The organism is Betaproteobacteria bacterium (assembly GCA_009693245.1).
Taxonomy (GTDB): Bacteria; Pseudomonadota; Gammaproteobacteria; order Burkholderiales; family SHXO01; genus SHXO01.
The window spans coordinates 1-57671 of record SHXO01000003.1; the positions used below are offsets into that span (position 1 = coordinate 1).

The 57671-nt window shown below is 60.3% G+C and carries 55 protein-coding genes (1 of these 55 running past the window's edge); 37 read left to right on the top strand and 18 right to left on the bottom strand.

Annotated elements, in window-relative coordinates:
• Positions 1-290: 290 nt before the first annotated feature.
• From EXR36_00675 to dusA, 3 genes are all read right to left on the bottom strand, one after another.
• Positions 291-935 (bottom strand): hypothetical protein, encoded by a 645-nt coding sequence (locus EXR36_00675; GenBank protein ID MSQ58193.1) that lies wholly within the window; start codon positions 933-935, stop codon positions 291-293.
• 99 nt (positions 936-1034) lie between these two features.
• Positions 1035-2531, bottom strand: coding sequence for a M81 family peptidase (locus EXR36_00680; GenBank protein MSQ58194.1), 1497 nt, complete (start codon positions 2529-2531; stop codon positions 1035-1037).
• Positions 2532-2548: 17 nt separating this feature from the next.
• On the bottom strand, positions 2549-3511 hold the full coding sequence (gene dusA, locus EXR36_00685) for a tRNA dihydrouridine(20/20a) synthase DusA (protein MSQ58195.1): 963 nt from the start codon (positions 3509-3511) through the stop codon (positions 2549-2551).
• Between the two features lie 487 nt (positions 3512-3998).
• Here dusA and EXR36_00690 point away from each other — a divergent pair, with 487 nt between their 5' ends.
• Both EXR36_00690 and EXR36_00695 read left to right on the top strand, forming a co-directional pair.
• Positions 3999-4778 carry a 3-hydroxybutyrate dehydrogenase gene (locus EXR36_00690; GenBank protein ID MSQ58196.1) on the top strand — a complete coding sequence of 260 codons (780 nt, stop codon included), beginning with the start codon at positions 3999-4001 and terminating at the stop codon, positions 4776-4778.
• A gap of 24 nt (positions 4779-4802) precedes the next feature.
• The gene (locus EXR36_00695) at positions 4803-5207 is read left to right on the top strand and encodes a CDGSH iron-sulfur domain-containing protein (GenBank protein MSQ58197.1); all 405 of its coding nucleotides are present in this window, start codon (positions 4803-4805) and stop codon (positions 5205-5207) included.
• Position 5208: 1 nt separating this feature from the next.
• Here EXR36_00695 and EXR36_00700 read toward each other — a convergent pair whose 3' ends face one another.
• Together EXR36_00700 and EXR36_00705 are read right to left on the bottom strand one after the other, a co-directional pair.
• Positions 5209-6480 (bottom strand): class A beta-lactamase-related serine hydrolase, encoded by a 1272-nt coding sequence (locus EXR36_00700; GenBank protein ID MSQ58198.1) that lies wholly within the window; start codon positions 6478-6480, stop codon positions 5209-5211.
• A 179-nt stretch (positions 6481-6659) separates the two neighbouring features.
• On the bottom strand, positions 6660-7763 hold the full coding sequence (locus EXR36_00705) for a 3-deoxy-7-phosphoheptulonate synthase (protein MSQ58199.1): 1104 nt from the start codon (positions 7761-7763) through the stop codon (positions 6660-6662).
• 100 nt (positions 7764-7863) lie between these two features.
• Between EXR36_00705 and EXR36_00710 the strand changes: the two genes are divergently transcribed.
• A complete protein-coding gene (locus EXR36_00710) occupies positions 7864-8910 on the top strand; it encodes a hypothetical protein (protein MSQ58200.1) in 1047 nt (348 codons plus the stop codon).
• Positions 8911-8970: 60 nt separating this feature from the next.
• Positions 8971-9726: a carbonic anhydrase family protein gene (locus EXR36_00715; protein MSQ58201.1), complete on the top strand. Its 756-nt coding sequence runs from the start codon at positions 8971-8973 to the stop codon at positions 9724-9726.
• 37 nt (positions 9727-9763) lie between these two features.
• Here EXR36_00715 and EXR36_00720 read toward each other — a convergent pair whose 3' ends face one another.
• Complete coding sequence (locus EXR36_00720) at positions 9764-10090, bottom strand: NIPSNAP family protein (GenBank protein MSQ58202.1); 327 nt, start codon at positions 10088-10090, stop codon at positions 9764-9766.
• Between the two features lie 227 nt (positions 10091-10317).
• Between EXR36_00720 and EXR36_00725 the strand changes: the two genes are divergently transcribed.
• The 4 genes from EXR36_00725 to EXR36_00740 all read left to right on the top strand — a co-directional run bounded on the left by EXR36_00725 (position 10318) and on the right by EXR36_00740 (position 15038).
• Complete coding sequence (locus EXR36_00725; GenBank protein MSQ58203.1) at positions 10318-10671, top strand: zinc ribbon domain-containing protein; 354 nt, start codon at positions 10318-10320, stop codon at positions 10669-10671.
• Between the two features lie 9 nt (positions 10672-10680).
• On the top strand, positions 10681-11307 hold the full coding sequence (locus EXR36_00730; GenBank protein ID MSQ58204.1) for a DUF502 domain-containing protein: 627 nt from the start codon (positions 10681-10683) through the stop codon (positions 11305-11307).
• Positions 11308-11375: 68 nt separating this feature from the next.
• Entirely contained in the window at positions 11376-13154 is a 1779-nt protein-coding gene (gene aspS, locus EXR36_00735; GenBank protein MSQ58205.1) for an aspartate--tRNA ligase, read from the top strand.
• A 6-nt stretch (positions 13155-13160) separates the two neighbouring features.
• Entirely contained in the window at positions 13161-15038 is a 1878-nt protein-coding gene (locus EXR36_00740) for a hypothetical protein (protein ID MSQ58206.1), read from the top strand.
• A 36-nt stretch (positions 15039-15074) separates the two neighbouring features.
• On the opposite strand, the gene EXR36_00745 is transcribed toward EXR36_00740, so the two are convergent.
• Positions 15075-15281 carry a hypothetical protein gene (locus EXR36_00745; GenBank protein MSQ58207.1) on the bottom strand — a complete coding sequence of 69 codons (207 nt, stop codon included), beginning with the start codon at positions 15279-15281 and terminating at the stop codon, positions 15075-15077.
• Positions 15282-15559: 278 nt separating this feature from the next.
• On the opposite strand from EXR36_00745, the gene EXR36_00750 reads away from it, so the two are divergent.
• Complete coding sequence (locus EXR36_00750) at positions 15560-17818, top strand: lysine decarboxylase (protein MSQ58208.1); 2259 nt, start codon at positions 15560-15562, stop codon at positions 17816-17818.
• 54 nt (positions 17819-17872) lie between these two features.
• Here the strand turns inward: EXR36_00750 and EXR36_00755 are convergent, their stop codons facing one another.
• Complete coding sequence (locus EXR36_00755; protein ID MSQ58209.1) at positions 17873-18403, bottom strand: dihydrofolate reductase; 531 nt, start codon at positions 18401-18403, stop codon at positions 17873-17875.
• On the bottom strand, positions 18400-19194 hold the full coding sequence (locus EXR36_00760; GenBank protein MSQ58210.1) for a thymidylate synthase: 795 nt from the start codon (positions 19192-19194) through the stop codon (positions 18400-18402). The genes EXR36_00755 and EXR36_00760 overlap by 4 nt, the downstream gene beginning before the upstream one ends.
• Before the next feature lie 68 nt (positions 19195-19262).
• On the opposite strand from EXR36_00760, the gene EXR36_00765 reads away from it, so the two are divergent.
• The 23 genes from EXR36_00765 (at position 19263) to EXR36_00875 (ending at position 45729) form a co-directional block, all read left to right on the top strand.
• Positions 19263-20360 carry a chorismate synthase gene (locus tag EXR36_00765; protein MSQ58211.1) on the top strand — a complete coding sequence of 366 codons (1098 nt, stop codon included), beginning with the start codon at positions 19263-19265 and terminating at the stop codon, positions 20358-20360.
• Between the two features lie 26 nt (positions 20361-20386).
• The gene (locus EXR36_00770) at positions 20387-22258 is read left to right on the top strand and encodes a tetratricopeptide repeat protein (protein ID MSQ58212.1); all 1872 of its coding nucleotides are present in this window, start codon (positions 20387-20389) and stop codon (positions 22256-22258) included.
• Between the two features lie 193 nt (positions 22259-22451).
• On the top strand, positions 22452-23600 hold the full coding sequence (locus EXR36_00775) for an MFS transporter (protein MSQ58213.1): 1149 nt from the start codon (positions 22452-22454) through the stop codon (positions 23598-23600).
• A 58-nt stretch (positions 23601-23658) separates the two neighbouring features.
• On the top strand, positions 23659-25065 hold the full coding sequence (gene leuC / locus EXR36_00780; GenBank protein MSQ58214.1) for a 3-isopropylmalate dehydratase large subunit: 1407 nt from the start codon (positions 23659-23661) through the stop codon (positions 25063-25065).
• A 1-nt stretch (position 25066) separates the two neighbouring features.
• Positions 25067-25705: a 3-isopropylmalate dehydratase small subunit gene (gene leuD, locus EXR36_00785; protein MSQ58215.1), complete on the top strand. Its 639-nt coding sequence runs from the start codon at positions 25067-25069 to the stop codon at positions 25703-25705.
• A 70-nt stretch (positions 25706-25775) separates the two neighbouring features.
• Positions 25776-26846 carry a 3-isopropylmalate dehydrogenase gene (gene leuB / locus EXR36_00790; GenBank protein MSQ58216.1) on the top strand — a complete coding sequence of 357 codons (1071 nt, stop codon included), beginning with the start codon at positions 25776-25778 and terminating at the stop codon, positions 26844-26846.
• 25 nt (positions 26847-26871) lie between these two features.
• On the top strand, positions 26872-27990 hold the full coding sequence (gene asd / locus EXR36_00795) for an aspartate-semialdehyde dehydrogenase (GenBank protein ID MSQ58217.1): 1119 nt from the start codon (positions 26872-26874) through the stop codon (positions 27988-27990).
• Positions 27991-28276: 286 nt separating this feature from the next.
• A complete protein-coding gene (locus EXR36_00800; GenBank protein MSQ58218.1) occupies positions 28277-31012 on the top strand; it encodes a hypothetical protein in 2736 nt (911 codons plus the stop codon).
• A 107-nt stretch (positions 31013-31119) separates the two neighbouring features.
• Positions 31120-31935, top strand: coding sequence for a tRNA pseudouridine(38-40) synthase TruA (gene truA, locus EXR36_00805; GenBank protein MSQ58219.1), 816 nt, complete (start codon positions 31120-31122; stop codon positions 31933-31935).
• A gap of 11 nt (positions 31936-31946) precedes the next feature.
• A complete protein-coding gene (locus EXR36_00810; GenBank protein MSQ58220.1) occupies positions 31947-32579 on the top strand; it encodes a phosphoribosylanthranilate isomerase in 633 nt (210 codons plus the stop codon).
• Positions 32563-33774, top strand: coding sequence for a tryptophan synthase subunit beta (gene trpB / locus EXR36_00815; GenBank protein ID MSQ58221.1), 1212 nt, complete (start codon positions 32563-32565; stop codon positions 33772-33774). The genes EXR36_00810 and trpB overlap by 17 nt, the downstream gene beginning before the upstream one ends.
• A gap of 91 nt (positions 33775-33865) precedes the next feature.
• Positions 33866-34663, top strand: a complete 798-nt coding sequence (locus EXR36_00820) for a tryptophan synthase subunit alpha (GenBank protein ID MSQ58222.1) — start codon at positions 33866-33868, stop codon at positions 34661-34663.
• 156 nt (positions 34664-34819) lie between these two features.
• Positions 34820-35689, top strand: a complete 870-nt coding sequence (locus EXR36_00825; protein ID MSQ58223.1) for an acetyl-CoA carboxylase carboxyltransferase subunit beta — start codon at positions 34820-34822, stop codon at positions 35687-35689.
• A gap of 8 nt (positions 35690-35697) precedes the next feature.
• Positions 35698-36978 (top strand): bifunctional tetrahydrofolate synthase/dihydrofolate synthase, encoded by a 1281-nt coding sequence (gene folC, locus EXR36_00830; GenBank protein MSQ58224.1) that lies wholly within the window; start codon positions 35698-35700, stop codon positions 36976-36978.
• Positions 36979-36983: 5 nt separating this feature from the next.
• Positions 36984-37565: an SPOR domain-containing protein gene (locus tag EXR36_00835; protein ID MSQ58225.1), complete on the top strand. Its 582-nt coding sequence runs from the start codon at positions 36984-36986 to the stop codon at positions 37563-37565.
• Entirely contained in the window at positions 37555-38058 is a 504-nt protein-coding gene (locus tag EXR36_00840; protein MSQ58226.1) for a CvpA family protein, read from the top strand. Before EXR36_00835 ends, EXR36_00840 begins: the two co-directional genes overlap by 11 nt.
• Before the next feature lie 54 nt (positions 38059-38112).
• Positions 38113-39630 carry an amidophosphoribosyltransferase gene (locus tag EXR36_00845; protein ID MSQ58227.1) on the top strand — a complete coding sequence of 506 codons (1518 nt, stop codon included), beginning with the start codon at positions 38113-38115 and terminating at the stop codon, positions 39628-39630.
• A 237-nt stretch (positions 39631-39867) separates the two neighbouring features.
• Positions 39868-40743, top strand: coding sequence for an N-acyl homoserine lactonase family protein (locus tag EXR36_00850; protein ID MSQ58228.1), 876 nt, complete (start codon positions 39868-39870; stop codon positions 40741-40743).
• Between the two features lie 72 nt (positions 40744-40815).
• Entirely contained in the window at positions 40816-41778 is a 963-nt protein-coding gene (locus EXR36_00855; GenBank protein MSQ58229.1) for an ABC transporter ATP-binding protein, read from the top strand.
• A complete protein-coding gene (locus tag EXR36_00860; protein ID MSQ58230.1) occupies positions 41775-42482 on the top strand; it encodes a hypothetical protein in 708 nt (235 codons plus the stop codon). The genes EXR36_00855 and EXR36_00860 overlap by 4 nt, the downstream gene beginning before the upstream one ends.
• A complete protein-coding gene (locus EXR36_00865; GenBank protein MSQ58231.1) occupies positions 42431-44125 on the top strand; it encodes a hypothetical protein in 1695 nt (564 codons plus the stop codon). The genes EXR36_00860 and EXR36_00865 overlap by 52 nt, the downstream gene beginning before the upstream one ends.
• Positions 44122-44727 carry a hypothetical protein gene (locus tag EXR36_00870; protein MSQ58232.1) on the top strand — a complete coding sequence of 202 codons (606 nt, stop codon included), beginning with the start codon at positions 44122-44124 and terminating at the stop codon, positions 44725-44727. The genes EXR36_00865 and EXR36_00870 overlap by 4 nt, the downstream gene beginning before the upstream one ends.
• Positions 44728-44760: 33 nt before the next feature.
• A complete protein-coding gene (locus EXR36_00875) occupies positions 44761-45729 on the top strand; it encodes a tripartite tricarboxylate transporter substrate binding protein (GenBank protein ID MSQ58233.1) in 969 nt (322 codons plus the stop codon).
• Between the two features lie 103 nt (positions 45730-45832).
• On the opposite strand, the gene EXR36_00880 is transcribed toward EXR36_00875, so the two are convergent.
• The 4 genes from EXR36_00880 to EXR36_00895 form a co-directional block, all read right to left on the bottom strand.
• Positions 45833-47839 (bottom strand): cyclic nucleotide-binding domain-containing protein, encoded by a 2007-nt coding sequence (locus EXR36_00880; protein ID MSQ58234.1) that lies wholly within the window; start codon positions 47837-47839, stop codon positions 45833-45835.
• A complete protein-coding gene (locus EXR36_00885; GenBank protein MSQ58235.1) occupies positions 47709-48176 on the bottom strand; it encodes a hypothetical protein in 468 nt (155 codons plus the stop codon). The genes EXR36_00880 and EXR36_00885 overlap by 131 nt, the downstream gene beginning before the upstream one ends.
• A 3-nt stretch (positions 48177-48179) precedes the next feature.
• Entirely contained in the window at positions 48180-48527 is a 348-nt protein-coding gene (locus EXR36_00890) for a hypothetical protein (protein MSQ58236.1), read from the bottom strand.
• A 144-nt stretch (positions 48528-48671) separates the two neighbouring features.
• Positions 48672-49076, bottom strand: coding sequence for a DUF5117 domain-containing protein (locus tag EXR36_00895; protein ID MSQ58237.1), 405 nt, complete (start codon positions 49074-49076; stop codon positions 48672-48674).
• Between the two features lie 52 nt (positions 49077-49128).
• Between EXR36_00895 and EXR36_00900 the strand changes: the two genes are divergently transcribed.
• The 3 genes from EXR36_00900 (at position 49129) to EXR36_00910 (ending at position 51165) form a co-directional block, all read left to right on the top strand.
• Positions 49129-49374, top strand: coding sequence for an AbrB/MazE/SpoVT family DNA-binding domain-containing protein (locus tag EXR36_00900; GenBank protein MSQ58238.1), 246 nt, complete (start codon positions 49129-49131; stop codon positions 49372-49374).
• Positions 49371-49775: a PIN domain-containing protein gene (locus EXR36_00905; GenBank protein ID MSQ58239.1), complete on the top strand. Its 405-nt coding sequence runs from the start codon at positions 49371-49373 to the stop codon at positions 49773-49775. The genes EXR36_00900 and EXR36_00905 overlap by 4 nt, the downstream gene beginning before the upstream one ends.
• 214 nt (positions 49776-49989) lie before the next feature.
• A complete protein-coding gene (locus EXR36_00910; protein MSQ58240.1) occupies positions 49990-51165 on the top strand; it encodes an O-succinylhomoserine sulfhydrylase in 1176 nt (391 codons plus the stop codon).
• Here the strand turns inward: EXR36_00910 and EXR36_00915 are convergent.
• From EXR36_00915 to EXR36_00935, 5 genes are all read right to left on the bottom strand, one after another.
• Positions 51162-51881, bottom strand: a complete 720-nt coding sequence (locus EXR36_00915) for a UDP-2,3-diacylglucosamine diphosphatase (protein ID MSQ58241.1) — start codon at positions 51879-51881, stop codon at positions 51162-51164. The two genes, EXR36_00910 and EXR36_00915, sit on opposite strands and share 4 nt — an antisense overlap.
• An 87-nt stretch (positions 51882-51968) precedes the next feature.
• On the bottom strand, positions 51969-52460 hold the full coding sequence (locus EXR36_00920) for a peptidyl-prolyl cis-trans isomerase (protein MSQ58242.1): 492 nt from the start codon (positions 52458-52460) through the stop codon (positions 51969-51971).
• A gap of 5 nt (positions 52461-52465) precedes the next feature.
• The gene (locus EXR36_00925) at positions 52466-52813 is read right to left on the bottom strand and encodes a hypothetical protein (protein ID MSQ58243.1); all 348 of its coding nucleotides are present in this window, start codon (positions 52811-52813) and stop codon (positions 52466-52468) included.
• Positions 52814-52842: 29 nt separating this feature from the next.
• On the bottom strand, positions 52843-54066 hold the full coding sequence (locus EXR36_00930) for a hypothetical protein (GenBank protein MSQ58244.1): 1224 nt from the start codon (positions 54064-54066) through the stop codon (positions 52843-52845).
• Positions 54067-54070: 4 nt separating this feature from the next.
• Entirely contained in the window at positions 54071-55036 is a 966-nt protein-coding gene (locus EXR36_00935; protein ID MSQ58245.1) for a tetratricopeptide repeat protein, read from the bottom strand.
• 291 nt (positions 55037-55327) lie between these two features.
• On the opposite strand from EXR36_00935, the gene EXR36_00940 reads away from it, so the two are divergent.
• Complete coding sequence (locus EXR36_00940; protein MSQ58246.1) at positions 55328-56707, top strand: cysteine--tRNA ligase; 1380 nt, start codon at positions 55328-55330, stop codon at positions 56705-56707.
• Between the two features lie 26 nt (positions 56708-56733).
• Positions 56734-57671 carry the beginning of an EAL domain-containing protein gene (locus EXR36_00945; GenBank protein MSQ58247.1) on the top strand. The gene runs 1429 nt beyond the window's last position, so only the first 938 of its 2367 coding nucleotides appear in the window; the start codon lies at positions 56734-56736; its stop codon lies beyond the right edge, outside the window.

Sequence of the window (57671 nt, forward strand, 5' to 3'; positions counted from 1 at the left end):
CTATGCATGGTTGTTGACTACTTGCCGGCCCAACGCTAAAGTTCCCTCGGATAGGGGGAGATTACCTTGCCACTTTGTAGCCGCTGCTTTTTTAGCCGAGTATGAAACTAGCGATCGTTGCGTTGTTTTTATTTGTCTTGCCTGCCACCTCCACGGCACAACAAATCGACCCGGTGGAAGCAGTTCACCGCGAGCGCCGCCATTGACAACGTGTTCGGCGAGAAATACGAAGAGTTCGTGGGTTTCACCAACCCCGGGCGGCGCTTCCGCGTCTCGGTATCTGCCGCCTTTTAGAAAGCCGGTTCCACTGCCGCCAGCCGCCAAGCGTCCGCATCGGCTTCGCGCGTGAGGCGCCAGCGTAATGGCGTTTTGCGCGGCGGTAGGCTGGCAGGCGTACCGTCGTATCGCAGGCTGGCGAGGTCGCTCGCATCAAGGTTGAATACCGGTTCGATGAACTCCGCCGGCTGCTCATGAGCCTTCGCATGACGCCGGCGGCGCCATAGAAATTCCGCACCGGCGAGGATGACCGCCGCGGCCAATGCGGACCACAGTAGGGACGGCGCTTTCTTAACCGGCGCTGCAATGTTCGCCGGGATGGCGGTAGGCCCCGCGATTTGAACTGGAGCGGAGGCTGGGGCACGCACAGGCAGCAGGCGCGCGGGCCGAACCGGTTTCTTGGCTTCCTTGGTGGCGAGTGTCTTGGCCGAAGACAATTTTGGCGCTGGCCCGGCCTTGCCTTTGGCTGCTTTCGTGACGGCTTTGGCGCTGGGAAGAGGCTTGTGTGGCTTGCGCTTCATTACCTCGGCTCGGGAGGGCTTGGCGCTGTTAGCGGTTTCGGCGCCTGATACGACTGTGCTTCCCAGCCATGCAAGGTTGATGGAGAAAAACACCGCGAGGCTCGCAATGATGCGCCAGCGGCGAGGCCTATTACTCAAGATTGAGTTCTAAGTGCGCAATCAGGTAGCGGTATGTCCCGGCCGCGTCAAACTAACGCGGGGCTATTGTAAGCCTTCATTCCGCTGGCATGTGCGGCCTCAGCGCGCGAAGGCCTTTCCTTGCGGCTTGAGCCTGATACCTTCGCGCAGATTGCGCCAAGGATACTCGCTGGGGTCGGCCAGCATGGGGCCAGGGGCTTTGCACACCAGGATTTCATGGGCGATGGGGGCGAAGTCGGCGCGGAAATGCACCGAACTCTTATTCACGAGGATAGCCTGCCGCGCGGGTTCGATGCCGATGAAGCGGTACATCTGCTGGTCCGCCAGTTGAACCTTGCTCGACGCCACGACGATCTGCACGCCGCCAAGGCGCAGCCGCGCGCAAGGCCCTAGGTTCATGCGCGCGCCTCGGTAGAAGGGGCCGGTGCAGGTGAGTTTGCCATCGGACAATTGCTCTACCTCAAAACGCGCCGGCAAAGGCGCATCACCGGGAATACCGGATTTGCCCCCGAGCGCGATCTCGATGGAGTTTCCTGGGCCCGCGGCGTGGGCGGCTTGCGCGGCAGCGTGATCCACGATCAATCCGATCGCGGCGTTTTGTGCGTTGGCGCCCACCAGCGCCCGCAGCATCCCCATGGTGTCGGAGTCGCCCCCAGCGCCAGGATTGTCTTGCGTATCGGCGATGACGACGGGCCTTGTGGCATTGGAGGCGATGGCGATTGCCCGCCGGACTCCGTCCTCCGGCGAATAGACGATGCTATCGAAAGCGGCCTCTCTTTCTTCCACCAAGCGCAGCAAAGTGTCCGCGGATTCTTGCGCGCGCGAATGGTTCTCCCCGTAGACAAATACGCGCGGGCCGCATTCGGGAAAGTCGGCGGCGGGAAATCCGGGCGTGAAAGAGAGCGATACGATTCCCTTGCCCTCCATCTTGGCGAGTTCGGCGTAGATGGACTTCGTGGGTTCGAGCATGGTGGACTGCGCTTGCAGCGGGATCAGAAACGGCACGCGGCGGCTGGCGAGGGCGGGACGTGCCATGCCATCCAGGAGGCGCATGAGATAGTGCGCGGCGCGCGCGCCCGTTTCCGCCATGTCGGTGTGCGGATAGGTGCGATAGGCGATGAGCACATCGGCCAGGCGAAGCATCTTGCGCGTGACGTTCGCGTGCAGATCCAAGCTTGCGACGACGGGTGTTTTGTCGCCCACGACCGCGCGCACGCGCGCCAGGAGTTCGCCTTCGCCATCTTGCATATGCTCCGCCACCATCGCGCCGTGAAGGTCCAGGTAGACGGCGTCCACGGCGCCGGCGCCCTGGAGTCTTTCGATGATGATGGCAGCGATGCGCTCGAAGGCATCCTCGGTGACATGGGCGGACGGGCTGGCGGCGGCCCACGCGGTGGGAATGAGTTGGTGGGACGTGGCTTTCACCGCCTCGATGAATCCGGCGATGGGCAAATTGATACCAGCCACGCCGTCGAATAGGTCCGGGCCTTGGAGCAACGGCGGCCAGCCTCCTCCGCGCATGAACTCCTCGAAGGTGGCTTTACTGGGAGCGAAGGTGTTGGTTTCGTGCTGAAAACCCCCGATGGCGATTCGCATGGATTATTTCCTCAAGGCTAGGGCGCTGCCGCCGCGGTATCGTGCAACTCGGAAAATTCGCTTATCGCATGCCGCAGCGCGGTTACACTATTTTTCGCCAACAGCGAGCTATCCGACATGAGCCGGCGAATGTTCCGCGCGCCGGGCTGGCCGTGATAGAGCCCCAACAGATGGCGCGTAATGGCGCGCAAGGGCGTGCCCAGGGCGCGTTCTTCGTCCGCGTAACTCAGCATGTTCTCCAGCACCTCGTCGCGCGTGGGTAACTTGGCAGATGAGGGAAATAGCAAACTGTCCAGTCGCGCCAGCAAAAAAGAATGATGATAGGCCGCCCGCCCCAGCATGACACCATCCACGCCGGCTAGGTGCTGCTGTGCGCTGGCCAGTGTATCGAGCCCGCCGTTGATGACGATCTCCAACTCCGGAAACTCGCGCTTGAGGCGGTAGACGTAATCGTACTTGAGCGGCGGCACGCTGCGGTTGTCCTTGGGGCTCAAGCCCTTCAACACGGCGTTGCGGGCGTGAACAATGAACGTTCGGCAACCGGCGGCGGCCACTGTGCCCACGAAATCCCGCACGAATTCGTAAGCTTCGATGTGGTCGATGCCAAGCCGGTGTTTGACGCTCACCGGAACGCTCACAGAATCGCACATGGCCTTGACGCAATCAGCCACCAGCGTGGGTTCGGCCATGAGGCATGCGCCGAAGGCGCCGCGTTGCACGCGTTCGGACGGGCACCCGCAGTTCAAGTTGACTTCGTCGTACCCCCATTGCTCGCCCAGTTTCGCGCAGTGGGCGAGATCAACCGGTTCGCTGCCGCCCAACTGCAACGCGACAGGATGTTCTTCGCCGCGAAAATCCAAGTGGCGCGCGATATCGCCGTGTAGCAAGGCGCCCGTGGGCACCATCTCGGTGAAGACCACTGCGTGAGGAGCCAACTGGCGGAAATAGTAGCGGCAATGCCGGTCGGACCAATCCATCATGGGTGCCGTGCAGAGCCGGTGATTCAGTGCAGTCAAAAGGCGCGTCCTAAGTTGGAAAATAAGTTGCAAAAATCAAACTGGTGAAGTTCATTTTTCATTAGGGCTATGCAAACCGCATTAAAAGGGATCACAATTCGAGAAATCTCCCGCATGCACAGGGGCAACGTGAAGGCGGAGAATGGGCGGTAGAAAAAATATGGATGTGCGCACTTTTTTTCGATTTGCGGAGGAAGTTACGTGGCATATTTCTGTATGAAATGCGGCCAACTTTTTGTATCCAAGGACGCCGCTGCGTGCTTGCAGTGCAATTCCCAGTGGGGAGGAGAAGATTCCTTGCTGGGATATCTGAGCGATATTACAGGCTCGCCTAATACGAATGGCCCGGCCAAGCCCGCAAGCCAGCTCGAATTCGAGTACGAGCCCTCGAGGCGAACGGGAACCTGAACTTGTTAGACTCTGCCTTTGACCGAGTAAGGGCGGAGTGGGCATGTTGAAGGGAAAGACAGCGCTGGTTACGGGTTCGACCAGCGGCATTGGTTGGGGAATCGCGCAGGCGCTCGCCGCGCGCGGGTGTAATGTCGTGCTGAATGGTTTTGGACAATCGGCGCAGATTGAATCCATGCGAGCTTCGCTTGAGCGCGGGCACGGAGTGCGCGCGCATTATCACGGTGCCGACATGACTCAGGCGCCCCAAGTTCGAGCCATGGTGGCCGATGCCACCGCCCGCTTCGGCGCGATCGGTGTCTTGGTGAACAACGCAGGTATTCAGCATGTGGCGCCCGTGGACGAGTTTCCCGAAGACAAATGGGATGCCATCCTCGCCATCAATCTAAGCTCCGCCTTTCACGCCATCAAGGCGGCGTTGCCGTCCATGAAAAAAACAGGGTGGGGACGGATCATCAACATCGCCTCGGCCCATGGTCTGGTGGCCTCGCCGAACAAATCGGCGTATATCGCCGCCAAACACGGATTGGTGGGGCTGACCAAGACCGTGGCCCTGGAGACGGCGGGCATGGGCATTACCTGTAACGCCATCTGCCCTGGCTTCGTGTTGACGCCCCTGGTGGAGAAACAAATCGCCGATCAAGCGGCTGCCCATGGTCTGGAGCGAGACGCCGCCGCCAAGATGATGCTCGAACGCCAGCCTAACAAGTCTTTTGTAAAGATCGAAGAGGTCGCCGCCCTTGCGGCATTCTTAGCCTCCGAGGATGCCGCGTCCATCACCGGATCCACGATGTCAGTGGACGGTGGATGGGTAGCTCAATAGCGCCATCCACCCACGAGGAGCACCATGAACAAAGTAACCTTGACCATGAACGGTTCGCTACATTGCACTGGCGCCATCGAGGTGTCCGATGCCCAGGGCAAATTATTGAAGAGCGCGGCGGAGCTGTGGCTGTGCCGCTGCGGGGCTTCCGGCAATAAGCCCTACTGCGATGGCAGCCACAAAGGGACGGGTTTTCTGGATGAAGGTCTGCCAGTCGCGGGGGAGCTTGGGCCCGCGGCCGCCGGCGCAGCCCTCAAAGTGACCCTAAGAGAGGATGGTCCGTTGAAATGTTCGGGCCCCTTCGAGATTGCCGGTGCTGACGGGCGCATCGCATGGCGTGGCACGGACACAGCATTGTGCCGCTGTGGTGCGTCGGAGAAAAAACCGTTCTGCGATGGCACTCACCGGCGCACCGGTTTCAAGTCCTGACCTACTTCATCAGGCTCTGGTACACGAGGCTTCTGAATAAAATCCTGTACTGCACGCGCTGCTCGGGCGATTGCATCATCATCACAGGCACGAGTTGTTCCTTGGGATCGACCCAGAATGCCGTGCCCGCGTAACCGCCCCAATTGAATTCGCCCACGCTGCTCGGCCATTGAGATAGGCCCGTGTCCTTGCGCACGCCAAAGCCCAGGCCAAAGCCGTAGCCCGGACCGGGAATGAAGAAGCTACCTTGGCTGATTTTGTCGCCCACGTGGTCCGAGGCCATGTAGGCCACGGTCTTCGGTCCCAGGATGCGGGCGCCTTCCAATTCACCGCCGTTGGCGAGCATTTGCGCGAAGCGTAGATAGTCTCCCGCGGTGGAGACGAGGCCATGGCCGCCGGCGAACATGGCCGGGGGCTTGGTGACGTCGAGCAACTCGGCGGCTTTTCCGGTGGCGGGATCTATTTGCGGCTGCGCGATACGTGATTGCTTTTCCGGCGGCACGTGAAAGGCCGTATCGGTCATCTTCAGCGGCGCGAAAATTCGCTCCTGCAAGAACACATCCAAGGATTGCCCCGAGGCTACTTCCACGACGCGCCCCAGAATATCGCTGGAATGACCATACTCCCATGACGTTCCCGGCTCGAAGCACAGGGGTAATTGCGCGACGGCTTTGGAAAAGGCGTCGAGCGTGAGCGTGGGGGAGAACAAGTTCGCTTCCTTGTACATATTCTGCACGTGGTAGCGCACGGGCGTGAACACGCCGTAAGGCATGCCCGAAGTGTGGCGCAGCAAATCCTGCACGGTGATGGGCCGCTTGGCCGGCACGGTGCTGAAGGTCATCTTGCCGGTGGCGGGGTCGGTGGTTTCCACGCCCACCTTCATCTCCTTGAACTCAGGCAGGTACTTTGAAATGGGCTCCTGCAAGGTGAGTTTGCCTTCTTCCACGAGGATCATCGCCGCCACGCTGACGACGGGCTTGGTCATGGAATAGGCGCGGAAGATGGAATCGGTGCGCATGGGGACGGCTCTGGCCTTGTCCTGCATACCGAAGCCCTTGCTGTAGACCAGCTTGCCATTTCGCGCCAGCATGACCACGACACCGGGTAAGTCGTCCTTATCGATGGCCTTTTGCATCACCTGGGTGAGGCGCTGCAAGCGCTCCGAGGACATGCCCGTGGATTCCGGCGTGGCTTCGGGCAGCGGTGCGGCGAAGGCGGGCAGGTATAACAGCCAAGCCGCGAGAATGAGTGTGAGCAGCCGGTTCGGGAACATCGGGGCCTCCAGTTTTTATTGATTGCAAAGCAGTTGAACCTCAGAGGCACAGAGACACAGAGAGATACGAAAATTTGGCGAGTTTCCGTCGTTCTCGTGCTGCAAATTTGCATGAGATCCCGGTTTTCTCTGTGCCTCTGTGCCTCCGTGGTGAGGTTTCTTGTGCCTAGGGCAACGAGCTATCCGTTGATGCGGCGGACTTCGGCCAAGCGCGGTACCCGCTTGGGCAATGCATCCTTTAGCTTGTTGCGCGTGTCGAGCAACAGCTTCTCCGTGGTGGGCCAATCGATGCAGGCATCCGTGACGGAAACGCCGTACTTCAGCTTCGACAAGTCGGATGGAATGGATTGATTGCCGAAATTGATGTGGCTTTCCAGCATGGTGCCGACGATGGATTGGTTACCGTCGATGATCTGGTGGGCCACGTCGTTCATCACCAGGGGTTGCAGGGCGGCATCCTTGTTGGAATTGGCATGGCTGCAATCCACCATGATGTTGGGCGCCAGCTTGTTCTTGGCCAGATCTTTTTCTACGACGGCAATGGTGACTGAATCGTAGTTGGGGCCCTTGCTACCGCCGCGCAAGACGATGTGCCCGTAGGCATTGCCCTTGGTGCGCATGACGGAGACCTGGCCGGATTTGTTGATGCCCAGGAAACTGTGCGGGCTCGATACGGATAAAAGCGCGTTGATGGCCACTTGCAGGCCGCCGTCGGTGCCGTTCTTGAAGCCCACGGGCGTGGAAAGGCCGCTTGCCATTTCGCGGTGAGTCTGGGATTCCGTGGTGCGCGCGCCGATGGCGCTCCAGGAAATGAGATCCCCCAGATATTGCGGGGAGATGGGGTCCAGCGCCTCGGTGCCCGTGGGCAAGCCCAGCTCGGCGATGTCGAGGAGCAGTTTGCGGGCGCGCAGCAAGCCTTCGGCGATATCGAAGGAATCGTTCATGTGAGGATCGTTGATCAAGCCCTTCCAGCCCACGGTGGTACGCGGCTTCTCGAAATAGACTCGCATAATGACGAGAAGCGTGCCGGATACTTGATCCGACACCTTCTTCAATTTCTGGGCGTAGTCCATGGCTGCCACGGTATCGTGGATGGAGCACGGGCCCACGACTACCATCAAGCGGTGATCCTCGCGGTCTAGAATGCGTTCCACCGCCGCGCGCCCCTCCAGTACCACGCGCTCGGCGCGCTCGGTCAAAGGCAGCTTGAGCTTGATCTCGTCGGGTGTGGGCAGTACTTCCTGCGCCGCGACGTTGACGTTGTAAACCAGCTTCTCGTCCATCATCGATTCCTGAAGTTTATTTCCGGTCCCCGATTCTACGCAATCGCGCGCGCGGGCGGCAACGCTAAACCGAAGCAAGTGCCTGCCGATAACTCGGGCTGTGCCCACGAATATTGCGAAATCCATGCGAGCCATGCCCCTGTCCTTTGTCCTTCTGGCCAGTTTCTGGGCCGGGTTTGCCATTGCTGCGTCTTGGTCCACAGTTGCCCGTAACGGCGAATCCGTGGTGGAAATCGACTCCGGCAGCCTCACCCGAAAGGGGCAGACGGTGCGCGCCTGGAGCCGCCAAGTCTACGGCGAGGACCAACCTTTGCCCTTGGGAGATCCGCCCTTTCGCGCTGTACGCTACCTCTACAGCTATGAATGCGGCAAGCGTTCCGCCCTATTGATCCGGCGCACCTACGTCAACGAGCAAGGCGAACCCATCAAGGACCAATTGCTCGAAGGCCTCGAAATGGCCAAGGACATCGTCCCCGGCACGTTGCAAGAGCGTGTTTACGATCAGGCATGCAAGGCAGCCAAGGAGACGGTGGCGCAGAAGGGGCCGGCGGCGAAGGCCACGGCTGCGGATGGGCAGAAGCCCACGGGCAAACCCAGCGCCGCACTGGCGAAGGAGGGGAAAGACGATCCCTTGGCCGAGCCCGCGAATGCCGAACCGGCCAGCGATGGGACGGGCCACGATGAGCCACAACCTGAACACGCGAAGTCCAAGCTCCCCGCCAAGTCGCCCTCCAAGCCGGCGAGCAAACGCGCCAAGCCCATGCTGGTTGCCAAGGCCAAGGCCGCGAAGGAAGAAGAAGCGCCCTCGGCCGGTCGTGCAGAGGCCGCCGAGAGCGAGCATGAGGCCGGTAGCCCTGCCAATGAGCAGAGCAAGTCCGAGAAGGTGGCGGTGGCCGAGAAGAAATCCAAACACGACGAAGAGTGCGACAACTGCGAAGACGGCGAAGCGGCCGCCGAGGACAAGCCAAGCACACCTTTGCCCCCCCGCCCGCTGGTAAAACCATTGTGGCGGGTTGTTTCAGATCCCGATCGCGGCTTGATTTACGAATTCGCCACCCACAGCGGGGCAGCGGCGAAAGCGAAGGAATTTGCCGAGGATCGCGTGGCGCGAGGGTATAATTATTGTACATTTATTAATTATTATTGATGCGAATAGTGATAATAATTTATGTGAAAAATCCATTGTTCGTTACGACTGGGGCTGGAGATGAATATGCGCTTCTTTAGGCTTGCGCTTTGCCTTGCTCTTCCAGAGCTATTGGCTGGCTGCGGGACCTTTTTCGGCAAGACTGATTGGGACTACCAGGGCAACAATGGCCCGCAGAACTGGGGGAAGCTCAGCTCGGAGTTCGCCGCCTGCGCAAGCGGAAAGTACCAATCGCCCATCGACATCAAGGATGGCATCCGGCTCAGTCTGGAGCCCGTCGAGTTCGATTACAAGCCCAGCCAGCTACGGATTTTGGATAATGGCCACACGGTGCAGGTCAATTACGCCGAGGGCAGCTCGATCACCGTGAGTGGAGAAAAATACACCCTTACGGAGTTTCACTTCCACAAGCCCTCGGAGGAGCGCATCGCGGGCTTGGCCTTCGACATGGTGGCGCACCTAACGCACAAGAACGGGACCGGGCAACTGGCCGTGGTGGCGGTGATGCTGCGAAACGGCGCCCCCAATCCGCTGATACAGACACTTTGGACGCATCTGCCGCTACAACAGGGTAAGGAAGGCGGGCCGCCGAACGTGAAGATAGATGCTGCCCAATTGCTGCCCGCCGACCGTTCTTACTACACTTTCATGGGGTCGCTGACGACGCCCCCTTGCACAGAGGGCGTGTTGTGGCTGGTGATGAAGAACCCCATGCAGGTCTCGCGCTCCCAGATCGCCGCCTTCGACCATTTGTACGAAGCCAACGCCCGTCCGTTGCAACCAGCCAACCGGCGGCTCATCAAGGAATCGCTGTAAAGCCGGATGCCGTGGCGCAATCGCCGCGGCATCCGGCTTACTTCATCTTCGAATAGGCGGTCGGCGCGAGGAACATATTCTCTATGTGCTCCACCAAGGGGCCATTCTTCTCGGTCTCCGCGCGCGCGCTGAGCCAAGCGGGGTCGGTGGCGAACACATTCCACTTACGCTCGCGGTCCGCCATGCTCTCCCATTCCAGGATGTAGTAGAGCGCGTTGTTGCTGGGCCCCACGGCAACGGTCCAAAAGCCCACCTGCTTGATGCCGTGCTTTTCCCACATCTTGAGCGTGATGTTGGCGAAGCGGTTATTCAGATCGGGCAACCGGCCGGGGACCGCATGATAGATACGCATTTCGTAGAGCATGAACTCCTCCTATGAAGTAGGTGACGGATTCGCGAGTATGACAGAGGGCGGGCACCGAATTCGGTTGGAATTTCCAGGGCCGTACCTAAATTAGCCTGGAGGGAAGTCTCTCTAGGGTATACTTTTCATGAGTAATCAATGATATAAAGCTTTTGATCATTTTTGGTCACGCCCCATTCTTTGTTGCGCCCCGTTTCGATTGCAGCAAGTTTCAACCGAGGTTCCAGATGCCGATATACGAATACCGTTGTACCGCTTGCGGAGTAACGCGAGACATTCTCCAGAAGCTCTCCGATCCTCCCGCCACAGAGTGCGCGAGTTGCGGTAAGCACGCGCTCGCCAAGCAAGTCACCGCCGCCGGGTTTCAATTGAAGGGTTCCGGCTGGTACGCCACCGATTTCAAGAACAGCGGCGCCAAGCCCGCCGAGAAGAGCAAGTCTTCGGACAATGGCTCCGGCGACTCGGGTGCCAAGTCCAGTTCAGAGGGCAAGGCCCCGGACAAATCATCCACGGACTCCTCCAGCAAAGCGCCGGCGGCGTCCGCGCCCGCGCCCGCGGCGGGAAGCTCAACCTCCGAGTGACATGACCGGGTGAAGAAGTACCTCATCACCGGGTTGCTGATTTGGATCCCCCTGGTTATTACCATGTGGGTTCTGAGTCTGGTTGTCACCACCATGGACCAGAGCCTGCTGCTTTTGCCCGAGGCTTGGCGGCCCTCCACATGGATTGGCGTGCATGTTCCCGGCTTCGGGGTGATACTCACCCTGCTCGTGATTTTCTTGACGGGCATGCTCGCGGCCAACATTCTTGGCCAGCGGCTGGTGGAATTTTGGGAGAGCCTGCTGGCCCGGATTCCCGTGGTGAAAACCATCTACACCAGCGTGAAGCAAGTGTCCGATACGATTTTCTCCAGCAAGGGCGAGGCTTTTCGCAAGGCGGTGCTGGTGCGTTTTCCCCACAAGGATTCGTGGACCGTGGGTTTTCTCACGGGGGCGCCGGGGCATGAAATCACGCGCCGCCTCGGGGCGGGACATGTCAGTGTATTCGTTCCCACCACGCCCAATCCAACGTCGGGTTACATGATTATCGTGCCCAAGGCCGATACGGTGGAACTCGATATGAAAGTGGACGAAGCGCTCAAATACATCGTCTCCATGGGCGTGGCAGGGGCGCACGCTCAATCGCAAGCGCCGCGAAGCCATACAATCGCGCTCTAGGCAACAGACCTTTCCTTCATTGCCCGCCCCATTGGGGACGGGCTTAATTTTTAGAACAAGAAGTTTTCATGCGCACTAATTATTGTGGTTTCATCGACCGGGCCTACCTCGGCCAAACCGTAACGCTATATGGCTGGGTGCACCGCCGCCGCGATCACGGTGGCGTCATCTTCATCGATTTGCGCGACCGTGAAGGGCTGGTGCAGGTGGTGTGCGATCCCGATACGAAGGAAGCTTTCGCCACCGCCGACCGCGCGCGTAGCGAATACGTAATGCAGATCACCGGCCGCGTGCGTCCCCGGCCCGGGGGAACCGTCAACCCCAACTTGCGTAGCGGCGAGATCGAGGTGCTGGCGAAGGACATCGCCATCTTGAATCCATCGCTTCCCGTGCCTTTCCAGATCGACGACGAGAATCTCAACGAGAACGTGCGCCTGGAGCACCGCGTGCTCGATTTGCGCCGCCCCGACATGCAGCGCAATTTGCGCTTGCGTTACAAGGTGGCGCTGGCTGTGCGCAAGTTTCTCGACGAGAAGGGCTTCATCGACATCGAAACGCCGATGCTCACGCGTTCCACGCCCGAGGGCGCGCGCGACTATCTGGTGCCAAGCCGCGTGCATCCCGGCGAGTTCTTCGCCCTGCCGCAGTCGCCCCAGTTGTTCAAGCAATTGCTCATGATCGCGGGCTTCGACCGGTACTATCAAATCACGAAGTGTTTTCGCGACGAAGATCTGCGCGCGGACCGCCAGCCCGAATTCACGCAGATCGATATCGAGACCTCCTTCCTCGGCGTGCCCGAGATCACCGCCATCATGGAAGAGATGGTGGGCGTGGTGTTCAAGGAAACCATCGGCGTGCAATTGCCGCACCCCTTTCCGCGCATGACCTACGCCGATGCCATGGCCAAGTACGGTTCCGACAAGCCGGACTTGCGAGTGTCCCTGGAGATCACGGAACTCACCGATGCCATGAAGGAGGTGGAGTTCAAGGTGTTCAACAACGCCGCCAACATGGCGGGCGGGCGCGTGGCGGCGCTGCGCATTCCCGGCGGTGGCAACCTCCTCACGCGCGGCGAGATCGACGGGTTCACTCAATTCGTCGCCATCCACGGCGCCAAGGGATTGGCCTATATCAAGGTGAATGAGGTGGCCAAGGGCCGTGAGGGCTTGCAATCGCCCATCGTCAAGAATCTCTCCGATGCCGTGCTCAAAACGATCATCGAACGCACCGGCGCGCATGATGGCGATGTGATTTTCTTCGGCGCGGACAAGGCCAAGGTGGTGAACGAATCCCTGGGCGCCTTGCGCGTGAAGATCGGCCACGAGAAGGGCCTCGCGGTGAAGGAATGGCGGCCCTTGTGGGTCACGGACTTTCCCATGTTCGAGTGGAACGAGGAAGAAAAACGCTGGGATGCCTTGCACCACCCCTTCACCTCGCCGCAAGACGGCCACGAGGCTTATCTCGAATCCGATCCAGGCAAGGCCATCTCCAAGGGTTACGACATGGTGCTAAACGGCTGGGAGATCGGCGGGGGGTCCGTGCGTATTCACCGGCAAGAAGTGCAAGCGCGTGTATTCAGCGCGCTCAACATCGGGCCCGAGGAGCAGCGCAAGAAATTCGGCTTCTTATTGGATGCCCTGCAATACGGCGCGCCGCCCCATGGCGGTCTCGCGTTCGGATTGGACCGCATCGTGACCTTGATGACTGGCGCGACTTCCATCCGTGACGTCATCGCCTTCCCGAAAACCCAGCGCGCACAATGCTTGCTCACGCAGGCGCCCAACGAAGTGGACGAACGGCAATTGCGCGAACTGCACATCCGCATTCGTAAGCCGGAGAAGGCGTAACAGCCCTTGTTGTTTGCGCGGCTGCTATTGCTGGCAATATCGATCCACGGCTCCCGCTCGGGGGCCGTGGATGTCTTGACCAACAACTACGACAACCACCGAAGCGGCGCGAATCTGGAAGAGTCCATGCTCGACACGGCCAATGTCTCTCCGGAAACTTTTGGCCGCTTGTTCAGCTATCCGGTTGATGGCCCGGTCTTCAGCCAGCCCTTGATCGCGACTGGCGTTGAAATACCCGGGCAGGGCGCGCGCGACGTGGTCTACATCGCCACCGCCAATAATTCGGTATTTGCCTTCGATACGCAAGGCGAGGGCAAGGTACTGCTGTGGAAGCGCACCTTTGCGCAATTGCCCGGTGGGCGCGCAGCTATGGTGAGCGGAATTCTGAGCACGCCGGTCATCGATCGCGGCACCAGCTCGATTTATGTGGTCACCGGTTTCATGGATGGTTCCGAGGGCAAGTTCGTCTTGCACGCCTTGGACCTTGGCAGCGGCGCGGAGAAACACTTCGGCCCCGCGTTGATCCAAGGTTCGGTGAAAATCGATTCCACCGTCGTGCCTTTTCATCCCACCAACAAGCGCATCGCCGTTCAGCGTGCCGCGCTCGCCATCGCGCAAGGAAGACTTATCGTGGCCTTCGGCGGAGATTTCTTCGAGGGTTGGGTCTTCTCCTACGACAAAAATGACCTGCAAGCCGCGCCCCGCGCCTTTTGCACGATTTGCGCGAGCCGTGTGAGCGCCATTTCAAAAATCGATTATTTGGACGCTCACTGCATCCTCTTGGGACCCGGTGGCGGCATCTGGCAATCGGGACGCGGACCTGTCGTCGGAGACGACGGAACCGTCTACTTCTTCACCGGCAACAAGCAGCACGTCATCAAGGATGGCTGCAAGATACTGCCCAGCAATAATGCGTGCTCGCAGTGCGCCGGGCCGCAAGAATGTACTTGCAAGGTAAACCGCTCCGCTGGCGTGTGCCGTGGCCACGATGCCTGCCACGCGAACCAAGCGCGCGACGAGCGCCAATTCGATACGCACGATTCCTTGATCGCGCTCACCCCGGCACTGGATCTGGTGGGATGGTACCGGCCGGAGAATTGGAACGCCTCCGGGGTCAACGGCCTCGAATACAACGACCTGGATTTGGGGGGCTCCGGGCCCTTGCTCATTCCCGGTACCTCACGGCTGGCCGGCGGGGGCAAGCAAGGCGTCATGTATCTACTGGATATAAAACCAACCACGGAACCTTGCCAGCCATCGCTGGGGAGAAATTGCATAGCCGCGCGCGCGCTCCAGAGCTTTCAGGTGGCACCCATTCCGCTCCGGCCCAACGAGTATTACCGCCATATCCTCGGCGGCCCCGTGCTATGGGCCCGCCATGGCCAGGCAGGGGGCGCGCGCATGTTTGTGTGGCGCGAGAACGATACCCTAAGAAGTTATGCGGTCTCGGATGCGTTCGAAGGCTGCGACCAGAACAATCCCGCGCCCACGACGTCCCACGATTGTCCAGCCCTGGCGCGCAGCGAGGACTACATCGACCATCACCCTGGCGGGATTCTCGCGCTCTCCGCTCATGGTGGCGAGCCCTCATCCGCCATCGTGTGGGCCGCCAAGCACAACTCCATGAGCGGCCCGGCCAAACTCATGGCCTTCAAGGCATCGCCGGATGCGGCGGCCCCAGGGCAACTGGCGAAGATATGGGACAGCAGTTATTGCGAAGGCGATGCCTTGGTCGCGGGATCGGAGTTTGTGCCGCCTACCGTGGCCAATGGCAAGGTATATCTAGCCACCGGAGCGGGCCGGGTGGAAGTGTTCGGATCGATCCCTAAACGCGAATGCGTGCGGCAGGCATTGCCGGCGAATTTTGGCCCGATGATGCAGTAGAAGATCCATTCGGGGCATCGGCAACAGCATGCTCGGCTAGCGCTCTCCCGCATCCGCGTCCTTGGCCCGTTGCTGGGTTTGAGCCATGGCATGGCCGATTTTCTGTTGGGCTTGTTCCATGGTTTTCTTTCCCTGTTCCGCCTCCTGCTTCTTGGCGGCACCAACCGTGGCGGCGGTGGTGGCGGTTTCCAGGCCGCAGCCAGAGAGCGTTAAGAGAAGCATGGTGGCAAGGGCCTTGGTCATGAGGTTTCTCCGTGATGGGACAGTGGTACTTACCCGTTAAGGAGCCCCTCGTACAGCGAGAGATCTTCCTTCGAGAAGCAGCAGAAGGTAATTTCGGAGAGGGAACCGGGCGCTTGAATGAAATTTGATGTCACCCATCATGGCCTTCAGAGTGGTCATTAGTCCCTCGTCCGCGCTGCTTGCGTTGTAAGACAATATAGACCATCTCCAAAATTCTCATTTATCAATGCCCGCTTTGGGTTGATAATCCGCGCCTTTTCCTAGCCAACCGGACTCCCATGCGGTTTCGTTTTCCGATCGTCGTCATCGACGAGGACTTCCGTTCCGAGAACACCAGTGGTTTGGGGATTCGGGCCTTGGCCAAGGCCATCGAGGCCGAGAATGTCGAGGTCATAGGCGCCACCAGCTACGGCGACCTTTCCAGTTTCGCGCAACAGCAAAGCAAGGCCTCGGCGTTCATCCTTTCCATAGACGACGAGGAATTCGCCGCCACCAACAATGGCGATGATCCCGCCGTGGCCGCGCTGCGTGCCTTCGTGAAGGAGATCCGGCGGCGCAATACCGATATTCCCATTTTCCTGTATGGCGAGACGCGCACTTCGAGCCATATTCCCAACGACGTGCTGCGCGAGTTGCACGGCTTCATTCACATGTTCGAGGACACTCCGGAGTTTGTCGCCCGCTATATAGTGCGCGAGGCGAAGAACTATCTGGATAGCCTGGCGCCTCCCTTTTTTCGGGCGCTGACCCACTATGCGCAAGACAGTTCCTACTCATGGCATTGCCCGGGGCACTCGGGCGGGGTGGCGTTTCTAAAAAGCCCAGTGGGACATATGTTCCACCAGTTCTTCGGCGAAAATCTGCTGCGGGCGGACGTATGTAACGCGGTGGAGGAACTGGGCCAGTTGCTCGACCATACCGGCCCGGTGGCGGCGAGCGAACGCAACGCCGCGCGTATCTTCGGCGCGGATAATTTGTTTTTCGTGACCAACGGGACCTCGACTAGCAACAAGATTGTCTGGCACTACGTGGTCGCCCCCGGCGACATCGTGGTGGTGGACCGCAATTGCCACAAGTCGGTTTTGCACGCCATCACGATGACGGGCGCCATTCCCGTGTTCCTGATGCCCACGCGCAACCATTTCGGCATTATTGGGCCGATCCCGCTCGAAGAATTCACACCCGAATCGATCCAGAGAAAAATCGCCGCCAATCCGCTGATCAAGGGCACGGAGGGTAAGCCGCGCATCCTGACGCTGACGCAGAGCACCTACGACGGCGTCGTCTACAACGTCGAGACGCTGAAAGCCTTACTCGATGGCAAGGTCGATACGATGCACTTCGACGAAGCATGGCTGCCGCACGCGGCGTTCCACGAGTTCTACAAGGACATGCATGCCATCGGAGGGGTAAAGAACGGCCGCGCCCCCAACGAGCATTCGATGATCTTCGCCACGCATTCGACGCATAAGCTCCTGGCGGGGTTGTCGCAGGCTTCTCAAATTCTGATCCAGGATTCGGAGAACGAAAAACTGGACCGTTTCATGTTCAACGAGGCGTATTTGATGCACACCTCGACTTCCCCGCAGTACGCCATCATCGCTTCGTGCGATGTCGCCGCGGCGATGATGGAACCCCCTGGGGGTACCGCGCTGGTTGAGGAATCCCTCGCCGAGGCCATCGATTTTCGCCGTGCGATGCGCAAGGTCGGTGCCGAGTACGGGGACGACTGGTGGTTTCGCGTGTGGGGGCCAGACGACCTAGCCGAACTGGGTATAGGCGACCGAGAAGATTGGATGCTGAAGACCGGCGACAAATGGCACGGATTCGGCGAGATCGCGCCGGGATTCAATATGCTCGACCCGATCAAAGCCACCGTCATCACACCGGGACTTAACCTGAATGGCTCGTTCACGGACCCCGGCACTCCTGCCTGCGTGGTGACGAAGTACCTGGCCGAGCATGGCATCATCGTCGAGAAGACCGGTCTGTATTCGTTCTTCATCATGTTCACCATCGGCATCACCAAGGGCCGCTGGAACACGATGGTCACCGAATTGCAGCAATTCAAGGACGACTACGACCAGAACCAGCCCCTATGGCGAGTGTTGCCGGAGTTCATCCGCGCGCAACCGCAGTACGAAAAAATGGGCCTGCGCGAATTATGCGATGCCATCCACTCGGTCTACAAGGCCTACGACATCGCGCGCTTGACCACGCAGATGTATCTTTCCGAGATGGAGCCGGTGCTCATTCCCGCGCACGCCTACGCACACATGGCCCACAGCACCATCGATCGCGTGCCGGTGGATGATCTGGACGGGCGCGTGTCGGCCGTTCTGCTCACGCCGTATCCGCCCGGTATACCGCTCCTGATTCCAGGCGAGCGCATCAACGCCAAGATCGTGAATTACCTGAAGTTCGCGCGCGAGTACAACGCCAAGTTCCAGGGATTCGAGACCGACATTCACGGCTTGGTGAAGCTGAAAAAGAATGGCACGACCGAGTACTTCGTCGATTGTGTGCGCGCGGCGTAAGGATTTGAGAAAACCTTCACCACAGAGACACAGAGGCACGGAGAAAACCAATTCTTAACCATGGCGCATATAGGTTACAAACGCATAGCCGTCGTAACCTTCGCCGCACAAAGAGCGTTGCTCGCGAGCAATTTCCCGCCACAGGCTCGCATCGATGCTAGGGAAGTGGGTATCGCCCTCGAAGTGACCTTCAACGAGCGTAACGTGGAGACGATGCGCCATGGGCAAAGCCTGGTCATAAATTTCGCGGCCGCCGATCACGAAAACTTCCTCTTCACCGCTCGCCAACGCGATGGCCGCCTCCAGCGAGTTCGCGGTCTTGACGCCGGCGGGCACCGCATACGAGGCTTTCCTGGTGACGACGATATTCTCACGCCCAGGTAGCACCCGGCCGATGGACTCGAAGGTTTTGCGGCCCATGATGATGGGGTGGCCCATGGTGAGCGCCTTGAAACGCTTCAAATCCTCAGAGATGTGCCAAGGCAGGCGATTATCCTTGCCGATCACGCGCCCTCGGTCCATGGCCACGATGATGGATACGCGCGGCTGTTTCTCCTCCCTCCCCTCTCCTCCCTCCCCCCTCATACGGCCACGGGCGCCCGGATGGCGGCGTGCGGCTCATACCCTTCCAGCGTGAAATCCTCGTAGCGGAACCCAAGAATATCCTTCACCTCGGGATTCAATCGCATGCGAGGGAGCGGGCGCGGGGTGCGCGACAACTGTTCGCGCGCTTGCCGCAAGTGGTTCAGGTACAGATGCGTGTCGCCCATGGTGTGCACGAACTCGCCTGGTTCCAGATCGCACACCTGGGCCACCATCAAGGTGAGTAACGCGTAAGAGGCGATATTGAAAGGCACGCCGAGGAAGAAATCCGCGCTGCGCTGGTAGAGCTGGCAGGAGAGTTTGCCGCCCGCCACGTAAAACTGGAACAGGGCGTGACAAGGCGCCAGCTTCATCCTGGGGATGTCCGCCACGTTCCAGGCGCAGACCATGAGACGGCGCGAATCCGGATTGCGTTTGATCTGCGCGATCAAATCCGAGATCTGATCGATGTGGCTGCCATCTGGCGCGGGCCAGGAGCGCCACTGATAACCATAGACGGGCCCGAGATCGCCCTTGTCATCCGCCCATTCGTCCCAGATGCTCACCCCGTGTTCCTTGAGGTAGGCGATGTTGGTGTCGCCCTTCAAGAACCACAGCAACTCGTGGATGATGGACTTGAGATGCAATTTCTTGGTGGTCACCAGCGGAAAGCCTTGCGACAGATCGAAGCGCATTTGCGGGCCAAAAATGCTCAAGGTACCGGTGCCGGTGCGGTCGGATTTTCGCACCCCTTCGCCGAGGATGCGTTGCATGAGGTCAAGGTATGGGCGCATGATGGTGAGTCTATCGCATGTTAGACTTTGGGCTCCATTCGTCGTGCCCGCTTCGCGGCGCCGTTTTCATGTCCGGCAACACCCTCGGCAAACTTTTCTGCGTCACATCTTTCGGTGAGAGTCACGGCCCCGCCGTGGGTTGCGTGGTGGATGGTTGCCCGCCGGGATTGGTGCTGAGCGAGGCGGACATTCAGCCGGAATTGGACCGCCGCCGCCCTGGCACCTCGCGCCACGTGACACAGCGGCAAGAATCCGATACGGTGGAAATTCTTTCCGGCGTGTTCGAGGGCAAGACCACGGGCACCTCCATTGGCCTGCTCATCCGCAATGTCGATGCGCGCAGCAAGGATTACGAAACCATCAAGGATACTTTCCGCCCTGGGCATGCGGACTACACCTATTGGATGAAGTACGGCATCCGGGATCATCGCGGTGGCGGCCGGCAATCGGCGCGCGAAACCGCGGTTCGGGTCGCGGCGGGAGCCATTGCCAAGAAATGGTTGCGTGAGCGGTACGGTGTGATCGTACGCGGTTACATGAGCCAGTTGGGCAGCATTGAAATTCCCTTCAAGAGCTGGGATGTGGTGAATCGCAATCCCTTCTTCGTGGCCGACGAGGGCTATGTGTCCCAATTGGAATCCGTCATGGATGAATTGCGCCGCGAGGGCGATTCCGTGGGTGCCAAGATCACGGCCGTGGCGCACAATGTACCGCCGGGCTGGGGCGAGCCGGTGTACGACAAACTCGACGCGGACATCGCCTACGCCATGATGAACATCAACGCGGTGAAGGGCGTGGAAATCGGCGCGGGCTTCGCCAGCGTGAGCCAGCGCGGTTCTCAACACGGCGACGAGATGACGCCCGGGGGTTATCTTTCCAACAACGCGGGCGGGATACTTGGCGGAATTTCCTCCGGGCAGGACATCGTCGTCAACATTGCCATCAAGCCCACGTCCAGCATTCGCGTGCCACGGCGTTCGGTCGACAAGCAAGGCAATCCCACGATCGTGGAAACCCTGGGACGTCACGATCCATGCGTGGGGATCCGCGCCACGCCCATCGCGGAGGCGATGCTGGCCATCGTGTTGATGGATCACGCGCTACGCCACCGTGCGCAGAACGCCGACGTGGACAATGCCACGCCGCGAATCCCTTCCGCGCCCTAGCGCGGTATTTTTATAGAACTCCTCCTGTGATCAAGAAAAATAAATCGCGCGCCGGCACAAGCGGGCCGCAGACCGCGCAGCTCGATTCCATCGAGCGGCTGCTAGACGAGGAGCGCTTCAATGAAGCGTCCGCCAAGGCGGAGCGCCTGGCCGCGGAGTTTCCCGAACACACCCGGTTGCGTGCCCTGCGCATTCAAGCGCTGGCGGCCACCGGCGAGATCGCGCTAGCCACCCTCATCGCCCATGAGTGGACGCAGGCGCAAGCCAATAGCCAGCGTGCGTGGGGGCTCTTGTACACCTTGGCGAGCGAACTCGGTTTGGGATTCCTCGCCTATGGCGCGCACGAACGTTTGGAAGCGCTGGGCGCTAGCGATAGCGTGCGGACCGAGGAGGCTCTCGGCATGATCGCCTCCACCAAGGCCAAGTATTCGCAACTCGATGGCGCGGAAGGCTTGCACTCCGATTTGGGTTTGCTTTATCTCATCACGGAGCGCCTCGACGCCGCGCGCGCGCAACTGGAGCAAACCGCGCATCCGGTTCCGCGCACCAATCTCGCCGCCGTGTTGTTCGACCAAGGAAAAATGCCCGAGGCCATCGAGATCGCGCAGTCCGCTTGGGACTCGGACCCCAACACCACCCATGCCGCACGCACTCTTGTGCGCGCCCTACTGTACAGCGGAGAGCTGGAACGGGCACGCGTGGCGGGCGAGAAGCTCAGGACGGTGGCGGCGCGCGCCCCTGATGAATTAGCCGCGCAACTAGAAACGCTGGATTTGCTGGAGGATTTCGAGGCCGCCAAGAATTGCTTCAACGCGTTCTCGCGGGATTTGTATAAGGACTACCGCCGTGACGTGGTGGCGCGGGCGAAGCACGCGGCAGCAGTCGCTTTCATGCAAACGGGGGACCGGGCCAAGGCGCAATCTCTCTGGGAGGAGGCGATCGCGGACAACCCTCAACACCGCCTGTATCACATCAATTTGGCTAACGCCAAGGCGAAGAAATCCACGGAACCTGCCTGGCTGGAATTGATGGGGGATGCCTTTCCCGCCTTGCACGCGAAAGCGATCGAGAAAAGCCTCCAGGAGGCCGGTGGCGCGGAGGTGGTTCTTCAGGATCCTTCCGTTCTTGAAACGCAGATCCATGCGCATTCCATTTACCTGAGCCGAATGCTGCGCTTGAGCGATCCTTTGTTCAGGGCTATCGTGCGCGAGGAGTTGGCCGGGCGCGCGGACCATGATGACTCTCACGCCGAAGAAGCGCTGGGCGCATTCGTGACCTATTCATTTGGCGCGGACGGCGAGCGCATCGAGGCTTTGCGCGGGTTGTACTTCGCGGGCAAAATCGAACGCGATTCGCAAGTGAAGATATTTCTGCGTGGCGAACAAAGAGAGCTTCACGTGGAAGTCCCCATGGTCAAACCGCGAAGAGCACTCAAGGAATTGCCGGATGAAGCCATCGGCGACTACGTTAGGGCGGTATTTGCGACCGAACATGCCGGTCTACGCCAAGGGTTGGCCAAGCTCGAACAGTGGCTGGGGCAAGCCACGCTGCGGCGCGACCAGCTCGTGCTCGATCACCGCATCATCTTGCTGTTGCATGCCATGCGGGGGCGCGAACGCGAGGCGCAAGAGCGCTTGCGCGCGGCGCTCGATGCGGGAGACGCCTTGCCACGCACCTTCGCATTCGCCGCGCGCAAGGCGGCCAGCGAGGGCGACGCGGACCGAGGCGCTCGTTTGCTGGAAGGCCAGCTCCCGCGCTCGGACATGGACGACGAGGACATTGCCCCCGTGCTGCTCGCACAACAGGAGTTGCACGCTAGCCGGGGAGAGGAAGACCAGGAACTCGCGGCCTGGGTAACATCGGAAATGTTAGGCGCCTTCGAAGCCGAAGAGGTCTGAACCGGCATAGCTGGAACCAAATGGTCGCGATCGCTTCGGCAAAGTACGTGTTACGAACAAGGGGAGCACCCCCTTGTTTATCTCCCGCGAGGAACAAGGGGACAGCCCATTGTTGATCCCATAAACCAGACACTTGTGGCGCGAAGTGTTCTCCAATTTCGGTACCGGCGAACCTGTAAGGGACTAATCCACGGTGGACAGTAGGCAAACCGCCGCCAGGCTTTCCGGTTTCTATTTCGTTTATTTTCTGTTGATCGGGGCTTTTCAGCCCTTCTTTCCGCTGTATCTCAAGTCTCTGGGATTGAGCGCCGCCGATATCGGCGTGTTGCTCTCCACCAATCCCCTCGTGCGAGCGGTGGGCCCCAACGTGTGGGCCTGGCTGGCCGACCACCGCGGCGAAAGAGTGAGTCTTACGCGCATCAGCGCCGTGGGCACTGTCGTGACCTTTGCGCTGGTGATGTGGGGTACGACCTTTACTTGGTTGCTGGCGTCCATGCTGGTACTCAACATTTTCTGGTGCGGAATCTTGCCGTTGGTTGAGGCCAGCACTTTCTCGCATTTGCGCGGGCGCTTGGGACGCTACGGCCGCATCCGGGTGTGGGGATCTTTCAGCTATGTGATGGCTGTTGTCGGCTTGGGTTATTTCTTCGAGTGGGTACCCATCTCCGCGGTGCTCTGGGTGCTGCTGGCGATATTCGCCGGCATCGCGTGGTCGAGTTTTCTGCTGCCACCCGATCATGCGCACGCTTCCACGGGGCCCAAGCCGCCCATCACGGATTTGCTGAAACAGCCCGAAATCATCGCGCTTTTCACGGCGTGTTTTCTCATGGCCTTGGCGCACGGGCCTTATCACACCTTCTTCTCCATCCACCTGGTGGACCACGGTTTCAGCAAGAGCACCGTGGGCTGGCTGTGGGCCATCGGCGTCATGGCGGAAGTGGGTGTGTTCTATACGATCCATCGCCTCTACCGGCGCTTCGCCATCAAGGATTTGATTTCCTTTGCGCTGGCCTGCGCCGTGGTGCGCTTCATCTTCATCGGTTGGTTCGTCGATGTGCCCGGTGTGGCGTGGGTAGCGCAGTTGCTCCACGGGGCTACCTTTGGCATCTTCCACGCCTCGGTCTTGGCGGCCATTCACGGTAAATTCAAGGAGGGCTACCAGGCGCGCGGCCAGGCGCTGTACACGAGCATTGGCTTCGGCGTGGGCGGTACGCTTGGCGGTTTGTTCAGCGGTTTTGCCTGGGAGCACGTGGGACCGGCGGCGACTTTCAGCCTAGGTTCACTGGCGGCCCTGGTGGCGCTGGGGCTCATCTTGAGGTGGTGGCCGAAGACTGCAGGTTAGCGAGGGATCACCGCGTGCCCCTATGCAATAATCCTTCGCTCGTTTAGAGCTTCCAATCATGAGCGCACGCACCCTCTACGACAAACTTTGGGATAGCCATCTGGTTCGCCAGGAACCGGACGGCACGGCCCTTATCTACATCGACCGCCATCTCGTGCACGAGGTGACCAGCCCGCAGGCCTACGAAGGGCTGCGGCTGGCGGGCCGCAAACCTTGGCGCGTGGATTCCATCGTGGCCACGGCGGACCACAACACGCCCACCAAGGACTGGGACCAGGGAATTCGCGATCCCATTTCCCGCACGCAGGTGGAAACTCTGGATGCCAATATCGCGGCCTTCGGCGCCAAGGCGTATTTTCCTTTTCTCGATAGCCGCCAAGGCATCGTGCATGTGATCGGGCCGGAGCAAGGCGCGACTTTGCCGGGCATGACCGTGGTGTGCGGCGATTCGCATACGAGTACGCACGGAGCCTTCGCCTGTTTGGCTTTCGGCATCGGCACCTCGGAAGTCGAGCATGTCATGGCCACGCAGTGCTTGGTGATGAAGAAAGCCAAAACCATGCTGGTGCTGGTGGAAGGGCGCCTGGGGCGCGGGATCACCGCCAAGGACGTGGTCCTCGCGGTGATCGGCAAGATCGGGACGGCGGGCGGCACGGGCCACGCCATCGAGTTCGCGGGCAGCGCCATTCGCGGCCTGTCCATGGAAGGCCGCATGACTCTATGCAATATGGCCATCGAAGCGGGCGCGCGTGCAGGCATGGTGGCGGTGGACGACAAGACCGCGGAGTATCTGCGCGGGCGCACCTTCGCGCCCAAGGGCGATCTGTGGGATAAGGCAACGGCCTATTGGCGCGGGTTACATACCGATGACGGGGCGAAATACGACCGCGTGGTGACCTTGGATGGCGCCGCCATTCAACCGCAAGTGACTTGGGGAACCTCGCCCGAGATGGTGACGAATGTCGGCGGGCAGGTGCCCGATCCGGCCAGGGAAGCTGACCCCACCAAGCGCGTTTCCATCGAGCGCGCGCTGCAATACATGGGCTTGCATCCCAACACGCCCATCGAGCAGATCAAGATCGACAAGGTGTTCATTGGCTCATGCACCAACTCCCGCATCGAGGACCTGCGCTCGGCAGCGGAAATAGCCAAGGGCCGCACGGTCGCCGCCAGCGTGAAACTCGCCATGGTGGTGCCAGGCTCCGGCCCGGTGAAGCGCCAGGCGGAAGCGGAAGGCTTGGACAAGATCTTTCGCGCCGCCGGTTTCGATTGGCGCGAGCCGGGGTGTTCCATGTGCCTCGCCATGAACGACGACCGGCTGGAGCCGGGGGAGCGTTGTGCCTCCACCTCCAACCGCAATTTCGAAGGGCGCCAGGGCGCGGGCGGCCGCACCCATTTGGTTAGCCCGGCCATGGCCGCGGCGGCCGCGATCGCTGGCCGTTTTGTGGACGTACGGAAAATTTAGCATGGACAAATTCCTTCGGCTGGAAGGTTTGGTGGCGCCGCTCGACCGCGCCAACGTGGACACCGATGCCATCATCCCCAAGCAATTCTTGAAGTCCATCAAGCGCACCGGGTTCGGCCCCAATCTGTTCGACGAGTGGCGCTACATGAATCACGGTGAACCCGGGATGGACAACAGCAAGCGGCCGCTCAATCCCAACTTCGTGCTGAACCTGGCGCGTTACAAGGGCGCGCAAATTTTGCTGGCGCGGGAAAATTTCGCTTGCGGTTCCTCGCGCGAGCACGCCCCGTGGGCGCTGATGGATTTCGGTTTCCGCACGGTGATCGCGCCCAGTTACGCCGACATCTTTTTCAACAACTCCTTCAAGAACGGATTGCTGCCGGTGGTGCTGGAAGCCAAGGCCGTGGATCAGCTCTTTCGCGAAGTGGAAGGCTTCCCCGGCTACAAGCTGGTGGTCGACTTGGCGAGCCAAACGGTGCGCACGCCGGGCGGTGCCGAATACAACTTCGATATCGATCCCTTCCGCAAACATTGCTTGCTGGAAGGCTTGGACGAAATCTGGCTCACCTTGAAGCATCGCGACGAAATCGAGGCTTTCGAAGCGAAGCACAAATCCTCGCAACCTTGGCTGTTCGCTTGAGACCCCCACCCCAACCATCCCCCGCGTCGCGGGGGAGGGAGCCTACCCTAGCTCCTAGTTCCTAGCCCCCATGAAAATCGCAGTCCTCCCCGGTGACGGCATCGGCACCGAAATCATGAAGCAAGCCTTGAAGGTGCTAAGCGCGCTGGAGCGCGGCGGCCTTTCCATGGAAATAGCCCAAGCTCCGGTAGGGGGTGCTGGTTACGATGCGGCCGGCGATCCCTTGCCCGCGGCGACCCTGGAACTGGCGAAGAAATCCGACGCGGTGCTGTTCGGCTCCGTGGGCGGGCCCAAGTACGACGCACTACCGCGCGCCATGCGACCCGAGCAGGGCTTGCTTCGCATCCGCAAGGAACTGGGCTTGTTCGCCAATCTGCGTCCCGCCGTGTTGTTTCCCGAGTTGGCCAGCGCCTCATCGCTCAAGCCTGAGATAGTGGCCGGATTGGACATCATGATCCTGCGCGAACTGACGGGCGACATTTACTTCGGCCAGCCGCGCGGGCAGCGTACCAACGCGGCGGGCGAGCGCGAAGGCTTCGATACCATGCTCTACGCCGAATCCGAAATCCGGCGCATCGCCCACGTGGGTTTTCAAACGGCGCGCAAGCGCCAGCGCAAGCTGTGCTCGGTGGACAAGGCCAACGTGCTCGACACCAGCATTCTGTGGCGCGAGGTGGTCACCAGTGTCGGCAAGGAATACCCGGACGTGGAACTCTCCCATATGTACGTGGACAACGCCGCGATGCAGTTGGTGCGCGCGCCCAAGCAGTTCGACGTGATCGTCACCGGCAACATGTTCGGCGATATTCTTTCGGACGAGGCTTCAATGCTCACCGGGTCCATCGGCATGCTGGCCTCCGCGTCGCTCAATAGCGAAGGCAAGGGCTTGTACGAACCCATTCACGGTTCGGCTCCCGACATCGCCGGCAAGAATGCCGCCAATCCGCTGGCCACCATTCTTTCTTCGGCCATGATGATGCGTTACAGTCTCGGAAAACCGGACGTGGCGCAGCGCATCGAGGCTGCGGTGAAGTCTGCCCTGGTGCAGGGATACCGCACCGCGGACATCTACGAACCGGGTGCTAAGAAAGTGGGATGCGAGGAGATGGGCGATGCAGTGGTGGCAGCTTTGCACCGGTAACAATGTTCTCATGGCGGATTAAGCGATGGCGGCAGCAAAGGTAGGTCTGATCGGGTGGCGGGGCATGGTGGGCTCCGTTCTAATGCAACGCATGCTGGAGGAGCGGGACTTCGACTTGATCGATGCCACCTTCTTCACCACTTCCACGCCGGTAGCCAAGGGCCCGGACATCGGTAAAGACACGCCACCCCTCAAGGACGCTCGCAACGTGGGCGACCTCAAATCCATGGATGTATTGATCTCCTGCCAGGGCGGGGATTACACCAACGAAGTGTTCCCAAAGCTGCGGGCCGCCGGCTGGCAAGGCTATTGGATCGACGCGGCCTCCGCACTGCGGATGAACAAGGATGCGGTCATCATCCTGGACCCGGTGAACATGGACGTGATCGAGGGTGCCAGGCGCCAGGGAGTAAAGAACTACATCGGCGGCAATTGCACCGTGAGTCTCATGCTGATGGGCATGCACGGCTTGTTCAAGGCGGGGCTAGTGGAGTGGGTGACCGCGATGACGTACCAGGCGGCCTCGGGTGCCGGCGCCCAGAACATGCGCGAGTTGTTGCAGCAGATGGGCGAGGCCAGCCGCGCTCCCGGTGCGTTGATGAACGATCCAGCCTCCTCTATCCTGGAAATCGACAAGAAGGTTGCGCAAAGCCTGCGCAGCGACACCTTCCCCAAGGAGAACTTTGGCTACGCGTTGGCCGGTAGCCTGTTGCCTTGGATCGACAAGGATCTAGGCAACGGGCAAAGCAAGGAGGAATGGAAAGGCATGGCGGAGGCCAACAAGATCCTGGGGACCGAACAATCGCCCACACCTATCGATGGCATCTGCGTGCGCATCGGGGCCATGCGCTGCCACTCCCAAGCATTGACGGTGAAGTTACGCCGGGACGTGCCGTTGAAGGACATTGAAGCCATGCTGGCCGGGGCGAATGAGTGGGTGCGGGTGGTACCCAACGAGCGCGAGCCGAGCCTCGAATCCTTAACGCCAGCAGCCGTTACCGGGAAACTCTCCATCCCCGTGGGTCGGCTACGCAAGTTGCCCATGGGCGGGGAGTATCTGGCGGCCTTTACCGTGGGCGACCAACTGCTGTGGGGTGCCGCGGAACCGCTGCGCAGAATGCTGCGGATCGTGTTGAACCAATGATCCGCCGCCCGGTTCGAATTAGTGCAATGTCATGGCCGTACTTGAAAAATAGCTAAAGAGCTTCATCCAGGCGCCGAAAACGAGACCGGTATAGCTATATTTGACCCTTGGAAAAACGTATGCGGCAAGCGGATTCAACGTATGCGGCACGCATGGGGGTCAACGATGCGAGTATGGCTTGCATCGCGATTACCATGATGTTATTTTCAATCTCAATGACTTAGGAAAAATAGGGGGCGCAGTGAGCCGACTTTCCAGACGCGCGATCCTCTTTGCTGGCGCATTGATGAGCCTGCCTTTGTCCGCTTATTCAGCTGGATTGGGCAAGCTGACAGTGCTTTCGAACTTGGGTGAGCCGCTTAAAGCGGAAATCGAAGTCGTGGCCGTCGAAAAAGGCGAACGCGACTCGCTCTCAGCCCGGCTCGCGGCAGTAGAGGCGTACATACAAGAGAATCTTCCCTACCCCAGTGGCGCGTGGGGTCTCAAGATCGCCCTCGACACACGCCCCAATGGCGAGCACTACGTCAGCATATCGAGCACGAACCCGGTAAGCGAGCCCTACGTGGATGTGCTGGTGGACCTACGTTGGAATGGCGGGCGCTTGTTGCGTGCCTATACGGCGCTACTCGATCCCCCCGTCCATACGGCACAAGATACAGTGCCACCGGCAACCCCCGCTCCGCTGGCGATAGAACCAGAACCGGCGCGGGCCCAGCAGCCATTAAGCGAGGCGCCCGCTGCGGAAGTCCCGGCTACGACGGCACCTTTGGACGAAGCGCGAGCCGCCCCTCCTGTAGAACTGAGCGCCGAAGCAGATCCAGAGCCTGCCCCAGCCAGCGAAGCTACCGCCACGCCGCGGTCCGATCCTGCCGCTGCCACGGGGAGCGAGCAAGGCCAAGCCGGGAGCCCCACTCCGGCGGACAATCCGCCCGCGAGCCGCCCGGCCGCCGAGAACAACGCAGCCGCGCCGGAACCCGCCATCCGCGTCATCAAACGTGGCGATACGTTGGGCAAGATCGCTCTAGAAATTAAACCGGCGGATGTGACGTTGGAGCAGATGCTGGTCGTGCTCTACCGCACCAATCCAGAAGCCTTCGCCGGCAAGAACATGAACCGGTTGAAGACCGGGAAGATCCTACGCCTTCCCGGTGCTTCGGAGCAGTTGGTTGTCACCCCGGCCGAGGCGCGCAAGGAAGTGCGGGTTCAAACCGCCGACTGGAATGCCTGGCGTGCGAAGATCGCCGGCACCGTGGATAGCACTCCCGCGCTTTCCGGATCGAGCCAGAGCGCGTCGGGCACCGTCACGACGAAAATCGAGGACAAACCTGCTGCTCCGGCTCAACAACCCAAGGAAGTACTGAAACTCTCCAAGGGCGAGATGCCGGCTGATAAGACTGCCGCGCTCCGCAGTGGTAAGGGCGACACCAAGCTCCAGGACAAACTTGCACACCAGGAAGAGGCGGCTGCCCTCGGCAAAGCTGTTGGGGAAGCGAAGGAGCGTGCCACCAAACTTGAGGCGCAACTCAAGGACATGGAAGCCTTGCTCGAGATCAAGAGCAAGAAAATGGCGGATACGGAAAAATCCGCTGGCAAGGAAGTGGCAAAACCCGCCCCCGCTCCCGAGGTTGTAGCTCCTGCCGCGCCAACGATCGCCGAGGCGCCCAAGCCATTGCCGGAGTCCGCGGCTGTAACGCCTCCTCCCGCCCATCCCGAACAAGCCACACCGGTAGGCGAGCCGAAGCGCCCGCCTGCCGTGAAGAAACCAGTAGCGCAGCCTCCCCTCCTGGAGCCCAGCCTCATGGAGAAAATTCTGGGCGAGCCGCTCTATCTTGCCGGAGGCGCGGGGTTGCTCGTGCTTCTAGGACTTGGCGGATTCGTGGCCTGGAAAAAGCGCAAGGCAGCCGAGGATACGGAGGACGACTACGAGGCTGAAGAACCCACCATGTCGCCCCGTGGCGCGCAAGCCGAGCCGGAGGAAGCGATAGCACCGGCCGCGAATAAGCCGGCGGGAGATCACGTTTCAGAAGACGTCGATGCCGTGGCGGAAGCCGATGTTTACCTAGCCTACGGTCGCGATACCCAAGCCGAGCAGATTCTCAAGGACGCACTGAAGTCTCAACCCCACCGGCAAGAGGTTCACCTGAAGTTGCTGGAGATTTATCACAAGCGCAAGGATTCCGCCTCCTTTAACGCCATGGCGGAAACCCTCTTTTCCGCCTGCGGTGGCAAGGGCGAATTGTGGCGCAAGGCCGCCCGCATGGGTTACCAGCTCGATCCTTCCAACTCGCGCTATGCGGGCGCCGACATGGGAGCGGGGCCGAGTACCAGCGTTACGTCGTCGGGCATCAATGACAAGCTTGACCTTGATCTCGGAATGGGCCAGGACGACACATCGAGTACGACGGACATCGACCTTGGAAACCTCACTGTCAACGTGGCCTCCGCCGATCTGGATAGCGGGTCTTCCGGCTCGGACGCGCGCACTCAAATCATGAACCGTACGGGGCAGCAAGATCTTGACCGTACCGTGGATGCCAACGCGCAAACCCGCAAGTTGGCCCAGATGGACATGACGGCGGAAATGTCCCGCACTCAGGAGGCCAAGGGTTCTGGAGAGGGCAGTAGCCTCGACTTCGATCTGGACCTCAACACCCTGACCGGAGGTGCGAGCAACGCTAAGTCGGAGCCCGGCGGCCTCGATCTGGACGTCGGCAGGCTGTCTCTGGATGCGACGTTGGACGGTAAGTCCGAACCCGGGTTCGGCTCCGGTAGCTCCTCGGCGAATCTGCCGGACGTGGATTTGTCCAGCATCTCGCTCGACCTGGACGGAACCAGCTCCAGTAGCAGCAACGGCACCAAGGACGAGCATTGGTACGACGTGCAGACCAAGTTCGATCTGGCCAAGGCCTACCAAGAAATGGGCGACAAGGAAGGTGCGCGCGAAATCTTGCGGGAAGTGGTGCAGGAAGGCGATGACGACCAGAAGGTCGAGGCGGAGAAAGTGCTGGAAGCATTGGCCTAGGATTGTCCTAAACCTCGCTCAGATAGAACCTCAAGCGCCCGTGCACTGACCAGTGCCGGGCGCTTGTCATTTGGTAATCTCGCGGCCGGTTTGCAACCCCTATGGCCATGACAATCACCCTCACTAGAATCGCCCTGGGACTGGAATACGACGGATCGGACTTCTGTGGATGGCAGACGCAACCCTCGGGTTGTGCCGTTCAGGACGTGGTGGACGCCGCGCTTTCCCGCATCGCCGCGCAGCGCATCGAATCGCAATGCGCAGGGCGCACCGATGCCGGCGTACACGCCATGGGCCAGGTGATTCATTTCGATACCGGCGCCAAGCGCCCGTTGACCGCGTGGGTGCGCGGCGTGAATGCCTGCTTGCCGGATTCCATTGCCGTGAAATGGGCGCGCGAGGTGGTGCCGGAGTTTCACGCCCGCTACGCCGCTCGCGGCCGTGCATATGTCTACTTGTTGCTCAATCGCGCCGAACGCCCTGGGCTCTCCAGCCGCCGGGTGGGTTGGTGCCACCGGCCCCTGGATTTGCCGTCCATGCGCGAAGCCGCCTCGTATTTGCTTGGCGTGCATGATTTCAGCTCCTTTCGCGCGGCGGAGTGCCAGGCCAAGTCACCCGTGAAGGAGATGAGGCTGGCGCGGATCGACCAGGTGGGCTCGCTCTTGATTTTTCGATTTGCCGCCGACGCCTTCTTGCATCACATGGTGCGAAATATCGTTGGGAGCCTGGTGTACACCGGCACGGGTGCCCGTCCCCCGGGCTGGATGAAGGAAGTATTGGAAAGCCGTGACCGCGCCGTGGCGGCGCCCACTTTTTCCCCATCGGGTCTGTACCTGTCGGCCGTACAATACGACGCGGCTTGGGGATTTCCGGAGCCAAGCTCCTGCATCGATGCCCTCATGGCGGGCGGGTTGTCCAGTTAGTTCAAACCGATATGTTCACGGCCGTCAAGATTTGCGGGATCACGAAGACCGAGCACGGCCTCGCCGCCGCGCACGCCGGTGCCCACGCCATCGGTCTCGTGTTCGCCCCGCGCAGCCCCCGCCGCATCGCGTCCGAAGTGGCCCAAGCCATCGCGCTGGCCATGCCTCCCTTCGTGACCACCGTCGGCCTCTTCGCCGATCCGCCCGCCGCTCTCGTGAACGATGTGTTGGAGAAAGTGCCCCTACAGATGCTTCAATTCCACGGCGACGAGACGCCAGAGTTTTGCCGCCAGTTCGGCCTTCCCTATCTCAAAGCCGTGAGGGTGAAGCCCGGCATCCCTTTGCTAGAATGCGCCCGGCGTTTTTCTGACGCGAAGGGCCTGTTGCTCGATGCTTTCGTCGAGGGAAACCATGGCGGCACGGGAGCATCCTTCGATTGGAACCTCATTCCCGCGCGGTTAACCCTTCCCATCGTGCTGGCCGGTGGATTGACGCCGGATAATGTGGGGGCCGCCATCCGCGCCGTTCGGCCCTGGGCCGTGGATGTGAGCAGCGGTGTCGAGCAGGAGAAGGGAGTCAAGGATCCCGTTAAGATAGCGGCCTTCATGGAGGAAGTCAGAAATGCAGATGTACGAAGCCGGTAAGCTCTATGACCTGCCCGATGCGCAGGGTCATTTCGGCCCCTATGGCGGGACCTTCGTGGCCGAGACCTTGATCCATGCGCTTGATGAGCTCAAGCGCGAGTACCTGCGGCTGAAGGACGATCCGGCTTTCCAAAAAGAGTTCGCCTACGATCTCAAGCATTACGTTGGAAGACCCAGCCCCATCTATCACGCGAAGCGCTTGTCGGAGCAATTGGGCGGGGCGCAAATCTGGTTGAAGCGCGAGGATTTGAATCACACCGGCGCGCACAAAATCAATAACACCATCGGCCAGGCGCTGGTGGCGAAAAGCATGGGTAAGCGGCGCATCATCGCCGAAACGGGCGCGGGCCAGCATGGCGTGGCCTCGGCCACGGTGGCGGCGCGCTATGGCATTGAGTGCGTGGTGTACATGGGTTCCGAGGATGTGAAGCGCCAGGCCTCCAACGTGTACCGCATGAAGCTGCTGGGCGCCTCCGTGGTGCCTGTGGAAAGCGGCTCCAAGACCCTGAAGGACGCGTTGAACGAAGCCATGCGCGATTGGGTCACCAACGTGGAGAATACTTTCTACATCATCGGTACGGTGGCGGGGCCCCATCCCTACCCCATGATGGTGCGCGATTTCCAAACGGTGATCGGGGCGGAGTGCCGCGAACAAATGCTGGAAACCCACGGGCGCCAGCCCGATGCCGTCATCGCTTGCGTGGGCGGAGGCTCCAACGCCATCGGAATGTTCTATCCCTATATTCAGGATAGCGCCGTGAAGATCATTGGCGTGGAAGCCTCTGGCGACGGTATTGCCTCCGGCCGCCATGCCGCGACCCTGTGCGCCGGCCGGCCGGGCGTGCTACACGGCAACCGAACCTATTTACTGCAAGACGAGGACGGCCAGATTATCGAAACCCATTCCATCTCGGCGGGATTGGACTATCCGGGAGTGGGCCCAGAACATTCCTGGTTGAAGGACAGCGGGCGCGCGGAGTATGTCTCCATCACCGACTCGGAAGCCGTCGCCGCCTTCCACCGGTTGACAACCACCGAAGGCATCATGCCGGCGCTGGAATCGAGCCACGCCTTGGCGCACGCCATGAAAATCGCGCCCGCGATGCCGAAAGATAAATTGCTGCTCGTGAATCTTTCGGGGCGGGGCGATAAGGATATGCATACGATCGCCAAGTATTCTGGAATCGAACTCTAAATTGGGAAGAGGGTGGAGGGAGGTGGGAGGAGTACAACCCGCTCGCTTCTCCTCCCCCCTCCCCCCTCCACCCTCCCCCCTCCCAATAAAGATGTCCCTCATCTCCTCCACGTTCCAATCCCTGCGCGCCAAGGGTCGTAAGGCGCTCATCCCATACATCACCACCGGCGATCCGGATCTCGATACTTCGCTGGCCATCATGCATGGTTTGGTGAAGGCGGGCGCCGATATCATCGAGCTGGGGATACCGTTTTCAGATCCCATGGCGGACGGCCCGGTCATTCAGCGCTCCAGCGAGCGCGCGCTCAAGGGCAAGACCACCGTGCGTGGCGTGCTCGATGTGGTGGCGCGCTTTCGCAAGACGGACAAGACCACGCCCGTGGTGCTGATGGGGTACGGCAATCCCATCGAGGCGATGGGTTACGAGAAATTTTCCAATGCGTGCAAGGATGCCGGCGTGGATGGCGTGCTGATCGTGGACTATCCGCCGGAGGAAAGCCACGAACTCACGCAGATGCTGAAGATGCGCGGCATCGACAGTATATTTTTGCTGTCGCCAACCTCCAAGGATAGCCGCATGGCCGATGTGGGGCGCGTGGCCACCGGATACATTTACTATGTGTCGCTCAAGGGCGTGACAGGAGCGGCGAGCTTGGATTTGGAGCAAGTGCAAGCCATGCTTCCAAGAATTCGCGCGCATTCGCCGCTACCGGTCGGCGTGGGTTTCGGTATTCGGGATGCGCGGACAGCGCACGCCGTGGCGCAATTCGCGGACGCCGTGGTGGTGGGTAGCCGCATCGTGCAAGAAATCGAAAATTCTTCCCCTGGCGACGTGGTGGGGCGCGTCGGGCGGCTTGTCAAGGAAATGCGCGACGCCATCGACGCATGATCGTTCGAATCAACTCGCATTCCCCGCGCTTTTGGTGCGGGGCTAATTTCGAGGGATTCCAAAGGGGGCGAAGCGGTTGTTGCGTAGTCCCCTTTGGTCAAGGGCGGGGTCGATACCCCGCCCGCGAAGTTCCCCTTCAATCACTAAGGAGGCGTAATGAGTTGGCTTCAGAAGCTTTTACCGCCTAAGATCAAACGTAGCCCAGGCACCACGAAGAAAGCGGTTCCCGAGGGGTTGTGGACCAAGTGCGATACCTGCGAATCCGTGCTCTACCGCGCGGACTTGGAGCAAAGCGTCCACGTGTGCCCGAAATGCGGGCATCACAACCGTGTGTCCGCCCGCGAGCGTCTGGAGATGATGCTGGACCCCGAGGGCCAGTACGAAGTCGGCTCCGAAGTGCTTCCGGTGGATTTTCTGAAGTTCGTGGACAGCAGGAAATACTCGGAGCGATTGCTGGCCGACAGCGAGCAATCTGGCGAAACCGATGCCCTGGTTGTGATCCAGGGCACCATCAAGACCGTTCCCGTCGTGGCGGCCGCCTTCGAATTCCGCTTCATGGGCGGTTCCATGGGGTCGGTCGTGGGGGAGCGTTTTGTGCGGGGCGTGCAGTGCGCCATCGAGCAGAAGGTGCCCTTCATCTGCTTCTCCGCCAGCGGCGGGGCGCGCATGCAAGAAGGTCTCATGTCGCTCATGCAAATGGCCAAGACCACGGCGGCCCTCACGCAATTGGCGGCGGAACACTTACCCTTCATCTCCGTGCTAACCGACCCCACCATGGGCGGTGTGTCGGCCAGTTTCGCCATGATCGGCGATGTAGTGATCGCCGAACCGGGCGCGCTCATAGGTTTCGCGGGGCCGCGCGTCATCGAGCAGACCACCAAGCAGACATTGCCGGAAGGTTTTCAACGCGCCGAATTTCTGCTGGATCACGGCGCCGTGGACATGATCGTGGACCGGCGCGAAATGCGCGATCGTTTGGCCCGGCTTGCCACCTTGCTCATGCGCGCGCCGGTATTGCAACAATAGGCAACCTCATCGAATCCCCCCAGGGAAACGATTTCCCGCACACGCTGGCGGACTGGCTCGCGCACCTCGAACGGCTGCGCCCCAAGACCATCGAATTAGGTCTTGCCAGGGTGCAAAGCGTGTGGGCGCGCATGGGGATCACGGTTACCTTCCCCATCCTCACCGTGGGAGGCACCAACGGCAAAGGCTCGACCTGCGCTTTTCTGGAAAGCATGTTGCGCTGCGCGGGTTATGCCGTGGCCAGTTATTCCTCGCCCCACCTGCTGCGTTATAACGAACGCGTGCGGGTCCGCGGCAAGGCGGTGGATGATGAAACTTTGTGCGCGGCTTTGCGCAAAGTCGAAGCGGCGCGCGGCTCGGTTCCCTTGACCTTCTTCGAGTTCGGTACCTTGGCCGCCATGCAAGTGTTCGTTGACGCGGCCGTGGAAGTGGCGGTCATGGAGGTGGGGTTGGGCGGGCGCCTGGACGCGGTGAACTTATTCCAGCCCAGTTGCGCGGCCGTCACCCAAATTGGGATCGATCATGTGGATTACCTTGGACCCACGCGCGAATCCATCGGCTTCGAGAAGGCGGGAATATTCAGGCCGGGCGTCGTGGCCATTTGCGCGGACGATGATCCGCCGGCGAGTCTGACAGAGCACGCGCGCGCCATCGCCGCGGACCTTAAATTAACCGGCCAGGACTTTGGTTGGCGCGCACAAGCGGGTCAATGGGAGTATTGGAGCTGGCGCGGGCAGCGTAAGGGGCTGCCATGGCCCGCGCTGCGGGGCCGCATACAGCTGGCCAACGCCGCCACCGCCATGGCGGTGCTCGACGCGCTGCATGAACGGCTCCCCGTGGACATGGGCGCGGTGCGGCGTGGCTTGGTGGAGGTGGAACTGCAAGGGCGCTTCCAGGTGCTGCCCGGCCAGCCCGTGGTGGTACTCGACGTGGCCCACAATCCGAGTGCCGCGCGGCGCTTGGCGGAGAATCTCGCCGATCAAGGAAAATTCTCCTCGACCATGGCCGTGCTGGGAATGTTGAAGGACAAGGATATCGAAGGGGTGGTGGCGCAATTGGCGAGCGTCGCTGATCGTTGGTTTCTAGCGGATCTTTCCGGGCCGCGCGCGGCCACCGCGCAGCGCTTGGCGCGGGCGCTCGAGTCCGCGGGAGCGCAACGTCATTCATCGCACGCATCGCCCGCCGAAGCTTTTGCCACCGCCGAAAGTGTCGCGCAAGCCGGTGATAGAATCGTCGTGTCTGGTTCGTTTTACACCGTTGCCGGCGTGCTCGCACTGCTGGGCCGCTGAACATCATGGCAAAGGCCGCCATTTCGCAAGAGGAAATCCAACTCAGGAAACGTGCACGCCGCCGGCTCGTGGGCGCGAGTTTCATGGTGTTAGTCATGATCGTGATCTTGCCGGTGATCCTGGATTCCGAGCCCAGGCCGCAGGGGGAATCGGTGCGCGTGCAAATGCCTGCCCCAGTGCGCGAGGTGCAATCGCCGCCTGTCCCGGAATCCTCCGCTAACGCCGCTGCCACCGAAACCCCCGAGCAGCCAGAGCCGCCCGACCTTACCCCGCCCGATGCCGAGATGCAGGAAGAGGATATGGCCGTCGCTGATCAGCCGGCCGCTAGCGCCCCCGAACAAACCTCCTTGGTGATACAACTTGGCGCGTTTTCCAACCCAGACAACGCACGCCAGCTCAAGGATGCGCTTCTGGCGCAAGGAATAAAGGCATTCTCCGAAGTGGTCAAATCAGGGAGCTCCGCCAAAACCCGGGTGCGCGCAGGCCCCTTCGATTCCCTTGCCGAGGCTGAGCGCATTCAAGCTCGCATCGCGAAGATGAAGCTCAAGTTGGGCATGGAACCCAAAATTGCCGACCATGGCCAATAGCGCCCTCACTTTGTTCGACTATGCCGTCCTGGGCATTCTCGCGGTGTCCGTCCTGTTGGGAGTGGTGCGCGGCGCGGTGCGTGAAGTGTTCTCCCTGGGCGCGTGGATCGGGGCTTTCTTCATAGCCCGCGCGCTCTACGAGCCATTGTCCATCCATGCCCCCGAAGGTATTGCCAGCCCAGCCTTGCGATTGCTCGCGGCTTTCACCGCGATTTTCGTGTGCGCCTTGCTCTTGCTCATGTTCGTGAGCCGGTCGCTATCGCAGCTTGTGAAGCACGCGGGTCTGGGCACCCTGGACCGTGCCCTGGGCTCGGTGTTTGGAACCTTTCGCGGAGCGCTGATCGCGGTGGTGTTGGTGTTGGTGGCTGGGCTCACGCCCTTACCGCGCGAAGTGTTCTGGCGTAACGCCATGTTCAGCCCGCCGTTGGAAGCCGCGGCGAAGGGTGTGCTGCCTTTCATGCCAGAGGCTTTTCAGAAAAGAGTGGCGTACTAGGACAGGTATACTTGCGCGCCTTGAGAGACGGCCCCAGGGGAGGAGCAACGCGGCATGTGTGGAATCATCGGTGTGGTTGCGAAAGGTCCCGTCAACCAACTTCTCTACGATGGGCTATTGGTGCTGCAGCACCGCGGGCAAGATGCCGCGGGGATCTCCACTTCGCAAGCGGATAATTTCCACCTGCACAAAGGCCCCGGCTTGGTGCGCGACGTGTTTCGCACTCGAAACATGCGCGCGCTGCGCGGTAACGCGGGCATCGCCCATTGCCGGTATCCCACGGCTGGCTCCGCGTTCGAAGAAGCCGAAGCCCAGCCCCTTTACGTGAATTCCCCCTTTGGCATCACGCTAGGCCATAACGGCAATCTCACGAATACCAACCAACTCAAGAGCGAATTGTTCCGGCAGGACTTACGGCACGTCAACACCAATTCGGATTCTGAAGTCCTGCTCAACGTATTGGCCCACGAACTGCAAGAGCATTGCACGTCTTCGCAACTGGACCCGGATACGATTTTCATGGCGGTGGCCGGTGTACACCGGCGCTGCCGCGGTGCCTACGCCTGCGTTGCCATGATCGCCGGTTACGGCCTGCTTGCCTTTCGCGACCCCTTCGGCATCCGGCCTCTGGTGATCGGCTCCGTTATGACGGATAAGGGAAGGGAGTATGCCGTGGCCTCCGAGAGCGTGGCCCTGGATACCCTGGGGTTTCATTTGGTGCGCGACGTGCAACCCGGCGAGGCTGTGTTCATCGACTTGGACGGCAATTTCCACAGCCGCCAGTGCGCTTTGCGCAGTTCCCACAATCCGTGCATGTTCGAGTTTGTCTACCTTGCCAGGCCCGATTCCGTGATCGACGGCATCTCGGTGTACGAGACCAGGTTGCGCATGGGCGAGAGTTTGGGGGACAAGATCAAGCGGCAGTACGGGAATTTGGATATCGACGTGGTCATCCCCATTCCGGATTCCAGCCGCCCTTCCGCCATGGAACTGGCCAAGCGCCTGAATCTGAGCTACCGCGAGGGCTTCATCAAGAACCGGTATATCGGCCGTACCTTCATCATGCCGGGGCAGGAAGTGCGCAAGAAATCCGTGCGCCAGAAGTTGAACGCCATTTCCATGGAATTCAAGGGCAAGAACGTGCTGCTGGTGGACGATTCCATCGTGCGGGGTACGACGAGCCGCGAGATCGTGCAGATGGCGCGCGAATCTGGCGCTAACAAGGTGTTCTTCGCCTCAGCCGCGCCTCCGATCCGCTTCCCCAATGTCTATGGTATCGACATGCCCAGCCCCAGGGAGCTTATCGCCACGGGGCGTGACGATGAGGGTGTCGCACGCGAAATCGGCGCCGACCATTTGATTTACCAGGATCTCGGCGCCTTGATACGGGATGTATCCTCCGTCAATCCGCGTATCGAGAATTTCGAGATTTCCTGCTTTAACGGGCATTACATAACGGGAGATGTGACTCAGGAATACCTCGCCGGTGTCGAGGCCGGGCGCAATGGCACGCCCGGCAAGGAGAGTACCCAGGGGTACCAGTTGGATCTCATCCCCGCCGATGCGGAGTAGCGCCCTGGGGCGCCAGGACCCTGAGGTTACATACATTCGCGTGCTCTTTACAGGCCGCCGCCGGATGGGCTACTCTGCGGTTGCAGTACGCTGAGCCAGTGCTCAAGAGATTGCAGCCGCTTAAAAGGACCGTAAGAGTCAGAGAGGGGGACATAATTCACTTTTCTTATCTGCAGGGCTCGCGCGGGAGTTGGCGAGCGGATGCTTTTGGATCATGATCTATAGGAGACACAAGCAATGAAAAAGTCTAGTTTAGTGGCCGCGGCCGTTGGCGCGGCGTTAATGGCAGGGTCCTTGGCTGCGTCCGCGCAAGTCAAGCAAGTCTATTGGACCACCAGTGGATTCTTCGGGCCATTCCCGATTACCGGGTTGATTCCCACGATTCCAAAAGATAAGCAGCGCGACATCACCGTTCCGGTCAGCATGTGGATCATCGACCACCCCAAGGGTTTGGTGATCTTCGACACCGGTAATAACAAGGCCGTTTCCGATAGTATGTCGAATTGCAAGTCCTATTGGGCGCCCGGCAATTGCGATTTTCTGAAGCCGAGCCAAAAAGCCGAGGACGTGATCGATATGCAGATCAAGAAGCTCGGGTACGATTCTTCCAAGGTGAAGGTCGTGATCACCTCCCACTCCCACCTGGACCACATCGGCAACATAGAGGCCTTCCCGAATGCGATCCACGTCATGCAAAAGAAAGAGCTCTATCAAGCGTGGTTCCCGGAGAAGTTCCAGGGCCGCTCCACCCCCGGTACCTTCGTGATGGCCGATATCGACAACGCTCGTGAGTTCAATTATCTTGAACTCGAAGGCGACTACGATCTCTTCGGCGATGGCAGCGTGCTGATTCTGAGCACACCCGGCCATACCCTGGGCCACCAGTCCGTCAAGTTGAAGCTCGCCAGCGGCCGGTCCATCATCATATCGCAAGACGCCATCTGGATGCAGGAAAACCTCGACGGCCACCCCGCCGGATTGAACTACAGCGTGAAGGATTACACCGCATCGTTGAATCGCCTGAAGTTCATGCGTGACCTCGAAGGTGCCGATCTGTTCATGGCGCACGACCAGGATCAGTACGCCGCCAAGGGCGGACGCTGGCATAAATAAGAAGTTGCATTTTTGAAGTTTAGAAGGGCCCCCATCCGGGGGCCTTTCTTTTGTTAGTCATTCGGTTCCCCAATGCCTACAGCGATATCACTTGAGTCGGTTAGCAAACGCTACGGCTCCAAGACCATCATTCACGACCTCTCCTTCTCGGTGGCGAAGGGCGAAATCGTCGGTTTCCTGGGGCCGAACGGCGCGGGCAAAACAACGACCATGAGGATGATCGCGGGTTTCACCACCGCCACGTCTGGCACCGTGCGAGTAGCCGGCCACGACATGGCATCGGACAACGAGGCGGCGGCGAAAAAATTGGGTTACCTGCCGGAGCACCCCCCCCTCTACGACACCTTGCACGTATCGCAGTACCTGAGTTTTGTCGCCAATGTAAAAGGGGTGCCGCGAGGGCAAATCCCGCGTGAAATCGAACGGGTCTCCAACTCATGCAAGCTCGATGAGGTATTGAAGAGCGAGGTGTACAAACTTTCCAAGGGTTACCGGCAGCGTGTCGGCTTGGCGCAAGCACTCCTAGGGAACCCCGAAGTGTTGTTGCTCGATGAACCCACGGCGGGGCTAGATCCCGGCCAGATTCAAGAGACGCGCGAGGTGATACGCGCTTTTGGCCAGACGAACGCCGTGCTTCTCAGCACGCACATTCTTCCCGAGGTGACGATGATTTGCCAGCGCGTCGCCATCATCGATCATGGCCGGCTGCTCGCAGTGGATTCTCCCGCGAATTTAAGGCGCGCGTCCGAACAAACCAATCGCGTGCTGTTGACTGCGGTTGCGCCCGCCGAGGCCATTAAGAACGAGCTTCTGGCGGTTGGCGGTGTAGAGCAGGTTCATGTCACACAGGGCGCCAGCGAGGACATCATCCACGTCGAATGCCAGATCGGCGCACACGATGGCGTTGAAGCCAAAATTGCTCGCGCCGTGGCCGGGCGCTGGGATTTGCTGCGGCTGGAGCGGCAGCAACCGACTCTGGAGAATATCTTCCTGAAATATGTGAGCGCGCAGCGCGAGAAAGGGGCGGGCACATGAGAAGCATGGCGGCGGTCTATAACAAGGAGATATTGACCTACTTCCGCTCGCCGATCGCCTATTTCGTTGTGGCGGTATTTCTCCTCGGCACGGGATACTTTTTCCTCTTTAACGTCTTCTTGACGGGCAGCGCCAATATGGACACGACGCTGCAAAACATGGGGATCCTGCTGGTGACGCTCTCGCCTTTCATCTCCATGCGCTTGTTCTCCGCGGAGTACAGCGCCCGAACCATGGAGTTGCTCGCCACACTTCCGCTCAAGCCATGGCAGATTGTGTTCGGCAAATTTCTGGGCGCGGCGACGATTCTTCTTCTGCTCACGGTATGCACCATGGTGAATCTGGTGCCGCTCTATCTCTATGGCAATCCGGAAATGAGTACGGTGTTCGCGGGATATCTGGGTTTCTTTTTACTCGGCATGGCATGTATCGCCGTGGGCCAGCTCTTCTCCGCGCTGACCCAAAACCAGATCGTTGCCGCGCTGGTCACGGTGGCGGTACTACTGGCCTTCTGGTACGTGGGGCATTTGCGCAATTACCAAGGCCCCGGCGTGCTGCGCGAACTCAGCAGTTACCTTTCCTTCGCCTTGCATTATGGCGATTTCATACAAGGGTTGCTGCGTAGCGAGGCAGCCGCTTTCTACTTATTGGTATGCGCCGCCGCGATGACGCTCAACGCGGCCTACCTCGAATGGCGGCGTTGAAGAACATGAGTTCCTTTCGCGCTGGAATGATTTTGTTGCTGGGCGTCGCGTTGGTGGCGGTGGCGGCAGTTGCGCACACCATCCTGATGCGGCACCAAGTCTGGACTAGTCTGGTCGCTCTCGCCGGGGTTGGGCTCATGGTATTCGGGGCCAGCGCCATGCGGCGCGAGTTGGCGGGAATGCTGGGGCGCCGCAGGGGCGGGATCGCCATGCAGACGCTGGGCGCCGTGGGCATTATTTGCGCGCTCGCCTATCTGTCGGTGCTCTTTCCGCTGCGTTATGACATCACGTCGAGCAAGCGCTTCTCACTTTCCGAGCAGAGCGTGAGGATGTTGCGTGCCATCGACAAGCCGGTGAAGATCACCTTCTTCCACGACCCCATGATGCGCGAGACCGTGGAGCTCTACGAACTGATGGTGCGGGAGAACAAGAACCTGTCGCTGGTTCTCCACGACCCGGTGCTCAATCCCGCGCAGGCGCGCATGATGAACGTGCAATTCGCCGGCATTGCGATCCTGGAGAGCGAGGATCGCAGGATTCAGATCAACGGCCCTTCCGAGACGGATATCGCGAACGGAATCCTGCGCGCTTCGCAGGGCAAGAAGCAGTTGGTGTGTTTTCTGGACGGGCACGGCGAGGCGGACGCCTTCAGCCAGGAATCCCACGATCATATGGAAGGGGCCGCGGGCCACTCTCACGGGATGGGTGCCAAAGTGGTGTTGCACGAGCAGCATGGCATGGCCAAGGCGCGCCAGGCGCTGGAGAGCATGAATTACAGCGCCGAGAAGATTTCCCTCGTCAAGACGGAACATACCCTCAAGCGCTGCGCCTTGCTGATCGCCGCCGGGCCCAAGGTGGCGTTGCTGGATAACGAGGTGCGGGCCATCCGAACTTTTCTGCGTGAAGGCGGCAACGCTTTCTTCCTGCTCGATCCGTTCGTGAAGTCGGGGCTGGAGCCTGTTTTGGGCGAATACAGCATGGTGCTAGACGACGATATCGTCATCGATGAAACCAACCACTTCTGGGCCGATCCTTCCGCCCCCGCAGTCAGCAGTTTCAATTTTCACCAGATCACGCGCGAGCTGCCGCTGACCTTTTTCCCCGGCGCTCGCTCCATATCGCCCACCAAGGACCGGGTGCCGGGCACTAGCGCCATCCCTCTGGTCAATTCATCCGCGCAAAGCTTCGGCGAGACCACGCAGGACCGCGCCCAATTCAATGAAGGCGTGGACCCCAAGGGGCCGCTTACCATCATGGCTGTTGCCAGGCGCAGCCCCGGCGCCGTACGCAATGCGGCGGAAATCATGGCTAACTTGCGCGGCGAGAAGCTCACGCCGGAAAAAGTCGAGGAGAAACTCGCTGATTTGGAGAAAGTGAAGCCCTCCAGGCTCGTGGTGGCGGGGGACTCGGATTTCGCCACCAATTCCTTTTTCCATCTGCTTGGCAACGGCAAGCTGTTTCTCAACGCCGTGAATTACCTGGCTGCCCAGGAGAATTTGATCGGCATCGAGCCGCGCACCTTCGACGTGCCGCGCGTCAACCTAACCAACCAGCAAATGAAGGGGACCTTCTTTTTGTCCCTGGCGCTCATTCCCGCCTTGCTTGCCGTAATCGGCCTCGCCGTTTGGTGGAAACAGCGTTGAGGGCGCGAAAAGGCATCGTCTGGGTCGTGCTGGCGGTGCTGGTGCTGGTCATCGGAATCGTGGAGTGGCGCAGTCAGGGAGAGCATGCCGGCGGCGATGGCCACGGAGAGGCAGCGGCCAGCCGCAATCTGTTACCCCTTCCGGTGGCGCAAATCGGCGCGATCGAAATCGCCCATGAAGGGCAGTTGCACCGTTTCGAGCGCGATGCCGCCGGCGAATGGTTCTATCACGGGGCTCACGCCGGGGCGGCGCCCGGGCACGAACATCTAACCAATCCTATCCTGGCGAAGCGCATGGGTGAAGCCTTTGCCGCGCTGGATAAGGCGAGGATGGAGCGCGAGGCGCCCTTGGACAAGGACAATGACCGCTTCGGAGTAGTCGTGCCCAAGATCATTCTCATCGTGTACAAGCCCCAGGAAAGCCAGCCCCTGGCGCAATATTCCATCGGTGACATGGCCCCCGACGCGCTGGTCCGCTACGTCCACTTGTTGGGAACGAACCGGGTCATTACGCTGCCCCAGTACCATATCGAAAATCTCCTCGGCGTAATCCGGGCGGCGAGTGCCACGCTACCCTTGGCGTTGCCTTCGCCTTCCAAATAACCGGCGCTGCGCAGCGAGCATGGAGCGAGTGCTATGAATCCCTGGAAAATCTTCTGTCTTGCCTTCGCGATGTCACTTGCGGCGAGTGCGCAAGCCGCGGACCCCTATCCCAGCAAAACCATTCGTTGGGTCGTGCCCTGGCCCGCGGGTGGCATCGCCGACACGCAAGCGCGCTTGCTGGCCGAACAGCTCTCGAAGGTGCTCGGCAAACCGGTGATGGTGGATAACCGTCCAGGGGCCAGCGGCGTGACCGGGGCGGACATCGTGGCCAAGGCCAAGCCCGACGGGCTTACCTTCACCTGGGCTTCTCCCAACGAGCAAGCCATCGCCAAGGCCATAGGCATGAGCGTTCCCTACGATGCGGAAAAGGACTTCACGCCCATCACCCAATTTCTACGCCGCCCCATGGTGCTGGTGGTCAATGCGGAGCGAAACGTTGGCACTCTCAAGGAACTGGCGGATCTGGCCAAGGCAAAGGCGGGGCGCATGAGTTACGGCACCGCCGGTGTGGCCCACCTGAATCACTTCATGGGAGAAATGTTCAAGCGCCGCCTGGGGCTCGATGTGGTATCGGTGCCCTACAAGGGCGAAGCGCCCATGGTGACCGACATCGTTGGCGGTCAGGTGGATTATGGCTTCGGCTTCACCGCCACCGTCGAGCCCCTGGTCAAGTCTGGCCGCCTGCGCGCGCTTGCGATCTCCGGCAAGAAACGCGCGCCGCAACTACCCGGCGTGCCCACCTTCGCGGAACTGGGCTACCCCGATTTGGAGATGACGATCTGGATTGGCGTGGTGGGGCCCGCCGGCATGCCGCTGGAAATCGTGAACCGGCTGCACAGCGAGTTCAGCAAGATACTCAACGACCCCGCCTTCCGGTCGCGCCGGGAGTTCGCCGACTCGGAAATAGTGATGAGCAAGCCTGAAGAATTCCGCGCGCACCTCGCCTCCGAGCGCGTGCGCTGGATGAAACTCGTGAAGGAGACGGGCATCGGCGTGGAGTAAGGGCGGCGATGGCAAGCGGCCCGCACGCCATCGAGGGTTGCAGGTCAACGGCAAGCGGGAGCGCACGAGAGTTTCGCCGCCTTCCTCTGTTGGCGAGCGCGGCTTACGCGCCGAAGAGTTTCGAAAACCGCGGATCGTCCTTCATCGATTCGAGCCTCTCCATTGTGTAGCGGTATCCGGTATCCACGATTTGGTCGATGGACTCGAAGTCCAGGATGCCGAATTTATCGATGGGCGGGCGCAGGCAGACATCCGCATCGCGTTTGACTTCGACCGCCTTCTGGTTGCTACTCACTTCCGTGGTTCGCAGCAATAGCGCGGCGATATTCGGTACGTCCACTTTCTTGACGAAGGGCAGGAAGTAACTCCAGAGCAATTTCCACGGCGAGGGGAATTCGGCGACACCGAAGGAAAAGCCCCGCTCGGAACCCACGTCGATCACCATCACGGTTTGGCAGGCGCGCTTGCGCATCAAATCTCCTGGCAGGTTGTTGACCACCGCCCCATCGACATAGACGTTCCCGTCGCGCATGACAGGAACGAAGATTCCCGGCAGAGCGGAACTAGCGCGCACCGCTTTCCATAGGGATCCCCTGTCCAGCAAAACCATCTCGCTCGCCGTGAGGTTGCAGGCTACGCAAAAGAAACTCAGCCACAGGTCTTCGATGTTCGTGTTGCCGTAAACGTCTTTTGCCCAGCGGTCCAGCACGCGGGTGCGAATGAGGGACACCATGGGAATGGTGTACTCCTTGTGCGGCTTGTACTTGAGCCAGCCGGTGCGGGAGATTTCCAGGATCTCCTTCCAACCGAGCCCCATGCCGAAGGCGGCGGAGATCACCGCGCCCATGCTGGTACCGCCGATCATGTCCACGGGGAGACCGGCTTCCTCGAACGCGCGGATAACGCCTATGTGGGCCAGCCCGCGCGCGCCGCCTCCGCCGAACACCAATCCCGTGGCGGTACCGGCGAGGCAGCGAGCCACCCGGTTGAAATCGCTCTCGGCGTCTAGGCGTAAATGAAAATGCCGGTGCAAGGCTCTCCCCGCGAGCCAGGCATCGGTTCCGCTCGGGCTGCGTTCCCCGCCTGGATGCAACAGCAGCAAGGTTTGCCGAGCATTGGGAGCGCTTGCACCCTCATGGATGAGCGTGTGTTCGAGGCCGCGCACGGCCGGCTCGCTAGAAGTGTGCGCCACGAGCAATATTTCGTTGGCCTGGCGCAAGCAACGCCTTGTCCATTCGCAATCCTTCGCCTCGGTTTCGTAGACGATGAAGCGGTAGGCCGATTCCTGGTTATACAACCAGGCATTCAGGAGAATTCCGCCCGCGCTTTCTTTCTCCGAATTGGCGATGCGGGGCCGGTTGAGGGCTTGGTCCACGCGCTGCGAAGACAGATGCAAGGCGGGGCCGATGGATTCGAATGCCTTCACCAGGCGTTGCGTGAAACCCGAGGGAAGAGGATCGCCGCCGATGCCCAGCACGGCCAGGCATGTCCCCGGTTTTCCGTGCGCGGTATCGCTTTTTTCCTTGGTCCGCAGGCGCCGCACGACGACCTGGGCAATGGCTTGCATCACTTTCGGATATTTCTCGATGATGCGGTCGAAGACTTCCTTGGAAAGACACACAAGGTCGCTGTCGCGCACCGCGAGAATGGTCGCGGAGCGCGGCTCACCGGTAAGTAGGGCGACTTCGCCGATACTCTCGCCGCGCGCGATCTCGCTCAATATGGCGCCGTCCGCGGCGATGGCGCGCAAGCGGCCCGAGACCACGAAATACATGTCCTGGCTCGTCTCGCCGATAGTGAAAAGTTTTTCCCCGGCTCGCAGGCGCACCCATTGAATCTGGGATTCCACATAACTCAATGCGGCTTGGCTCATGGGTCCAAACAACCGGCTGAGGCTCGTGGCGAGCTGGTCACGGGCGACGCGCTGCCGGATACCTTCCGACATCTGAGCGATGGCTTCCGGCGCGCGCTGGCCAATATCATCGAAAGTTTGCGCCGGAACCTTGATCACCACGGCCGCCTCGGTCGCCGAAACGGTGGCGGTGTTGCACGAGCGCTTCGTACATTTCCTCCAATTGGTCATAATTGCCGCCAAGGCGGGTGGTGCCATCGATCAAGAGAGGAGCCACGCGCTCCACGTTGCGCAAACCGTAGTCCGCCGCTTCAATGGGATTGGCGCCGATCACGTTGGTGTTCACGCCGGGATCGATATGGGCGGAGGAGTCCTCTCCTCCGAATCGCAGCTTGGGATCGTTGACCTGCTTGGCGGCCAGCTCATAGAGCTCGGCGCTCTCGGAATCCGTGTTGAGCAACGCCGAGACGTTGTTTCCCTCCCGCATGACGAGCCGGATGAACTGGCGGTAACCCCACTCGATGGCGAAATAATCATAGGGGCCGAAGCGCGGCAGCAGATAGGCGTTGTCGCCTGGTTGCGCGACGTAATTCAAGCGCTAGTAATCCATGATGGAGGCCGAGTTTCCCCATTTGCGCGTCCACTCCGGGTCGCGCAATTGCGCCACCGAATAGGCCGAATGTCCCTTGAAGTTATGGCGCAATCCCAAGGCATGGCAGATCTCGTGGGATACGATGTAGCGCAGCATGTCGCCGATAATCTCCTTGGACAAGGGGAGCTTGCTGGCGCGCGGGTCCAAGGGCGAGATTTGGGTGAAATACCAGGTTTCCGCCAGCCGCAGCACGTCGTGCCAGAAAATAGCGTGAGAAGAGATGACTTCACCGCTGCGCGGATCGATGACCGCTGGCCCCATGGCGTTTTGGCGGCCGCTGGGCGTCCAGCGCACGACGTTGTAGCGAACGTCTTCCGGATCCCAGTTCGGGTCCTCCGCCGGCGTGGGAGCATCGCGCGCGATGATGGCGTTGCGAAATCCGGCGTGCTCGAACAGCGGTTTCCAATCCTCGATGCCGAGCTTGATGGCGGAGCGCCACTACTGGGGAACCTCATCGCTTAGGTAAAACACGATAGGCTTGACGGGTTCGGATACCTGAGCGAACAAATCCTTCTTCTCCAGGTGGTAACGCTGAATGAAAGCCCGGCTGACCTTGCCGGTCTCGCTCGAACCGTAGTCATCGAAGGGGATCGAGAAGTACCCGATCCGCTCGTCCGCGTAACGCCCGTGCATGGGCTCCTTGGGGAGCAGATGAATGCTCATGTGAAAGATGAAACCCAGCGCCGGAACCCGCTTCTCATCTTCTTCACCCGGCTTGAACAGTTCGTTGGGATCCGCCATCCAAGTTTGATAGAAGCGAATATCTATGCTCTCGGGGAAGGCCTTTACCGTGTGAATATAGGAACGGCGCGGGTCCACGTGGCGCATGCGGAAATGCCGCATGGTCAATTCATCATGGTTGCGATCCTGCCATTTTTATGCCATTCTCCCAACCATGAAAACAACTATTGACGCCGCCGGCCGTATCGTCGTTCCAAAGGCGATGCGCCAGGCCCTGGGCCTGAAGCCTGGCCATCCGCTTGAAATCCGGGCGGGTGACGGGCGTCTTGAGATCGAGATCGCGCCCACGGCGATGCAGCTGAAAAAACGGGGGAAGGGAGTGGTAGCGGTCCCGGACACCGAGTTACCGGTGCTTACCGCCGATCAAGTCCGGGATACATTGGAGCGAGTTCGGCGTTGAAGGCGGCGGACACCAGCCTGGTGATCGCCGCTTTTGCATCCTGGCACGAGAACCACGAGGCGGCGCGGCGCTCGCTCGATATCGGGTTGCGTCTGGTCGAGCACTGCGCACTCGAAACATACTCGGTACTTACCCGTCTTCCTCCTCCTCACCGAATTTCCAGCATCGTCGCCCAGGAGTTTCTGGAGACACGCTTTCCTCAGCCGTTCCTTCGGTTGAGTGCCAAGGCATACAAGGAATTTATTCTTGAATTGCCGGACCACGGAATCACCGGCGGTGCGGCATACGACGCGCTCGTGGCGGCGACCGCGGCGGCTTTCGGCGCCGAACTCGTTACCTGTGACCGGCGCGCCATGCCGGTTTATGAACGATACGGATTGCGCACCCAATTCTTCGATTGAGAGCACGCTCGCCGATTATGGTGGCGCCGCCAGGAGAATAAGGTCCGGCACGCCGGTGCAAACCCACATTGACAGCCCCTCCCGGTTAACGGTACTGTCCTTCCTGCGCCGATTTGAGCCACAGCTTGCGGGCGCCTTATAAATCCAGCTAAAGCGTCGGACAACCCGTTCGAGCTTTTACGCTGAACGGGTTTTTGTTTTTTGGAGGTCCAAAATGTTAGATGCCGATCTGTCCACGCTGGCCGTGCGCGCCGGTATTCACCGCAGCCAATTCAACGAGCACTGCGAACCGCTGTTCCTCACCTCTAGCTTTGTCTTCGAGAGCGCGGCGCAAGCCCAAGCCCGCTTCGCGGGGACCGATGAGGGGCCGGTCTATGGCAGGTACACCAACCCCACCGTGAGCGCCTTCGAGGAGCGTCTGGCGGCGCTGGAGGGGGCTGAGTGCTGCGTGGCCTTCGCCTCCGGAATGGCGGCCATCATGGGGTGCGTGATGGGGTTGCTAAAGTCCGGTGACCATATCGTCGCCTCGCAAAGTTTGTTCGGCGCGACCGTGCAATTGCTGGCGAATCAATTTTCGAAATTCGGTGTGCGCACCACCTTCGTCACTGGCACGGAACCCGCCGCCTGGGAAGCCGCCGTGGAACCCAGCACGAAGCTGATGTTCCTGGAGACACCGTCCAATCCCCTCACCCAGGTCTACGACATCGCCGCGTTTGCGCGCATCGCCCGCGCCAAGGGAATATGGCTGGCGGTGGACAACTGCTTTTGCACACCGGTGCTGCAACGCCCTCTCGATCTGGGTGCGGACATCGTGATTCACTCGGCCACCAAATTTCTGGACGGCCAAGGCCGCGTGCTGGGCGGTGCCGTGCTGGGCAAGAAAGAATTGATTCAGCAGAGTCTCACGACCTTTCTGCGCAACGCGGGGCCGACGTTGAGCCCCTTCAACGCCTGGTTGATCTTGAAGGGCATGGAGACGCTCAAAATCCGCATGGAAGCGCAGTCGGCATCGGCCTTGGCGCTGGCGGCATGGCTGGAATCTCATCCCAGGGTGGCGCGAGTGTACTACCCAGGGCTACGCAGCCATCCGCAGTACGAGCTTGCGTCGCGGCAGCAGAAACTGGGCGGAGCGATTCTTTCCTTCGAGGTGCGCGGCGGGCAAGAGGCGGCGTGGCGCGTGATCGATCGCACGCAACTTATTTCCATCACCGCCAATTTGGGCGATGTGAAGACGACCATCACCCATCCGGCTACCACCACGCATTTGCGCGTCACGCCCGAGACGCGCGCCGCCGCGGGCATCACGGAAAGATTGATTCGCCTCGCGATAGGGCTGGAGTCGGCCGAAGACTTGAAGCGGGATTTGGAGAGGGGTTTGAACGCGATCTAACTCAGGCGAACTGCTTGGCATCCGCTCGCGTCGCAGCGCAGGTATTCGCCATGCGTGTACCAATCCGATAGCACCCAGCGTTCGCGGGCGGTGCCACCCACTGTATGTTCATGCCGGGCGGGCCGGTGCGTGTGCCCGTGGATGATCCGCTCGCATGGGTGGGTGCGAAAGGCGCTCTCGACAGCGGTTTGGGTGACGTCCATGATCTCGCTGGACTTGATCTGTTTTTCCTTCTCGCTGAAGCGTCGGGTTCGCTCCACCAACTTAAGGCGCGAAGACAAAGGCAAGGCTAGGAACAACCACTGCACGATGGGATTGCGCGCGCGCTTGCGAAAGGCTTGGTAGCGCACGTCGTCCGTGCACAGCGTGTCGCCGTGCATGAGCAAGGTGGGGTGACCGTGGAGGTCGATGAGCACGGGGTCCTCGATGATCCGTGCGCCGCTTTGTTTCTCGAAGCGTGACTTCAAAAGAAAATCCCGGTTGCCGCGCATGACGAAAATGGGAGTCTCGCCGCTCAACGTATGCAGGGCTTCCACCACCAGGGAATTGAACTCCAGGCCGATGGCATCGTCACCGATCCAGTGCTCGAAAAGATCGCCCAAGATGTAGAGGGCGATGGCGCGGGTGGCGTCCTCCTTCAGGAATCGCAGAAAGACTTGCGTAATGCCTGGCCTTTCCGGGCTTAGATGGAGATCCGATACGAAGGCGGTGAACATTCTTAGGGGCTAGGATTTAGGATCAAGGATATGGAACCCCGTGGCGCGACTCCAGGTTTCCAGATCCTTGATCCTAGATCCTCGCCTTCAAGCCTCCTCGGCCTTGGTGATGACGACGTCGTCCACGGGGACGTCGCGGTGAAAACCCTTGGTGCCAGTCTTCACTTTCTTGATCTGGTCCACGACTTCCGTACCCGAGACCACTTTTCCGAACACGCAGTAGCCGAACTCCTGGGGCGTGGGGGCGCGGTAGTCGAGAAAGTCGTTGTCCGTGGCGTTGATGAAGAACTGGCTCGATGCCGAGTGCGGGTCGGGAGTGCGCGCCATCGCCACGGTGTAGGCGCTGTTCTTGAGTCCGTTAGCCGCTTCGTTCTTGATGTTCGCCCCAGAGGTCTTCTCTTTCATGCCGAGTTCGAAACCGCCGCCTTGAATCATGAATCCGTCGATGACGCGATGGAATACCGTGTTCGTGTAGAAGCCGCTTCGTACGTATTCGAGAAAATTGGCTACAGTGACGGGAGCTTTCTCGGCATCCAGTTCTATGGAGATGACGCCGAAGTTCGTGTGCAGATTGACCATGTGTCTTAGTTGTCCTTGAGTATTTTGATGTGCTCGATGACGAGAGGCCGCGCGGGTTGGTCGCCGGCAAAATCGCCTCCCGAGATGATACCGGGCTCCACCATCTTCTTGAGGGTGCCGAGCCCGCGTATGACCTTGCCGAACGCGCAATAGTAAGCACTCGTACCATCGTGCCCATAATAGAAATCGCTGTTGTCACCGATGTTGATGAAAAACTCGGAGGTGGCGGAGTCCGGCTCGATTTCAATGCTCCCGGCATTGGTTTTGACTTCCACGCTGGAAACAGCGAAGGCGGCGGGGGACAGCCAAAGCGCGCATAGCAAGCCCCACAAACCGCGGATAGATTTTTTCATGCTGAAATATCCAGCGCTTGACCGCCAGGTCAAGCGCTGCCTTCGTAGATGATGCGCCAGCCTTCGGTGTCGTGCTGCCAATACTGGCGTTTCTTCATCTCGTTCGTGAGGTTGTTGCTGCTGTAATTTTGCGTGAAATTCACCACCGCCAGATCGTCCCGTCCGGGATACAGAAACATGGAAACATTGCTAAGCGTGACGCGAATCCAAGCCTTCTCGGCGTTGACCTTGCGTTTTTGGCTGGCGAACTCCTTGAATCCCAACTTCCCGGCCTCGAAACCCGGTGAGTAGTGCTTAAGGTAAGCGTCCACATTGCGCGTTTCCCAATCGCGCCGCCATAGTTCGATGTGTTCATACATCTTGGCGCGCAGATCGGTCAACTGCGGCGCGCTCACCCACTCGACGCGGCCGGTGATGATCACCGGCGTTTCTCCGAGATCCAGTTGCTTGGAAAGTACTTCCAGGTCTTCATTGCTGAGCACCATGCGCCCGTCGCCGGCGCGCGGGGGCCGGCTATAGGTATCGGATGGAACGCCGTGCACCCAGATACCATGGCCGCTGCGCCCCAGCCTGCGGTCCCATTCGTTGGGGTAACTGATGGGATAGGCGGCGCGCCCGTAGAAATCCGTGAGCTGGCGGCTCGGCAGGCGCTCACTGGAAAAATACAAACCCACGGGAGTACGCTTGTCGCCTTCCTTGAATTTGTTGATGCCATTTTTTCCGACCGTCACGTAATAGTCCGCGATGTAACGCGGGATGCCATGCTGGTTCTCGAAGACGTACATCGTCGAGGTGGAAGAGTCCACCACGATGGCGTGGCGGTAGGAGGCAGGCATTTGCAGCAGATAGCGAGGAATCCGGTTGCCTGGGGATTCGAGGTGATAGCGCATCAAGCGCGCGCGTGCCTCCTGGCGTAACGCGGCGACTTCCTCGGGAGGTGCCGCGCCCGCATTACCCACGGTTTCGATCGGGCGGGAGCGGGCGAGTAATAGATCGCCTTTCACCAGTTGCGCCAGGCGGAAATGGGGTGTCTTGCTCAACAGCGAATCAATCTGTTTCACCGCGGACCCAATTTCGCCCGCCCCCACTTGCAGATGGGCTTGCGCCATCGCCACCTCTTGGTACGTAACGGTGCGCACTGGCAAAAAACTGGATGGTTTGTAGACGCCCATGCCGCAAGAGGCACCCACCGATAGAATCACCAGGAGGGCGATGGCCCCGCGAAATGTTCTGGTGGCTAGGAGTTTCGGCATGCGGCTATTTGGCAACGGTTTCGCGCCGGATCAACCAGCGATTGTCCTCTTTTATCATCCCGAGCGTCTTACCGCTCGAGGCCTTCAGCGAGTCGGATTGGTAATGTTGACGAAAGGCGACTGTCACATGGCCGGCATCCACGATCTGAACGCGCGGCGCGGAAACGGAGACCTCTATTTTGTTCGGTTTTGCTAGCCTTTCGCGCCGGCTCGCTTCCCATTGCGCGCGGGGCTCCCCTTTGGGCGTGTGAAACTCGGGGGCATAGAAAGACAGATAGCGGTCCGCGTCGTTGCTCGACCATGCCTTGGCCCACTCGTGGACTGCCGCCAGCACTTCCTCGGAGAGATTGGTCTTTGGGGCGGCCGGCTCAGTCTGAGGCGCCACGGGTTTGACGGGCTGCACCGGTGCTGCCGGTGGTGGAGCAGAGCGTTCGGGGGGGAGTTGCGCGACCGCCACCGCGGGCTTTGGAACCAGATCCTTGATGAGGGCCAGCTTGTCTCGCGCCGCGTTGTTCTTGCTGTCGATTTGCAGCGCTTTGTCGTAGGCCCGGCTCGCCAGGGTGGCGTAAACATCGCCGAGATTTTCGTGGGCGATGGCGTAGCTGGGATGGGTGCGAATGGCCATTTCCAAGGCGGCCCGAGCTTTCTCGTAATCCCCCTGGACGACATGGATCACCGCCAGATTATTGTAGGGTTCGGGCAATTCAGGGTGATCCTTGGTGAGCTCCGTGAATATCTTCAGGGCCTCCGCGTTGCGCTTTTGCTCCGCGTGGATTACTCCCAGGAGAAAGCGGGCACGCGCATCCTTGGGGTTCTCGCTCAGATACGCAGTCAGGCGGCTCTGAGCTTCGCTCTTATTACCTTGCTTGTATAAGACCGTGGCTTCTTGAACATCGCCGGGTTTTGCCCACGAAACGGGGGCCAATCCGCATACAAGAGCGAGCGTCACCAACGGGAGGGACAATTTCATCGTGCTATACTAGCACGCGAATTTTCGCGCGTAGGTCGTTGTAATACGGGCGATTTTAGCAACAATCCGTCCGCATACTCAATCGAATTTAGTGTTGGCATAAAGTGCATTGTCGGCACATTGCGCGGTGGACATGAGGTGCCTCTGGGTTTTTCGTGGTGCGCAGAGCGCAGTTCCCCGCAATGTCCCTTGCACGCCGAACGAGGCTAGGCTCTGGATCGCACGATTGATGCCGACTTCTTGGATCTTTCCAACTTAATGATTTCATCGCGCCCCGTAGGCTAAAAGCGCATGCTCAAGATCTACAACACCCTGCACCGGGAGAAGCAGGAGTTCGTCCCCCTACAATCCGGCCAAGTGTCCATGTATGTTTGCGGCATGACGGTGTACGACTATTGTCACATCGGCCATGCGCGCGTGATGGTCGTCTTCGACATGGTGAGACGCTGGTTGCGCGCTTCGGGACTGCGAGTCAAGTATGTACGCAATATCACCGACATCGACGACAAGATCATCCGCCGTGCCGCTGAAAACGGGGAGGAGATAGGCGCGTTAACCGAGCGCTTCATCGGTTTCATGGACGAAGATGCCGCTGCCCTGGGGGTGGAAAAACCCGATTACGAGCCAAGGGCGACCGAGCACATCGAGGGCATGCTGGCCTTGATCGGCGCCTTGATGCGGGAAGGCCTCGCCTACCAAGGCGCCAATGGAGATGTGTTTTACGCCGTGCGCCGGTTCGCGGGCTACGGCAAGCTGTCCGGAAAATCCTTGGAAGACTTGCGCGCGGGCGAGCGGGTGGACGTGGACCGGGCCAAGGAAGACCCCTTGGATTTCGTGCTGTGGAAATCCGCCAAGCCCGGCGATCCAGCCTGGGACAGCCCCTGGGGAAGGGGGCGCCCAGGGTGGCATATCGAGTGTTCCGCCATGAGCGAGCACCTGCTGGGAACCCACTTCGACATCCACGGCGGCGGGCAGGACTTGATCTTCCCCCACCACGAGAACGAGATTGCCCAATCCGAAGGGGCGCACCGGCACACCTTCGTCAATTACTGGATGCACAACGGCTTCGTGCGTGTGAACGAGGAGAAGATGGCCAAGTCCCTGGGCAACTTCTTCACCGTGCGCGAGGTACTGGCGCGTTTCGACCCGGAGGTGGTCAGGTTCTTCATCTTAAGGGCGCACTACCGCAGCCAGCTCAGTTATTCGGACCAGCATTTGGACGATGCGCGTCAGGGATTAACGCGTTTATACACCACGTTACGGGATATTCCCGCGAGTTCCATGAGCGCGATGGACTGGTCCGGTCCTTATGCGCGGCGCTTCAAGGACGCCATGGACGACGACTTCAATACGGCCGATGCCATGTCCGTGTTGTTCGACATCGCCAACGAGGCCCATCGCTCGCGCTCCGGGATTCTCACCGCCATGCTCTTGGCATTGGCGGGGACCCTCGGCCTGTTGCGTCGGGAGCCTACTGACTTCTTGCAAGGCGGGGGATTGGTTTCCTCGGGGGGATTGAGCGATGCTGAAATCGAGCAGCGCATCCAGGCGCGCACGGCTGCGCGCAAGGCAAAAGACTTCGCCGAGTCAGACAGAATCCGCGACGAACTCGCCAAGGCAGGAATCCTGCTAGAGGACACAGCGAAAGGCACGATATGGCGGCGTCATTAGCGACCAACTAACTTAAGGAGGGTGAGGTGGAATCCTACAAAACCGCGTTTCCGCCCCTTCTTTTAGGTGTTCGCCGCCACCAGGAGCGCCTGCGCGACACCATCCACTCCCTGTCCAACTGGCATGTCATTCCCGAGAGCGACCCAAGTTTCGCCGCTTGGTATGGGGGCGAGGGCGGGCAACTCGCGAAGACCTTTCAAGACGAGGAATTGTCCGCGGCCTGGAAGCGGGTAGGAGAGCTTAATTCCACGCTCAACTCCGCCATCGAGGAGACCATCGAATCCTCCAAGCGCGAGCTCGAGCGCGCCTTCCAGCTTTCGGGCGAATTGCTTGAGTTGCTGGTGGCCTCCACGATGCGGGAGTTAGCTTTCGCCCTGCGAGCCCGCCAGCAGACCTTATCGGAGCGTTACGAGCGCGATCTGCTGGAGGCGGCCCAAGTTAGCCGCTGCGCCGTTCGTATCTCCGACAACACGATCACCGAATGCGACGCTGGCTTCGCCGCGCTCTTTGGGCGAAAGCGGGCAGAAATCCGCCAGGCCGATGCCAGGAGCCTGATCGGCGAGGCCGCCTTCGACCGCTTGTCGAGCAGTGCCATCGCCGGGCGTCCGCACCGGGTGGACTTGCGCGTGCCCAAGGCCGACGGCGACTACCGCATTCTCGAAATGGTGGCCTATGCCTCGCCGCCCAGTGCACCTGAATTGCTGGATTTCCTCGTGGTGGATAGCACTCGCGCCGTGCACGATGCGCAGCAACGTAAGCTGCTCTCCACCGCCATCGAGGCCTCGGACCAGATCGTGATGATCACCGACGCCCTCCAGCGCATCGTCTATGTGAACCCCGCCTTCGAGAAAATCACCGGGTACAAGGAAGCTGACGTCCTGGGCCGTTCGCCCCATTTTTTGCAGGGCGCCGAAACCAACCAGGCGACCCGCGCCACCTTGCGCGAGGCCATTTCCAACGGGCG

Coding starts and splice junctions, on each gene's coding strand:
- EXR36_00800 (MSQ58218.1), top strand. CDS start 28,277: ATGAGCCTGCCTTTGTCCGCTTATTCAGCTGGATTGGGCAAGCTGACA.
- EXR36_00750 (MSQ58208.1), top strand. CDS start 15,560: ATGCGGTTTCGTTTTCCGATCGTCGTCATCGACGAGGACTTCCGTTCC.
- EXR36_00875 (MSQ58233.1), top strand. CDS start 44,761: ATGAATCCCTGGAAAATCTTCTGTCTTGCCTTCGCGATGTCACTTGCG.
- trpB (MSQ58221.1), top strand. CDS start 32,563: ATGTACGAAGCCGGTAAGCTCTATGACCTGCCCGATGCGCAGGGTCAT.
- EXR36_00920 (MSQ58242.1), bottom strand. CDS start 52,460: ATGGTCAATCTGCACACGAACTTCGGCGTCATCTCCATAGAACTGGAT.
- EXR36_00845 (MSQ58227.1), top strand. CDS start 38,113: ATGTGTGGAATCATCGGTGTGGTTGCGAAAGGTCCCGTCAACCAACTT.
- EXR36_00865 (MSQ58231.1), top strand. CDS start 42,431: ATGCGCCGCCGCGATGACGCTCAACGCGGCCTACCTCGAATGGCGGCG.
- dusA (MSQ58195.1), bottom strand. CDS start 3,511: ATGATGGATTGGTCCGACCGGCATTGCCGCTACTATTTCCGCCAGTTG.
- EXR36_00705 (MSQ58199.1), bottom strand. CDS start 7,763: ATGGACGAGAAGCTGGTTTACAACGTCAACGTCGCGGCGCAGGAAGTA.
- EXR36_00855 (MSQ58229.1), top strand. CDS start 40,816: ATGCCTACAGCGATATCACTTGAGTCGGTTAGCAAACGCTACGGCTCC.
- EXR36_00690 (MSQ58196.1), top strand. CDS start 3,999: ATGTTGAAGGGAAAGACAGCGCTGGTTACGGGTTCGACCAGCGGCATT.
- EXR36_00725 (MSQ58203.1), top strand. CDS start 10,318: ATGCCGATATACGAATACCGTTGTACCGCTTGCGGAGTAACGCGAGAC.
- truA (MSQ58219.1), top strand. CDS start 31,120: ATGACAATCACCCTCACTAGAATCGCCCTGGGACTGGAATACGACGGA.
- EXR36_00715 (MSQ58201.1), top strand. CDS start 8,971: ATGAATATGCGCTTCTTTAGGCTTGCGCTTTGCCTTGCTCTTCCAGAG.
- leuC (MSQ58214.1), top strand. CDS start 23,659: ATGAGCGCACGCACCCTCTACGACAAACTTTGGGATAGCCATCTGGTT.
- EXR36_00825 (MSQ58223.1), top strand. CDS start 34,820: ATGAGTTGGCTTCAGAAGCTTTTACCGCCTAAGATCAAACGTAGCCCA.
- EXR36_00915 (MSQ58241.1), bottom strand. CDS start 51,881: ATGTTCACCGCCTTCGTATCGGATCTCCATCTAAGCCCGGAAAGGCCA.
- EXR36_00720 (MSQ58202.1), bottom strand. CDS start 10,090: ATGCTCTACGAAATGCGTATCTATCATGCGGTCCCCGGCCGGTTGCCC.
- EXR36_00900 (MSQ58238.1), top strand. CDS start 49,129: ATGAAAACAACTATTGACGCCGCCGGCCGTATCGTCGTTCCAAAGGCG.
- EXR36_00765 (MSQ58211.1), top strand. CDS start 19,263: ATGTCCGGCAACACCCTCGGCAAACTTTTCTGCGTCACATCTTTCGGT.
- EXR36_00850 (MSQ58228.1), top strand. CDS start 39,868: ATGAAAAAGTCTAGTTTAGTGGCCGCGGCCGTTGGCGCGGCGTTAATG.
- EXR36_00880 (MSQ58234.1), bottom strand. CDS start 47,839: ATGGCACCACCCGCCTTGGCGGCAATTATGACCAATTGGAGGAAATGT.
- EXR36_00940 (MSQ58246.1), top strand. CDS start 55,328: ATGCTCAAGATCTACAACACCCTGCACCGGGAGAAGCAGGAGTTCGTC.
- EXR36_00895 (MSQ58237.1), bottom strand. CDS start 49,076: ATGCGGCATTTCCGCATGCGCCACGTGGACCCGCGCCGTTCCTATATT.
- EXR36_00820 (MSQ58222.1), top strand. CDS start 33,866: ATGTCCCTCATCTCCTCCACGTTCCAATCCCTGCGCGCCAAGGGTCGT.
- leuB (MSQ58216.1), top strand. CDS start 25,776: ATGAAAATCGCAGTCCTCCCCGGTGACGGCATCGGCACCGAAATCATG.
- EXR36_00755 (MSQ58209.1), bottom strand. CDS start 18,403: ATGAGGGGGGAGGGAGGAGAGGGGAGGGAGGAGAAACAGCCGCGCGTA.
- EXR36_00840 (MSQ58226.1), top strand. CDS start 37,555: ATGGCCAATAGCGCCCTCACTTTGTTCGACTATGCCGTCCTGGGCATT.
- EXR36_00760 (MSQ58210.1), bottom strand. CDS start 19,194: ATGCGCCCATACCTTGACCTCATGCAACGCATCCTCGGCGAAGGGGTG.
- EXR36_00835 (MSQ58225.1), top strand. CDS start 36,984: ATGGCAAAGGCCGCCATTTCGCAAGAGGAAATCCAACTCAGGAAACGT.
- EXR36_00860 (MSQ58230.1), top strand. CDS start 41,775: ATGAGAAGCATGGCGGCGGTCTATAACAAGGAGATATTGACCTACTTC.
- EXR36_00930 (MSQ58244.1), bottom strand. CDS start 54,066: ATGCCGAAACTCCTAGCCACCAGAACATTTCGCGGGGCCATCGCCCTC.
- EXR36_00695 (MSQ58197.1), top strand. CDS start 4,803: ATGAACAAAGTAACCTTGACCATGAACGGTTCGCTACATTGCACTGGC.
- EXR36_00700 (MSQ58198.1), bottom strand. CDS start 6,480: ATGTTCCCGAACCGGCTGCTCACACTCATTCTCGCGGCTTGGCTGTTA.
- EXR36_00935 (MSQ58245.1), bottom strand. CDS start 55,036: ATGAAATTGTCCCTCCCGTTGGTGACGCTCGCTCTTGTATGCGGATTG.
- EXR36_00925 (MSQ58243.1), bottom strand. CDS start 52,813: ATGAAAAAATCTATCCGCGGTTTGTGGGGCTTGCTATGCGCGCTTTGG.
- EXR36_00910 (MSQ58240.1), top strand. CDS start 49,990: ATGTTAGATGCCGATCTGTCCACGCTGGCCGTGCGCGCCGGTATTCAC.
- EXR36_00745 (MSQ58207.1), bottom strand. CDS start 15,281: ATGACCAAGGCCCTTGCCACCATGCTTCTCTTAACGCTCTCTGGCTGC.
- EXR36_00680 (MSQ58194.1), bottom strand. CDS start 2,531: ATGCGAATCGCCATCGGGGGTTTTCAGCACGAAACCAACACCTTCGCT.
- asd (MSQ58217.1), top strand. CDS start 26,872: ATGGCGGCAGCAAAGGTAGGTCTGATCGGGTGGCGGGGCATGGTGGGC.
- leuD (MSQ58215.1), top strand. CDS start 25,067: ATGGACAAATTCCTTCGGCTGGAAGGTTTGGTGGCGCCGCTCGACCGC.
- EXR36_00810 (MSQ58220.1), top strand. CDS start 31,947: ATGTTCACGGCCGTCAAGATTTGCGGGATCACGAAGACCGAGCACGGC.
- aspS (MSQ58205.1), top strand. CDS start 11,376: ATGCGCACTAATTATTGTGGTTTCATCGACCGGGCCTACCTCGGCCAA.